The 57,671-nt window shown below is 36.5% G+C and carries 47 protein-coding genes (1 of these 47 only partly in view); 29 read left to right on the plus strand and 18 right to left on the minus strand.

Features of this window, described 5'->3' with window-relative positions; translation table 11 throughout:
• Together QZ657_RS07605 and QZ657_RS07610 are read left to right on the plus strand one after the other, a co-directional pair.
• The coding region (locus QZ657_RS07605; protein WP_291965993.1) for an HAD family hydrolase at window positions 1-381 on the plus strand (381 nt) is incomplete at its 5' end.
• 82 nt (window positions 382-463) lie between these two features.
• Entirely contained in the window at window positions 464-1,117 is a 654-nt protein-coding gene (locus tag QZ657_RS07610) for a hypothetical protein (protein ID WP_291965995.1), read from the plus strand.
• 279 nt (window positions 1,118-1,396) lie between these two features.
• Here the strand turns inward: QZ657_RS07610 and QZ657_RS07615 are convergent, their stop codons facing one another.
• Together QZ657_RS07615 and QZ657_RS07620 are read right to left on the minus strand one after the other, a co-directional pair.
• Window positions 1,397-2,404, minus strand: coding sequence for a type II toxin-antitoxin system antitoxin SocA domain-containing protein (locus QZ657_RS07615; protein ID WP_291965997.1), 1,008 nt, complete (start codon window positions 2,402-2,404; stop codon window positions 1,397-1,399).
• A gap of 13 nt (window positions 2,405-2,417) precedes the next feature.
• Window positions 2,418-2,771: a hypothetical protein gene (locus QZ657_RS07620; RefSeq protein ID WP_291965999.1), complete on the minus strand. Its 354-nt coding sequence runs from the start codon at window positions 2,769-2,771 to the stop codon at window positions 2,418-2,420.
• 426 nt (window positions 2,772-3,197) lie between these two features.
• On the opposite strand from QZ657_RS07620, the gene QZ657_RS07625 reads away from it, so the two are divergent.
• The 4 genes from QZ657_RS07625 to QZ657_RS07635 all read left to right on the plus strand — a co-directional run bounded on the left by QZ657_RS07625 (window position 3,198) and on the right by QZ657_RS07635 (window position 5,202).
• Window positions 3,198-3,566 carry a hypothetical protein gene (locus QZ657_RS07625; protein WP_291966001.1) on the plus strand — a complete coding sequence of 123 codons (369 nt, stop codon included), beginning with the start codon at window positions 3,198-3,200 and terminating at the stop codon, window positions 3,564-3,566.
• Between the two features lie 13 nt (window positions 3,567-3,579).
• The gene (locus tag QZ657_RS17215; RefSeq protein WP_366934162.1) at window positions 3,580-3,672 is read left to right on the plus strand and encodes an FMN-binding protein; all 93 of its coding nucleotides are present in this window, start codon (window positions 3,580-3,582) and stop codon (window positions 3,670-3,672) included.
• Between the two features lie 270 nt (window positions 3,673-3,942).
• Window positions 3,943-4,431, plus strand: a complete 489-nt coding sequence (locus QZ657_RS07630) for a hypothetical protein (protein ID WP_291966003.1) — start codon at window positions 3,943-3,945, stop codon at window positions 4,429-4,431.
• Window positions 4,432-4,551: 120 nt separating this feature from the next.
• Window positions 4,552-5,202 (plus strand): peroxiredoxin-like family protein, encoded by a 651-nt coding sequence (locus tag QZ657_RS07635; RefSeq protein WP_291966004.1) that lies wholly within the window; start codon window positions 4,552-4,554, stop codon window positions 5,200-5,202.
• 282 nt (window positions 5,203-5,484) lie between these two features.
• Here the strand turns inward: QZ657_RS07635 and QZ657_RS07640 are convergent, their stop codons facing one another.
• Window positions 5,485-5,943, minus strand: a complete 459-nt coding sequence (locus QZ657_RS07640; RefSeq protein ID WP_276471747.1) for an Lrp/AsnC family transcriptional regulator — start codon at window positions 5,941-5,943, stop codon at window positions 5,485-5,487.
• A 167-nt stretch (window positions 5,944-6,110) separates the two neighbouring features.
• Here QZ657_RS07640 and QZ657_RS07645 point away from each other — a divergent pair, with 167 nt between their 5' ends.
• From QZ657_RS07645 to QZ657_RS07665, 5 genes are all read left to right on the plus strand, one after another.
• Window positions 6,111-7,253, plus strand: coding sequence for a histidine decarboxylase (locus tag QZ657_RS07645; RefSeq protein WP_291966006.1), 1,143 nt, complete (start codon window positions 6,111-6,113; stop codon window positions 7,251-7,253).
• A gap of 266 nt (window positions 7,254-7,519) precedes the next feature.
• A complete protein-coding gene (locus tag QZ657_RS07650; protein ID WP_291966008.1) occupies window positions 7,520-9,769 on the plus strand; it encodes an ATP-binding protein in 2,250 nt (749 codons plus the stop codon).
• A 295-nt stretch (window positions 9,770-10,064) separates the two neighbouring features.
• Complete coding sequence (locus tag QZ657_RS07655) at window positions 10,065-10,973, plus strand: NAD(P)/FAD-dependent oxidoreductase (protein WP_291966010.1); 909 nt, start codon at window positions 10,065-10,067, stop codon at window positions 10,971-10,973.
• A gap of 37 nt (window positions 10,974-11,010) precedes the next feature.
• A complete protein-coding gene (locus QZ657_RS07660) occupies window positions 11,011-11,385 on the plus strand; it encodes a VOC family protein (RefSeq protein ID WP_291962326.1) in 375 nt (124 codons plus the stop codon).
• 328 nt (window positions 11,386-11,713) lie between these two features.
• On the plus strand, window positions 11,714-14,341 hold the full coding sequence (locus tag QZ657_RS07665; protein WP_291966012.1) for an MGH1-like glycoside hydrolase domain-containing protein: 2,628 nt from the start codon (window positions 11,714-11,716) through the stop codon (window positions 14,339-14,341).
• 61 nt (window positions 14,342-14,402) lie between these two features.
• On the opposite strand, the gene QZ657_RS07670 is transcribed toward QZ657_RS07665, so the two are convergent.
• Together QZ657_RS07670 and QZ657_RS07675 are read right to left on the minus strand one after the other, a co-directional pair.
• Window positions 14,403-17,222, minus strand: coding sequence for an Npt1/Npt2 family nucleotide transporter (locus QZ657_RS07670; RefSeq protein ID WP_291966014.1), 2,820 nt, complete (start codon window positions 17,220-17,222; stop codon window positions 14,403-14,405).
• Between the two features lie 28 nt (window positions 17,223-17,250).
• Complete coding sequence (locus QZ657_RS07675; RefSeq protein ID WP_291966015.1) at window positions 17,251-18,156, minus strand: serine hydrolase; 906 nt, start codon at window positions 18,154-18,156, stop codon at window positions 17,251-17,253.
• A 266-nt stretch (window positions 18,157-18,422) separates the two neighbouring features.
• Between QZ657_RS07675 and QZ657_RS07680 the strand changes: the two genes are divergently transcribed.
• Genes QZ657_RS07680 through QZ657_RS07690 form a run of 3 tightly spaced genes read left to right on the plus strand, consistent with a single transcriptional unit; the run spans window position 18,423 to window position 21,630 of the window.
• Window positions 18,423-19,484: a pyridoxal-phosphate dependent enzyme gene (locus QZ657_RS07680; RefSeq protein ID WP_291966017.1), complete on the plus strand. Its 1,062-nt coding sequence runs from the start codon at window positions 18,423-18,425 to the stop codon at window positions 19,482-19,484.
• A gap of 8 nt (window positions 19,485-19,492) precedes the next feature.
• On the plus strand, window positions 19,493-20,566 hold the full coding sequence (locus tag QZ657_RS07685) for a DUF1611 domain-containing protein (RefSeq protein WP_291966019.1): 1,074 nt from the start codon (window positions 19,493-19,495) through the stop codon (window positions 20,564-20,566).
• Entirely contained in the window at window positions 20,563-21,630 is a 1,068-nt protein-coding gene (locus QZ657_RS07690) for a mandelate racemase/muconate lactonizing enzyme family protein (protein ID WP_291966021.1), read from the plus strand. Before QZ657_RS07685 ends, QZ657_RS07690 begins: the two co-directional genes overlap by 4 nt.
• Window positions 21,631-21,640: 10 nt before the next feature.
• Here the strand turns inward: QZ657_RS07690 and QZ657_RS07695 are convergent, their stop codons facing one another.
• Window positions 21,641-24,268: an MGH1-like glycoside hydrolase domain-containing protein gene (locus tag QZ657_RS07695; RefSeq protein WP_291966022.1), complete on the minus strand. Its 2,628-nt coding sequence runs from the start codon at window positions 24,266-24,268 to the stop codon at window positions 21,641-21,643.
• A 548-nt stretch (window positions 24,269-24,816) separates the two neighbouring features.
• On the opposite strand from QZ657_RS07695, the gene QZ657_RS07700 reads away from it, so the two are divergent.
• Entirely contained in the window at window positions 24,817-26,391 is a 1,575-nt protein-coding gene (locus tag QZ657_RS07700) for a reverse transcriptase domain-containing protein (RefSeq protein WP_291966024.1), read from the plus strand.
• Between the two features lie 7 nt (window positions 26,392-26,398).
• On the opposite strand, the gene QZ657_RS07705 is transcribed toward QZ657_RS07700, so the two are convergent.
• Window positions 26,399-27,082 (minus strand): cell division ATP-binding protein FtsE, encoded by a 684-nt coding sequence (locus QZ657_RS07705; protein ID WP_291966026.1) that lies wholly within the window; start codon window positions 27,080-27,082, stop codon window positions 26,399-26,401.
• Window positions 27,083-27,237: 155 nt separating this feature from the next.
• Between QZ657_RS07705 and QZ657_RS07710 the strand changes: the two genes are divergently transcribed.
• The 7 genes from QZ657_RS07710 (at window position 27,238) to QZ657_RS07740 (ending at window position 38,305) form a co-directional block, all read left to right on the plus strand.
• The gene (locus tag QZ657_RS07710; RefSeq protein ID WP_291966028.1) at window positions 27,238-30,255 is read left to right on the plus strand and encodes a tetratricopeptide repeat protein; all 3,018 of its coding nucleotides are present in this window, start codon (window positions 27,238-27,240) and stop codon (window positions 30,253-30,255) included.
• A 31-nt stretch (window positions 30,256-30,286) separates the two neighbouring features.
• The gene (locus tag QZ657_RS07715; RefSeq protein WP_291966030.1) at window positions 30,287-32,041 is read left to right on the plus strand and encodes a TonB-dependent receptor; all 1,755 of its coding nucleotides are present in this window, start codon (window positions 30,287-30,289) and stop codon (window positions 32,039-32,041) included.
• A 133-nt stretch (window positions 32,042-32,174) separates the two neighbouring features.
• Window positions 32,175-33,272 (plus strand): OmpA family protein, encoded by a 1,098-nt coding sequence (locus QZ657_RS07720; protein WP_291966032.1) that lies wholly within the window; start codon window positions 32,175-32,177, stop codon window positions 33,270-33,272.
• Window positions 33,273-33,412: 140 nt separating this feature from the next.
• The gene (locus QZ657_RS07725) at window positions 33,413-34,174 is read left to right on the plus strand and encodes an NYN domain-containing protein (RefSeq protein ID WP_276471765.1); all 762 of its coding nucleotides are present in this window, start codon (window positions 33,413-33,415) and stop codon (window positions 34,172-34,174) included.
• 76 nt (window positions 34,175-34,250) lie between these two features.
• A complete protein-coding gene (locus QZ657_RS07730; protein WP_291966034.1) occupies window positions 34,251-36,074 on the plus strand; it encodes a DUF885 domain-containing protein in 1,824 nt (607 codons plus the stop codon).
• Window positions 36,075-36,148: 74 nt separating this feature from the next.
• The gene (locus QZ657_RS07735; RefSeq protein WP_291966036.1) at window positions 36,149-36,580 is read left to right on the plus strand and encodes a hypothetical protein; all 432 of its coding nucleotides are present in this window, start codon (window positions 36,149-36,151) and stop codon (window positions 36,578-36,580) included.
• 99 nt (window positions 36,581-36,679) lie between these two features.
• Window positions 36,680-38,305, plus strand: coding sequence for an amidohydrolase (locus QZ657_RS07740; RefSeq protein WP_412759681.1), 1,626 nt, complete (start codon window positions 36,680-36,682; stop codon window positions 38,303-38,305).
• A gap of 67 nt (window positions 38,306-38,372) precedes the next feature.
• On the opposite strand, the gene QZ657_RS07745 is transcribed toward QZ657_RS07740, so the two are convergent.
• Entirely contained in the window at window positions 38,373-38,912 is a 540-nt protein-coding gene (locus QZ657_RS07745) for a DUF2911 domain-containing protein (RefSeq protein WP_291962910.1), read from the minus strand.
• 245 nt (window positions 38,913-39,157) lie between these two features.
• Between QZ657_RS07745 and asnB the strand changes: the two genes are divergently transcribed.
• Complete coding sequence (asnB, locus tag QZ657_RS07750; RefSeq protein WP_291966038.1) at window positions 39,158-40,831, plus strand: asparagine synthase B; 1,674 nt, start codon at window positions 39,158-39,160, stop codon at window positions 40,829-40,831.
• A gap of 89 nt (window positions 40,832-40,920) precedes the next feature.
• Here asnB and QZ657_RS07755 read toward each other — a convergent pair whose 3' ends face one another.
• Window positions 40,921-41,106 carry a CsbD family protein gene (locus QZ657_RS07755; RefSeq protein WP_291966040.1) on the minus strand — a complete coding sequence of 62 codons (186 nt, stop codon included), beginning with the start codon at window positions 41,104-41,106 and terminating at the stop codon, window positions 40,921-40,923.
• A 394-nt stretch (window positions 41,107-41,500) separates the two neighbouring features.
• On the opposite strand from QZ657_RS07755, the gene gyrB reads away from it, so the two are divergent.
• Window positions 41,501-43,441: a DNA topoisomerase (ATP-hydrolyzing) subunit B gene (gene gyrB / locus QZ657_RS07760; RefSeq protein ID WP_291966042.1), complete on the plus strand. Its 1,941-nt coding sequence runs from the start codon at window positions 41,501-41,503 to the stop codon at window positions 43,439-43,441.
• Between the two features lie 70 nt (window positions 43,442-43,511).
• Window positions 43,512-44,528, plus strand: coding sequence for a DUF6588 family protein (locus tag QZ657_RS07765; protein ID WP_291966044.1), 1,017 nt, complete (start codon window positions 43,512-43,514; stop codon window positions 44,526-44,528).
• A gap of 180 nt (window positions 44,529-44,708) precedes the next feature.
• Here QZ657_RS07765 and QZ657_RS07770 read toward each other — a convergent pair whose 3' ends face one another.
• Window positions 44,709-45,086 (minus strand): hypothetical protein, encoded by a 378-nt coding sequence (locus QZ657_RS07770; protein ID WP_276471773.1) that lies wholly within the window; start codon window positions 45,084-45,086, stop codon window positions 44,709-44,711.
• 290 nt (window positions 45,087-45,376) lie between these two features.
• On the opposite strand from QZ657_RS07770, the gene QZ657_RS07775 reads away from it, so the two are divergent.
• The 3 genes from QZ657_RS07775 to secDF all read left to right on the plus strand — a co-directional run bounded on the left by QZ657_RS07775 (window position 45,377) and on the right by secDF (window position 50,163).
• Window positions 45,377-46,303, plus strand: a complete 927-nt coding sequence (locus QZ657_RS07775; protein WP_276471774.1) for a malate dehydrogenase — start codon at window positions 45,377-45,379, stop codon at window positions 46,301-46,303.
• Window positions 46,304-46,440: 137 nt separating this feature from the next.
• Window positions 46,441-47,058: a hypothetical protein gene (locus QZ657_RS07780; RefSeq protein ID WP_291966046.1), complete on the plus strand. Its 618-nt coding sequence runs from the start codon at window positions 46,441-46,443 to the stop codon at window positions 47,056-47,058.
• 117 nt (window positions 47,059-47,175) lie between these two features.
• Window positions 47,176-50,163 carry a protein translocase subunit SecDF gene (gene secDF / locus QZ657_RS07785; RefSeq protein WP_291966048.1) on the plus strand — a complete coding sequence of 996 codons (2,988 nt, stop codon included), beginning with the start codon at window positions 47,176-47,178 and terminating at the stop codon, window positions 50,161-50,163.
• Window positions 50,164-50,235: 72 nt separating this feature from the next.
• On the opposite strand, the gene QZ657_RS07790 is transcribed toward secDF, so the two are convergent.
• From QZ657_RS07790 to QZ657_RS07820, 7 genes are all read right to left on the minus strand, one after another.
• Window positions 50,236-51,462, minus strand: a complete 1,227-nt coding sequence (locus tag QZ657_RS07790) for an ATP-binding cassette domain-containing protein (protein WP_291966051.1) — start codon at window positions 51,460-51,462, stop codon at window positions 50,236-50,238.
• Window positions 51,463-51,984, minus strand: coding sequence for a GNAT family N-acetyltransferase (locus tag QZ657_RS07795; protein WP_291963323.1), 522 nt, complete (start codon window positions 51,982-51,984; stop codon window positions 51,463-51,465).
• A gap of 28 nt (window positions 51,985-52,012) precedes the next feature.
• Entirely contained in the window at window positions 52,013-52,507 is a 495-nt protein-coding gene (locus QZ657_RS07800; RefSeq protein WP_291966053.1) for a DUF192 domain-containing protein, read from the minus strand.
• Complete coding sequence (gene lgt / locus QZ657_RS07805; protein WP_291966055.1) at window positions 52,507-53,469, minus strand: prolipoprotein diacylglyceryl transferase; 963 nt, start codon at window positions 53,467-53,469, stop codon at window positions 52,507-52,509. The genes QZ657_RS07800 and lgt overlap by 1 nt, the downstream gene beginning before the upstream one ends.
• A 297-nt stretch (window positions 53,470-53,766) precedes the next feature.
• The gene (gene yidD, locus QZ657_RS07810; protein WP_276471781.1) at window positions 53,767-53,988 is read right to left on the minus strand and encodes a membrane protein insertion efficiency factor YidD; all 222 of its coding nucleotides are present in this window, start codon (window positions 53,986-53,988) and stop codon (window positions 53,767-53,769) included.
• Window positions 53,989-54,103: 115 nt separating this feature from the next.
• A complete protein-coding gene (locus QZ657_RS07815) occupies window positions 54,104-54,478 on the minus strand; it encodes a DUF779 domain-containing protein (protein ID WP_291966058.1) in 375 nt (124 codons plus the stop codon).
• Between the two features lie 12 nt (window positions 54,479-54,490).
• On the minus strand, window positions 54,491-56,014 hold the full coding sequence (locus tag QZ657_RS07820; RefSeq protein WP_291966060.1) for an aldehyde dehydrogenase family protein: 1,524 nt from the start codon (window positions 56,012-56,014) through the stop codon (window positions 54,491-54,493).
• A gap of 243 nt (window positions 56,015-56,257) precedes the next feature.
• Between QZ657_RS07820 and QZ657_RS07825 the strand changes: the two genes are divergently transcribed.
• Entirely contained in the window at window positions 56,258-57,133 is an 876-nt protein-coding gene (locus tag QZ657_RS07825) for an AraC family transcriptional regulator (protein ID WP_291966075.1), read from the plus strand.
• Here the strand turns inward: QZ657_RS07825 and cysS are convergent.
• Window positions 57,130-57,671, minus strand: partial view of a cysteine--tRNA ligase gene (gene cysS / locus QZ657_RS07830; RefSeq protein ID WP_291966062.1) — the end only. It continues 937 nt past the right edge of the window; 542 of the gene's 1,479 nt are visible here — the last part of the coding sequence; its start codon lies beyond the right edge, outside the window; it ends in the stop codon at window positions 57,130-57,132. The two genes, QZ657_RS07825 and cysS, sit on opposite strands and share 4 nt — an antisense overlap.

Genomic DNA, 57,671 nt, shown 5'->3' on the forward strand with positions numbered 1-57,671 from the left:
AAAGAAGCACTTACACAATTGAAAACTGCCGGATACAAATTGGTAGCCTTCACCAATTCATCTAAACACGGATTAAAAAAGCAATTTGAATATGCCGGATTGACCGAGTATTTTGATGACATGCTAAGCGTTGAGCCAACAGGAAAGTTTAAACCTTTTACCGATACCTATGCATGGGGAGCAAAACAAATGGGTGTAGAATTAAAGGAGTGTATGCTCGTAGCGGCCCACGGCTGGGATGTTGCCGGTGCACTTTGGGCAGGGTGGCGCGCAGCGTTTATCGGTAGACCTGGGCAACAAGAATATCCGTTAGCTCTAAAAACAGAAATTGTAGCGTCAGATTTAAAAAAGGCAGCAGATATTTTAGTGACCTACAGCTAAATAATTTGACTATTTCATTTTCAAATAAAATGCATCTTAGAATATGTATCTTTGCAGTACCATTAACTAAAGAAAGTATTACATGTTTAAAAGAACACTATTTGTTGCCCTAATTGCCCTTACCCTAACTTCTTGTTGGAAAGATAAAAGTCCGGAAGACCTTATTCGTTTAAAGGATAAATTTAAGTCTCAGGTAGACGATTTTGAAAGTAAAAAGGAAACCGCCAATAAAAATGTGAACAAAGGTCTAGAATCTTTAAATGCATTAAAAAGTGCGTTAGAAGATACCAAGAATGAAGATAAGGAATTTGCCAAGGTATATGGAGATTGGGAGAAAGTGGATCGTCGTGTCAATAACTTGAATAAGGAGTACGAAGATTTAAAGGAAAAGGCTTCCAATCTATTTACGGCGATGGAAACACAGACCAATAGTCTTAGTGATGAAAAGGGTAAGAAAACGCTTTTGGGAGCTATTGAAAAAGCTAGAACCAAGTATAACGCTACCTTGGCAAACACTTCGCAAGCGATCGACAAATTAAGATTATTACATGGAGATGCCGTTGAGGTTGTAAAAGCCTTAGAAGTAGCTGCTGCCCTAAATTCTTTCGATAATATCAATGATCAAATGAAAAGTATAGAAGGTCGTGTAGACGGTATTATGCAAGAATTGAACGTTGCCGTTGTAGAAAGTAAAAAACTGTACGAAAAGAAAATTACCGAGTTAGGGGAAGAGTAGCATTACACTTTCTTTTAAAATAAAAAAGCCAGTATTTTAAAATACTGGCTTTTTTTATTTCATAGTTTTAAATGAAATGTACTTATAATATGTAGAAGTAAGTATGGTTTTTAATCATAGAAAAATGTATTATTCCATGAAGATTCAACTGTACTGGTTTTTGCTCAGTTGTTGAATTTCTTACAACTAACTATGCCAGTTGACTTTATTAGAATATTGTATCTTTCTTACTTAAAAAAGCAATTGCACATATTTTTGTGTTGGCAAACATATCCCAAATCAAACGTGAATTAACTCGAAAGAATAATTATAATCTATTAATCCTTTACTTTCCTCATTATCAAGCCACGCTTTTTCTTCGTGACTTTTTTCCATAATTTGAGTTGCATTACAACTTTTGAAAATACTAACAATTGTATTCAATGATTCTAGTTCCTCAGAACTAAATAACTCTGAATTAAAATCTTTGTTGTTAGATTTATAAAAACATTTTCCCCAATATCCATTTCCATAATCTTCCATTTTCATAAAAATATAATCTTTATTAGAAGCATAATCAAAAATACCACCAAACCTTACTGGAACAGGACCATAATTATGTGCCATGTAATTTGCACCACTTATTGAATATGCAGTATTCTTAAAATTAAGAAAATCAGAATAAAACAGTAGTTTATTCATTTTTGTTTCTGTTGGATTTAATTTCTCAGCAAAAAACAAAATCATATTTGACATTTTTTCCATATTTGGTTTTCTATAACCGGAAAAATTGCTTGGAAGTTTATCTTCAAATAAAATATTTACATATTTTTTATCATCCTTGTTTTCTGTATAATTAGCTTTTACTACATCAATTTTTTTAAGAGCTTTAATTTTCTCTTCCTCATTTAAATCGTTATTTAAATCGACTTGGTATTTGAAATTTTCTATACTGTTTAAAACTGAACTTATTAATTTACCATTAGCTAAACTTGGAACTTCGCCTTTTTCATAATTTCTATAACTATTTATTCCAAATCCTAATATACGAGACATCATTCCTGCTGACAAATCATAAGTATTTCTCAAATTGATTATTTCATCTGGGAATGGAATATTATGCTTATCTCTATATTGATTATAAACTTGATTTAAATTAAATTCATCTAATTCTGTGGTCGTAAATAACTCACCACTATCTTCACATAAATAACTTTTGTGATTATATTCAAATTTTTCTTTTCTAAAAACCAAAATACTCTTTTCAATTTGTAAGGACATTTCCTTACCTGTGATTGGACTTTTCATAATTGTTTGTTTTTTAGTTTAAATTTTTAAGAGGAAATTCCATAGGGTACTCTGCCTTATGAAAAGATATACATACTGCTGTTCCTGTCATTTTTGATATAGTCAATTTAATATAAACTTGCTGACCTTTAATTACCTTTCCGAAAACCCACATTTCTGTTCCACCTTGTTGAGTTTCTTCTAAAGGACCTTCACTATAATCCTCTACCTCTAAGTTTAAAATTATTTCTTCACGCATCTTAGCGGTAATACTTAAATCTGCAAGATTCTGAATACTATTTTTAGGGCGATTGGAGAAGATTATGCCGAGAGACTTTATAATCGCCTTAAGTTCTTGCAAAAAGGATTTTATAGTTGACTTATCCACAATATTAGCGTGTTAAATTTTTTGCAAATATAAAAATAAACTTAACTTAAGCAACTTTAAAGTGTAATTATTAACATTTAATAAACAATTTATCAACTTTAAAGTGATAAAATACGATTTGCCAACACCGTATATAATTTATTGTTAGTTCTAGCCTACTTACGAAAATCCTCGCGGATTTTCTATTCGGTTTTTATTTACTAAATTACGTGCTTAACCATGCAACAAACCATATACAAACAAGTTAGCGCAAATAATGAAAATGAAAAAACAGCTATTCTAATTCTACTAACCACTTTTTTAAGTTGCAAAGAAAGTCCAATGGTTATTAGCTCTTTGAAAAGTGATATCTCAGAAGTTCATAAAAAAGACATTGGAATTTTTATAACACAATCATATAATGATTAAACAAACTTAAATTCCTTAATGAACTTTAGGAAAATTAGTCAAAATGGAAAAATCGAAGAATCTAATTTGGAAGAGTGTTTGGAATTATATGCAAATAACCTTGAAACCAATAAATCTGATTACTACCCCATTTTTGAATACAAAAAGCAAAACAAAGCAATTTTACTTGTAAAGGGAGATGGACTTTGGGACATTATTTGGGGGAAGGTTTTGGTTAATTTAGATACTAAAGAAATTTCTAGAATAGAGTTTGACCGTATTTCGGAAACCCCTGGAATGGGAAGTGGAATTCGGGATTCTGTCTATGAAAATCAATTTATTGGTGTAAAACTAGAACTCGATACTATAATTTTTGCTTTAAAGCAAAATTCTAAAAAATATAATTGATGGAAAAGTATTAATAGATGGGATTTCCGGGGCTACTATCACCAGTAAAGGGACAGTTTCTATGATGAATTCTGGTTTAAATCAATATAAAAATTACTTACGCTAATACAGCCTAAACATATACAGATTTAGGTCTTAAACGGCAAAGTCTGCATAGATTTGTAAAGACGCTAAATCTTTTGGATTTTGCTCTGAACAGGAAAAAATAATTTAAAACAATAAGCCTTAGCTAAGTCAGCAAACGGAAATGAAACGTCTTCTAGCCTCACTACACGTAGCCGTACCACAAAAAACAAATTTTCAAATAATATAATCTTTAAGCTTAAAAGAGGTTAATATATACTAATAAAACCACTACAAATCATTTCATCAAAAATTGAATCAGTCTAAAAAATACGAAGCTCCGTTTACGGAAGATGACTTGAAAATTATTCGCTCTAAAAGCAAAAAATCTAATGTGGCATGGTTCATCGCTAACATCATTTTAGGTGTTATTGCAATAGGGTTATTAAAACAACCAGGCTTTGGATTTGTTGAATTTTTAGCTTGTTTCTTTTTTGCTGTTTCATTTATTCCATACTTACGTTTCTTTTATAAAAGCCCAACTGAGAAAGGTTTAGAAGCGAAAATTAAAGTTTCTACCGAGCTAAAAGTAAAATACAAAAGAAGAGATTTGGATAACTTCTATCATTATGAAATAGAATTTGAACAGAACCCGGATATTGATAAATATGGTCTGTTGAAAAAAGATTTTGAAAAAGTAAATGTGGGTGATGTAATTTATATAGAGTTCTCTAAATATGGTCGTTGGATTTTAAAAATTGAATGTAATGACGAAGACATTGAAAACCCTAATAATGTGTAATTGGGCGGTGTTTAAATTCAGAAAAAACAACTAACAATATTGTGTTAAATGATTGGAAAAGGTGCTTTGCCCGTGTCTGGTCTTAATACCTTTACTATTCATATCAAGTAAATTCAAATCATGAAAAGCTTAAAAGAACAAACCGATGCTAAAATTGCTTCTGGCAGATTGGCAAAACCTGAATTCATGAAGGGTGTAGATGAAGTAATAGCGGAAGCAAAATCCTTTGAAAAAGGCGCTAATGCGGTAAAGATAGGGCAAAAAGCCCCTGATTTTGAGCTTCCCAATGCTGTGGGAGAAACAATATCTTTGAGCGATTTAAGAGCAAAAGGCGCGGTAGTGGTTACATTTTATCGCGGAGATTGGTGTCCATATTGCAATTTGCAATTGAGGGCGCTACAGGCTAGATTGACCGAAATACAAGCTTTAGGTGCTACGTTGGTAGCTATAAGTCCGCAAGTACCAGATGGCTCCTTGACAAAAAGTGAAATCAATGAAATGGATTTTATAGTATTGTCCGATCAAAATGCAAAAGTAGCTGCCGAATACGGGGTGGCTTGGGATGTACCTGAGTTTTTGTTGGATCATATGCGAATAGATCGTAGTTTAGATCTAGAAACCATAAATAATGGTAATGGAAATATTCTGCCCATACCGGCTACATTTATTTTAGGAAAAGATGGTTTTGTTAAATGGAGTTATGTTAATGTGGATTATAGAACACGTTCAGAGCCAGAAGAGATTATAGCGGAATTAAAGAAGCTGTCTTAGGTAGTGAAAAGGTAATAAGATCATTTTGTATGCATTAAATACAAATGCGGCCTACAATATTTACTGATGTTCAGTATTTCAGATACTTCAGAGCCTAGAGGTAATTTACTTCAATGGAAGAAACGCCTAAATACGAAAAGCGCCGGCATACACTTTCATACATACTTGAATGTTAGATGTTGAATCAGCGGTATTTTCAACTTACTACAGGATATACGTTTACATTTAAAAAAAATGGTAAGACCGCTGCTAGCTTGGTGCTTAAAGGCGAATTACTAAATTTTAATAGTCTAAATGATAACCGGTACTATCTTTCACTGAGTTTAAAACGAACGAACTGTGTATAGTTGAAATTCCGTCGATGATTGATAGTTTTTCATTAATAAATTCATGGAACGCCGCTATATCATCTAATGCAATTTTTAATAAGTAATCAAAGTTACCGGATACTTGATGGCATTCCATTATATCGGGGAGCAGCAATATTTGTTCTTTAAAGCTGTCCGCTAATTTCTTCTGTTGTTTGGACAAGGTTACTTGGCAGTAGGCTATTAATTTCTTTTCTATTTTGGTTCTATCCAAAAGCGCAACATAGGCCTTAATAATTTGTTGCTGTTCCAGTTTTCTTATTCTTTCATAAGTAGGAGTAACACTTAACCCTACTTTAGAAGCAATTTCTTTGGTGTTTTGCTTTGCATTTTCTTGAAGCTGCATTAATATTTTACCATCTATCGTATCCATGCTAGTTTATTTTTCTAATATTCAAATTGTTTTTGGTGAATTTAGTTATTTTAAACTGTTATTTTAATAAGAATAGTTTTATATTCCGTATTTGTTTTATATGTAGTAATATTTTATTAGTAATTGTAATTTTACAGTATTATTATACGAATAGAAATTTAATGACCATGAATAACGAACAACAGATAGATGAGCTGTTAACCAAATTAATTCAAGAGAAAGATAGAGTTATAGGTTACCCGGTAGCAAAGGATTTTGATTATTCAAGATTGTACGAATTTTTAAAGCACCCCATTAATAATGTAGGCGATCCTTATGAGGATAATACCTATAAGGTTCAAACTCATGAAATGGAACGGGAAGTGGTTGATTTCTTTGCAAAATTGTATAGAGCGGACCCAAACGATTTTTGGGGCTATGTAACCAATGGTGGTTCTGAAAGTAATCTATACGGTCTTTATTTGGCCAGGGAATCCCATCCAAAAGCAATGGTCTATTTTTCAGAATCTACGCACTATAGTGTTAAAAAGAACATTCATTTGTTGAACTTGCCCAGTATAACCATTAGAGCGCAAGAGAATGGGGAGTTAGATTATGAGGATTTGGAGAATACCCTTCAATTAAATAGAGATAAGCCAGCTATTATATTGACCACCTTTGGAACTACAATGACAGAGGCAAAGGATGATGTTTCTGAGGTAAAAAGAATATTGAAGAAGTTGGCGATTCAAAATCACTACATACATTGCGATGCGGCTTTAGCGGGGTCTTATGGTCAATTTATTGAGCCGCGTATTCCTTTTGATTTTCAAGATGGCGCCGATAGTATCTCCATCAGTGGCCACAAGTTTATAGGTTCGCCATTTCCATCTGGTGTCATTATAGCCAAGCGATCGTTAAGGGACCGAATAGCTCGGGGAATATCTTATATTGGTTCATTGGATACAACGATTACCGGATCAAGAAATGGCCACAGTCCTCTTTTTTTATGGTATGCCATTAAGAAAATGGGTGTTGAAGGCTTAGAGGCCCGTTACCGTCATAGTTTGGAGACCGCAAAGTATTGCAAGCAAGAACTGATAAAAATAGGAGTCAATGCTTGGATGAACGAAGGGGCGATTACCGTAGTATTACCAAAAGTTTCCGATGCTATTAAAAAGAAGTGGCAATTGGCTACGGATGATATTACGCATGTGATCTGTATGCCCAATGTAACCAAAGAGCAAATAGATGAATTTATAAAAGATATTGTCAGCGAACAGCAAAAGTCGAAGATCAATGAAGGCCATTATTTGGCACTACAGGACTAGTAGAAATTTTTAAGTAAAAGTTAGGTTCCATTTCGTTACAATTCGAGGTGGGACCGTTTTTTTTGATAAGTCGGATTTGGATATTAAAAAAAATGGAACTTAAATTTCTGCAAATGTTAACTTTAAAAAGTATACTGGAATATTTCTGTACTTTAAACAATATGTTGAACATAAAATGAGGTATATTCAAGCCTTGAAATTTTAAGGATCGGTAAAACTTATTTAACCTGTTGCTGTAAATGAAAAGTCTTTTTTTTAGTCGGATCATGATCAAGATAAAATTGCTTATAGGTTCTGCAAAAACCTATGTAATTCTTTTGATTCTGGCTATGGCCTTATTACTTTATACCGTTAGTGTGGGTTACAAGCAGGTAAATAGACTCCATAAAACGGGTGACCTGGTTTCGCATACACTTGAAGTTCAGCGTGCTATTGTAGAGGTTTCCGCCAAGTTTTTAGAGGTAGAAACTATTCAGCTTAAAAAACTTTTTGAACAGGAAGAAAGTAATCTTTCTGCCATTACCGTTACGGAAATGGGGCAGTCATTGGTTAGGTTAAAAAGTCTTACCCAAGATAATGATGCTCAGCAAGAACGTGTAAAGGCTTTACAATTGTTGCATGATAAAATAAAGATTGAAATAGATACAACAATTAACGTTGATAGTATTGGTGCAATAGATAGTTTGGTGCCAAAGGACAGTGTTGTAATCAATTTTTCAAAACAGCCTTACAAACGAAACCAGCGTATTTCTAGAATAGTGGCAGAATCTCAAGTAATTAAGGATAGGATGCTGGCCGAAGAGAATTATTTAATGGTGGCCCGTAAAGAAGAGTATACCTCACAATCATTTTTAACACCAATGTCATCATTATTGGTAGCGCTAACGGCCTTTGGTATATTCTTGATCGGTTTTGTAAGTATCTACAAGCAGAAAGGTGAAATTCAGGAAGTAAATAACCAGGTTCATCTTCAGAACAAGAAATTACAAGAAACAGAAGAGTTTTTAAAGGGTGTGTATAAAAGCTCTAATAATGTCATCAGTCATTTTGAACCGGTTAAAGATGTCAATAATAATATAATCGATTTTCAATTTAGGTATACTTCAAATGCCATTGAAAAAGTAACGGGTTCAGAGCAAGATGATATCATAGGGGGCTCACTTTTAGAGATGTACCCAATGGTTTTGGATAACGGACTTTTTGCTTTAATGAAAAAGTGTTACATAAGCGGTGATAACCAAGAACATGAGAGCATCTATACTTTTGAAGGTCAAAAAAAATACATATACAACACCATAGTTAAATCTGCTAACGGTATTACCAATACAGCTTGGGATACTACCAAGGTTAAAGAAGCAGAAAAGAACCTTCAAAAACTCAATGAAGATCTAAGCCTTCAGAACACAATTTTCAAGGAAGCTGAAAATGTAGCGGGTGTAGGTAGTTTTATTTGGTATTTAGATGACGGTAGCGCTACCGTTTCCGATAATTTCTATAGAATATTAGGGGTTGAGCCCAATAGTTTTGACGTAACCTTTAACGCGTATAAAAAATACGTACATCCAGATGATGCGGCCATATTTGAATCTTTAAGCATTAATGATATAGAAAAAGGTGCGTCTACGGTTTTTACCTATCGTGTATTTACAACAACCAATGCGATAAAATATTTAGATTTAAAAGGGAAATATATTGAAATAGATAATAGGCCCGTATCTGTAGGTATTGTTCAGGATATTACCGGCCGTGTAGAAAAGGATCGGGCGTTAATAGAAAGTTACGAAAAATTAAAGTTGAGCAACGAGGAGCTAGAATCCTTTAATAGGGTCGCTAGTCACGATCTGCAAGAGCCTTTGCGTAAAATTCAAATGTTTATATCACGTATAGAAGATGAAGCCGAGGCCGAAAATACTTTGCCAAATGGTGTTCATGGATATTTCAATAAAATTAAGGCTGCCACTTTTAGAATGCGTGAATTAATACAAAACTTACTTTCGTATTCAAGAATTGATAAGGTCAATTCAAAATTCGAAAAAATTTCTTTGGGCGATGCTATTGCTAAAGTTGAAGAAGAATTGTCTCAACTTATTAAAGATACCAATACCGAAATTGTTTATGACAATCTACCCGTAATATTGGGTATACCTTTTAAGATAGAGCAGTTATGTACTAATCTTATAAGTAATTCCATAAAATATAGAAAAGCGGGTACTGCACCCAAAATTTACATTGTTTCTAAAAGAATGCGTGGTGCCGAGATCAAAGAAAACTTTAGTAAAACTTCAGAGTATTATTCTAAAATATCATTCACGGATAATGGTATCGGATTTGATCCGGAGTTTGCAAGTAATATATTTGAAGTCTTTCAAAGACTACATTCAAAAAATGAATATTCTGGTACGGGTATCGGTCTGTCCATTTGTAAAAAGATAGTTGAAAAACACAACGGTTATATTTATGCTATTGGTAAAAAAGACCATGGATCTACATTTGTAATTTATTTACCTGTCAACTAAGCCTTTATATTTATACTGTTCTTCTGTATACATTTAGTAATCATAAGTTTTAAAAATTGGTATAGTCACTTTTTTGGGTCATTGGTAATTTTTAAGTTTACGAAAGTATGCCTTTGATCTTAATCTTCTTCAATCAAGAAATTAATGAAGTATTGCACAAAGCGAGGTCATTTTAATTTGAAAAATTGTATTATTGCAACTTTGTTGCATTAGTGTAGAATTTGTTAATTCATTTTTTACTTGAAAATGCAGATCAAAGATAATTTTCATATTAAATCATTTTTAATACAGGAATATGCATAAAGCGAACAATTTTGATGTAATTATAGTGGGTGGCAGCTACGCCGGTTTGGCAGCGGCTATGTCTTTGGGTAGATCTTTAAGAAGCGTTTTAATAATTGATAGCGGTAAGCCTTGTAATAGGCAAACCCCACATTCACATAACTTTTTAACACAAGATGGTAAAACGCCTAAAGAAATCAGCGAAATAGCAAAGTCTCAGGTTTTAGCATATAAGACCGTAACTTTTGTGGATGATAAAGCAATTAGCGGTTTTAAAAAGGAAGGTATTTTTTCAATTGGTACTCAAATGGGGGCAACATATACCTCCGGGAAATTGGTTTTTGCAACCGGTATAAAAGATTTAATGCCCTCTATTAAAGGTTTTGCTGAATGCTGGGGAATTTCTGTTGTTCATTGTCCATATTGTCACGGGTATGAGATTAGAAATGAGAAAACTGGCATTATTGCGAATGGCGAACGTGCTTACCATTTAGCGCCAATGGTAAATAACCTTACCAAGGATATTCGTATTCTGAGCAATGGACCTACTTCATTTTCAACGGAACAATCAAGTAAATTAAAAACGCATAATATCGATATTTTAGAAAAGAAAATTGTTGAGGTAGTACATGACAACGGACATGTAAAAAATGTTGTTTTTGATGACGGAAGCAAAGAGAATTATACTGCCCTTTACGCTGCTTTGCCTTTTCATCAACATAGCGATATACCGGTTTCATTGGGTTGCGAATTAAGTGATGAAGGTTATATTCAGGTAGATAGTATGTACAAGACTACAATTGAAGGAGTGTACGCCTGTGGCGATAATTGTATAAAAATGCGTTCATTGGCAAACTCGGTAGCATCCGGTACTATGGTCGGTGCCGTTATTAATATGGAATTGGTCAAAGAGAAATTTTAATGCCTTAGGTATTAAAGGATAATTTTATCTTGCAGTCATGAACTTAAATCAAATTACGGTTCCTTCTTTAGATGTGGAGAAAGCTATAGCTTTTTATGAAACCTTAGGGTTTAGGTTAATTGTACGATCATTGCCATACTATGCAAGATTTGAGTGCCCCAATGGCATGTCTACTTTTTCCATACACTTGGTAGAGAAATTACCGGAAGGTGATGGTATCTATGTTTATTTTGAATGTGAAGATTTAGATGCGCAAGTAGCGGCATTGCAGAATAAAGGCGTGCAATTTGATCAAGAACCTAGAGACGAAAGATGGCTTTGGAGAGAGGCAAGATTAAAGGATCTTGACGGTAATCAACTTATTTTATATTATGCAGGCGAAAATAGGTTGAATCCGCCTTGGCGAATTTAAAAATTATAAGGTCTTTAATTAATTTGTAATCGGCATTTTTTATTCTTTCATTTTATTGTGTAGTCATATCGTGTACACATGATTTCATAATTCTAAATTGCGATGTTGCTAGTTTAACTACGTTAAATTTAGAAAGTTAACAGCCATATTGTTTTAATTGTATCAATTAGGTAATACTATTCAATTGATGTCAACGTTAATCATTCTTATACTATTACAAATAGTATTTTTAACATGATATTCAAGTTGAATATTACATTTGTAAAACTTTTTAGATTGCCCTTGGGTACTTGAAGTTGAATAAAAATGAATAATTGAAAAAGACTTTATGATCCATAAAAATGCAGAGGAAGAAAGATTAGCCGTTGAGGATAATTATAAAAACTGGAAAAGATGGGGTCCTTATTTAGCTGAGCGTCAATGGGGAACGGTAAGGGAAGATTACAGCCCAGAGGGTCATGCCTGGAGCTTTGTGGGTCATGACAAGGCCAGAAGTAATGCGTATAGATGGGGAGAAGAAGGTATTGGTGGCTTTTGTGATTCTAGAGAGATCCTATGTTTGGCACCTGCCTTTTGGAACGGTAAAGATACCATTTTAAAAGAACGTTTATTTGGTCTTACCAATGATGAAGGTAACCATGGTGAAGATGTTAAGGAGCTATATTTTCATCAGGTTTCTACACCCACGCACTCATATGCCAAATATTTATATAAGTATCCGCATAAAAAGTTTCCCTATTCAGAACTGGTAAAAAAGAATAAGAGTAGAAATCGTAAGGAAGCGGAATTTGAAATTTTAGATACCAAGGCTTTTGCGAACAATACATATTTTGACTGTTTTATTGAATATGCCAAAGAAGATGTTGGCGATATTTTAATGAAGGTTACGGTCATTAATAGAGGACCAAGAGCTGCAAATATTCATGTTCTACCACATTTATGGTTCCGTAATTTCTGGAAACATAATAATAGGTTTGAGCGTCCTGAAATGAAAACAATTTCAGATGGTGCCGTACTATCCCGTAGCACACGAAATGGGCGTTACTATTTCTATCATGAAGATGGTGAGCAACTTTTTTGTGAGAACGAAACCAACAACCAACGTATTTATGGGGTGCCCAATGAGGTAGAATATGTAAAGGACGGTATCAATAATTACGTAGTAGACGGGCAGCCAACAATAAATCCGGATAAGAAAGGATCAAAATTTGCCGTTTGGCATAAATTAAGATTGAAATCCGGGGAGGAAAAAACGATCAAGGTACGCCTTAGTAAGAAAAAACTTGACGACCCTTGGGGCGGCTACGATGCTATTTTTGAAAAGAGAATTCAAGAATGCGAAGAGTTCTATGGTAATATATTAAATAAAGAATTACCTGCGCAGCAACAGGAAATTGCAAAAAAGGCTTTTTCAGGATTACTTTGGACAAAGCAGTTCTATTACTACGATGTTTATAAGTGGCTCTTTGGTGGGCCAGAAGAATCTAAGCCATATAGAATTGATTCTCGAAATAAGCAATGGGAACATTTGACGAATAGGCACGTTATTTCAATGCCGGACAAATGGGAATATCCTTGGTATGCCGCATGGGACCTTGCTTTTCACATGGCATCATTTGTAGAAATAGACCCCTATTTTGCAAAGGAACAACTGCTTTTGGTGCTAAAAGAAAGTTACATGCATCCAAACGGTCAAATTCCCGCTTATGAATGGAATTTTAGTGATGTAAACCCACCGGTGCATTCTTGGGCCGTTTGGACGGTTTATGAAAAGGATAAAAAACGAACCGGTAAGGGTGATTTTAATTTTCTGGAAAAGGCTTATCAAAAGCTATTGGTCAATTTTACGTGGTGGGTCAACCAAAAAGATAAAAGCGGAACCAACCTTTTTGAAGGTGGTTTCTTAGGGCTGGATAATATTGGTGTTTTTGATCGTAACCACATGCCGGAAGGTATTACACGTATGCAACAGGCAGATGCTACCAGCTGGATGGCGATGTTTACCTTGAACATGTTGCGTATGTCATTGGAGATGGCGACCATAAACCCAAATTATGAGGACAGTGTCGCTAAATTCTTTAGACATTTCTTAAATATTGCTTGGGCAATGCACCACATTGGGCAGAAAGATATTTCACTATGGGATGACGAGGATAATTTCTATTATGATGTTGTAGAAATGGCCAACGGCAAAACGGATCGCCTAAAAGTAAGATCTTTGGTTGGGATCATACCAATGTTTGCGGTAGAGATCATTCATAAAGATTTGTTCGATGAACTTAAGCATTTTAAAGTTAGGGCGGCAGAAATAGTTAGGACAAGACCTGATCTAGCTTCCTTAATTTCTAATATTGAAGAGTTCAACTCAGACGGTAATTATCTGTTCTCCATTATGCGTGGGTTTAGATTAGAGAAGTTATTGTTCCGTTTATTGGATGAGAATGAATTCTTATCTGATTACGGTATACGATCACTTTCAAAATATCATGAAGAGCATCCCTACGTTTTCCAACACAACGGACATCATCAAATTTCATACGAATCTGGGGAAAGTCAATCTAACATGTTCGGTGGTAATTCTAATTGGCGTGGGCCAATTTGGTTGCCTTTGAATTATATGATCATTCAATCGCTTCGTAAATATTATTCTTATTACGGTAAACAATATCTATACGAATTTCCAACGGGTTCTGGAGTAAAACTGAACTTGAACGAGATTGCCAATGAGATTTCTAAAAGGCTTATTAAGTTGTTTGAGCCTAATGAGAACGGTAAATTTGTATACCACTCAGAAGATGAGCAGCAATTATTTACCAAGAATGAGCAATTTAAAAATGAACATTTCTTCTATGAGTTTTTTGATGGCGACTCTGGTAAAGGTCTTGGAGCATCGCACCAAACAGGTTGGACAGCATTAATTGCCAACTTAATTATGGAACTAGAGCAAAATAGTTGATTTTCAGTATAGTTAAATTCACAAAAGGGGCATTTAAATGCCCCTTTTGTGTTGTTAAAGGTCAACCGACCGAAGTAATAGATTGATGTGCGGCCTGCGCAAAACTCTTAATTTTAGGGTTCGGGTCATCAAGATATTGGGCAACTATGTGTAGATACCTGGGTTCTTTTTGTTGTGCGATAAGATACAATACGGCAAGTTTGATCTTAAGGTCATTGCCCTGTAGAAGAAGTTTAAAACATTCTAATTCCGTTGGTATTTTATGTTTGATTTTTTGAAGCTCTTCTTCAGAAGAAATATCCAGGGCAGATTCCTCAATGATGGGTAGCAATCTACGTTTTAGCTCGCCGGTTAAAAGATTGTCCAAAAATTCTATGGCATTATGTTGCGCTTCTTGTTTCTGACTCAGTAAACCTTCATAGGCAATAGCTACATCTTTTTGTTGATAGCGTAATCCCAAAAGTTTAAAAATTCGTTCTAACCCAGAATCCAGTCTGCGTTCCAATAGCTCTAAAAGACTGGTGCGCGCATCTCTTTCTGCATCGCCAATTTCCTTTTTGGATTTATTTCTATTTCGATATGAAATAATGATTTGGGTGTGCATGGCGGATAAGGTTTGGTGATGCAGTTTGCATTCGTCAAAAATGACCGATACCACCTTGTACTTATTAAATTTTAATTGCGGGTGCGTTGCCCGTATAGTACTTAATGCCCTCACTACTTCTAAACGAACCGTAAGGTCTTCATGGTTTAAAATACCCAATAAGTGATGTACGGCCTCCTTGGAATGGAAAGATTGCATTGCGGTCGGTATAAATCGTAATACCGATAAAGGTTGCCGGCGCTCTGCAACATGGTTCTTCAGTATAGGCAAAATTTGCTGACCATATACATTAAAGGCTTCCAGTACTGTTGGTCTAAATGCCTTTTCTGCCAAAAGGGGAATAATGTGCTGTACCATTTCTGGATCGGTTGCCGTACCTATAGCCTTTATGGTGGTTTTCACGATTTCTTCATTTTTATGCTGTAAAAATGCAACCAACCTGTTGTGGAAAATGGGCAAGTTGGCTACTCCCAATATTTCAATTACCGATGCAACGTATGGCAGGTCTTTTTGGTCAGATGCTATGGTTTTCAGTGCCAAAGAAATACGGTCCAATAGTGAGTAGCGCTGTTTTAAAGAATAGTTGTTTTTTGCCGCTCTAGCCAAGCAATATAGAGCAGCGGTCGCAATACGCTCGTTTGAGTGTTCTAGATACGCATCAAATATGAACGATTTGTCTTTATGGGCAAAACTTAGAATATAGGCCAAAGTGGCAATAGTCAATTCACGGTCATCAATTTTTAATAATTCGGATACCTCTGCCGTCATACTTTTAGAATTTAAAAAGTATAGATTCTGTATAGCCGATAACTTCACTTTATTACTTGGGTGCTCTAACAGCAACTCTACATCATCTGCGAATCTCTTGTCATTGATTTCCATCAATTTATCCAACATAAATAGAATTTGCTCTTCGGTACCGTTCTTAAAAACGGTGCGCATGCCTGCAACTACAGATACTTTGGTGTCCGTGACCTTCTTGGTTTTTTTATAGGAGTCGGTCAGTTCTTCTAAATTGTTTCTAAACGTTTTGTAATATTCAATACGTACTTTATAAATAAAATAGAGCCAAAGACATACCAAAGCAATTATAAGAATGCCAATGTAAAAAGAGGGTAGGTCCAGCCCACGTACAACGAATATTAAAAGGCATCCGGCAATTCCCGTAGCCAAACTATCCACCACCACATCAATAAATGATTTGGTCTTGTTTTTTAGCTCAAAAGGTAAGGGCAAAGTCAACAGTTCAGAGGCACTTTTATGTATGGATTGTTTCAATATGCCATCCATCGCTTTAATAACTACAACGGCAGAAAGTTCAGGAAGCATTAAAAACAAAATACTACCACCAAATATACCAATGGGCAATAATAAGAGTGAAAACCCTACACCCCAAATGCCCACAATTCTATGGGTGAAAAATAGCTGAATTATCAGCGAAAGTAGATTGAACGTAGAAAACCAAAAAGCAAAAAATGCGGTAAGCTCATCGGCATCCGTAAAAGACGACGACGCAAAATCACTGAACAAATAATCTACCAATTTAGCGACTACGACACTCACGGCTACAATGCTGGCAATATAGGTGAGATGTTTGGATTTTAGTATGAGTTTTAAAGGCGGTTCACTAAGGTTGGTCGCAGATTTATGTTTTTTTACACTGCCATTTTTTTTAACGCGGATGTTCCAAATATTTCGCAGAAGGGGAATGCAAAAAAATAGAAGCAGGGCGGCTACGAACATTAAGTTTTCATTGCCGATTATAGGGGCTAGAATAGAAGTTAAGTATCCACCAAAAATTCCACCAATAATAGCTCCCGATCCTATAAAGCCAAACAGTCTTTTAGCCTCACGAATATTGAACACCAAATTTGCCAGTACCCAAAACTGAGAGGCGGATAAAACGGCATAAATGGCTACCCAGATGTAAAAGAAATACAACAGAACGCCACTCACTACCTCAAATGACAATAGAATGCCTAAACCGATCATGATAATAATAGAACTGATCAGGGTAATCTCAATTACTTTTTTAAGCGAGTATTTTGAAACCGCCTTTGAGTAAAAAAAAGAGGTGGCTACCGCCGTAACGGCAACCAATAAAAAGGCAAAGGGCAATTGTTCAACACCTAGTTCAGAAAGAAAAAGAGCGTTTACCGTAGGTTTTATGATCAGTAATACGGCTATGACCAAAAAAATGTAGGCGAGCATCCAAAGAGATACTTTGAACTCGCCTTCACGTACATCGAATATTTTTTTAATCAGTCTTTCTACCATCAAGAAATGGGCATCTGTATTTCAAGACCTAAAGTACTGGCTTTTTTAACACCTTTTCAATTGGTTTTACTAAATCTCTGATTATTTGTTCTCCATTGGCATCATCTATCAACGCAACCAGAATGTATCTTCTATTGCCGTCTTCGCCCCAAACCAATATGGAATCGGAATGATAGGTACGCCAAGAGCCCGATTTTCTGAACAACCTGGCATTGGGTGCGATTTTATCCAGCGTATTTACAAACTTATGGTGCAGTTCTGGGTCTTCCATAATATCTAGCATTTGCTTGGATCGCTTTTCATTGACCAACTTACCGTTCGCCAATAGATAGTAATATCTACATACTTGGGTCACAGATGCGGCGTGACTCAGATTTTTTAAGGGCTCTCTGTTAGTTTCACCACCACTGCCGTAACGTTTGCCTACCCAAAGACCGCCTCCTTTTTGTTCATCATAAAAGGCATACTTGGGATCGCACATCACCGATTCTAATTTTTCATACCCCACGCGATCGATCATTCTTGTAGATGCGGCATTGTCAGATTTACTGATCATTAAACGCATGTCTTTCTTTACTTCTGTAGTTTCCTTTAGTTCGCCTTTTTCAATAGCATCCATGGCCGCCAATAGAATGGCAATTTTAGGTAGGCTGGCAGCATACATCATATGGTTGCCGTTGACCCTTGCAAATCTTACCTTTTCCGGATTGCTCAGATCAACTAGTCCAACTGCCATTTTCTTTTGCACGATAAGATCGTTCCATTCTTGGTGAGAAGCCAGTTCATCCCTTAAATTGGTTTGCAATGAGCTGTCCAACAATTTTTGCAGGGGTTTGATCTTTGAATTGTCCATACGAAGTGGTAGCTCATTTTGTGCTTGTACTGCGGCACAGCATAGAAGGGAAAAAAGAAAAATTACAGGGGTTGATCTCATTGACATTCGCTTATTTAAAAATGTAGTCAAAATTAGGTAAAGCACTCATTGGCTATATGTTAATTTTTATGGTTAGTACATTTTTTAAAAACACCGTAAAATCAATATAAAGACATATATCGCATAAAATAGGGTGTTAATTTTTAAAATAATTTCGGAATATATAGTACCTATGCGTCCCTTTTTTTGAGGGCAAATGGGTTAAAAATTTATATCTAATTTCAATAAAATAACTGTATCTTAAAAAATGGAATTTATACAGACTTATGAATCTTAAAGATGGCGTAAAAACGGCTGAGAACAAGGTGTCTACAGAGGCACGTAGACTTAGTGATATGGTCAAGGATAAACGTAAATCTTTGGTAGATCGCTTAGAGTGCTTTGAAGATATTATAAGTTTGGAAGTAGGCGATACCGGTCTGCACCGTGCCAAGACTTTAGAACGTGAGTTCGATGTTCGTCAGCTTTATTTAAAATACGAAGGTGATAACCCTACCGGAACCCAAAAAGATCGTATTGCTTTTGCACAATTGTATGATGCGCTACGTCGCGAGTTTAGCGTGGTAAGCTTGGCTACCTGCGGTAACTATGGTGTAGCAATGGCGTTGGCATCTGACCTGGCGGGTATAGCTTGTAAGATTTATATACCGGAAAGTTACCATACCGATCGAGTGATAGAAATGGAAAGCCTAGGCGCAGAGATTATTCGTATACCCGGTAGTTATGAAGATGTGGTTACGGAAAGTTCAAGGTTGGCGGCAGAACATGGCTGGTATGACGCAAATCCGGGCGGTGCCAATACGCCGCTGCAGATTTCTGCCTATGCGCAGATCGCACAAGAGATTTTTGAAGATTTGGGCGACGCCCCAAAATACTGTGCGGTACCCGTTTCTAACGGAACGTTGTTTGCAGGTATTTATAGGGGCTTTGTAAATCTTTACAAAAGAGGGAAGACCTCGCGTATTCCTAAAATGATCTCGGCTTCTTCTTCGCATAAGAACCCTATTGTAGAATCCTATTTGCAAGGTCTGGATCATTGTAAGGATCTTAATCCTGCCGCAATAAAAGAAACCAAATACAATGAGCCATTGATCAACTGGCACAGTTTTGATGGGGAAGAGGCATTGTATGCACTTAAGGAATCTGAAGGGCATGCCTTCAACATTAGCGACAAAAAACTAAAGGAGATGACTTCTCTTTTACATAAAAAGGAAGGGTTCCGAATTTTACCTGCATCGACAGCGGGTTTGATCGGACTCTTAGAATTAGACGAAAAAATGAATTTTGAGCCTGACCGATTTGTGGCGGTGCTCACTGCAAAAAATTAAATATAAAAATGAAGAAAGTTATTGACGGTAAGGCACTGGTATATTGTGAGGGGGCATTTAATACGCCTAACGGTAAAACGGCACATGGGCTGGTTCGCTTTACCGAACGTTATGAGGTGGTTGGTGTGCTAGATGCTAAATATGCCGGTAGAGATGCCGGTGATGTTTTAGATGGCAGACCAAACGGAATCCCTGTTTTTAAAGATCTTGAAGCTGCTATCATAGCATTAACGGCCAGCGACAATTTGCCAAGTTATTTGGTAATAGGGCTTGCGCCAGATGGTGGTAGGTTGCCACAAGTTGCAAAAGCCACTATAAAAGCTGCGTTGCAACAAGGCTGGAACGTTGACAGTGGCTTGCATGATTTTTTAACGAACGATGCAGCATTGGTGGCATTGGCCAAAGAAAAGAATGTAAAGATCAGGGATATAAGAAAAACACCGGATCGTGATCAATTGCACTTTTTTACCGGAGATATCGAAAAAGTAGACTGTTTAAAATTAGCGGTTTTAGGAACGGATTCTGCCCTAGGTAAACGTACAACTGCTTGGATTTTGGTACATGCATTTAGGAATGCCGGTAAAAAGGCGGAAATGATAGGTACCGGACAAACCGGATGGATGCAAGGCGCTAAATATAGTATGGTGATGGATAGTTGTATCAATGATTTTGTATCGGGTGAAATTGAACATGCCGTGGTCAGTGCCTACAAGAATGAAGATCCAGATGTTATTGTCATAGAAGGGCAGGGGAGCTTAATGAATCCTGCTTACCCGGGCGGATTTGAAATTCTGGCTGCAGGTAGACCGGACTATGTTATTCTGCAACATGCACCAAAACGATTGGAATACGATGGGTTCCCAGGATATAAAATGCATTCGTTAGAAGAGCAGATCAATGCCATACAAGTGATTTCGGGTAAAGAAGTAATAGCCATTACCGTAAATCATGAAGGCATGGAGAAAAGTGAAATTCTAGATATTTGCAAAGCAATTACCCTTGAAACTAAATTACCGGCTTTTGATGTGTTGGAGTACGGTGCAGAAGATTTAATAGCTATTTTGAAGTCAAAATTGAAATGAGAATAACGAACATTTCTTTTGAGCGCTTAGATTTAAAACTCTCCGATCCTTACACGATCGCTTATGAGACTATAGATCGTACCAGTAACTTTATATTAAAAGTAGAGACCGATGGTAAAATTATAGGTTATGGTTGCGCAGCGCCAGATCCTATAGTTACCAATGAAACTCCTGATGATGTTGCACATGCCATAGATAGCATTATTATACCGTATTTAAAGGGCAAGGATCCATTTACATACGCGCTATTGCTTTTAGAACTTAAACAAGTATTGGGGAAACGGTCTTCTGCATTGGCTATGGTAGATTTGGCATTATTTGATATCATGTCTAAAAAAGCCGAGGTGCCTTTATACAAGATTTTGGGTGGTTATCGCAATCAAATTGCTACCAGTATTACCATTGGTATTATGGGTGTAGACGAGACCTTGGCTCAAGCTAGTGAATTTGTAAAGCAAGGTTTTGGCATTTTAAAGGTTAAAGGCGGTTCTAACCTTGAAGAGGATATTGCTAAAATGCGAATGATCCACGAAAAGTACCCAAATGTTGAATTACGGTTTGATGGTAACCAAGGCTATTCTGTAAAAGAATCGGTTGCATTTGTGAAGGCTACTGCCGCAATTGGGGTAGAAATTTTTGAGCAACCCACCAAAGTGGAGGCTGAAGAACGCTTGGGCGAAGTAATGGATCAGGTAAATGTGCCTATTATGGCAGATGAAAGTCTAAAAACATTGACCGATGCATTTCGTTTGGCGCAAAATGAACGGGTAGATATGGTGAATATCAAGCTACAGAAAGTAGGCGGTATTTGGGTGGGTATGCATATCAATTCCGTAGCCAAGGCAGCTAAATTAGATGCTATGGTGGGTTGTATAGATGAGTGCGGACTGGGTATTGCCGCAGGTTTGCACTTTGCCCTATCTAGACCTAATATTAAGTATGCCGATTTAGATGGTCATTTAGATATAATCGATGATCCCTATCATTCCATTTTTAAATTGGAAAAGGGAATTTTATATCCGACCGAAAAACATGGTTTGGGTTTCTCTGAGTCGGATATGTAATAGGATCTTTTTATTCTTCCAATTGCTCAATAAGGTTGGCAACTAAGGCTGTCCAACCTGTTTGATGCGATGCTCCCAGACCACGACCGTTTTCTCCGTGAAAATATTCATAGAATAATATCAAGTCCTTAAAATGAGGGTCTTGGTAGTATTTTTCGTAGTTCTTGTTGATTGCCCTATTGCCTTTTTCATCTTTCTCGAACATGTGGATCAGGCGTTTGCTCAACTCATCGCTCACTTGTTTAAGGTTCAGGAGTTTGTTGCTCCCGGTTGGGTATTCAAACAGAAAATCATTACCGTCATACCATTGGTATTCTCGTAGTGCTTGAATGAACAGATAGTTCATGGGCATCCAAATAGGTCCGCGCCAGTTAGAATTTCCACCGAACAAGGGCACGGTAGATTCCGCCGGCTCATAATCAATGGAATATTCTATGCCGTCAATATGAATTTGATAGGCTTTCTCATGTACTTTAGATAATGATCGTATACCATATTCACTTAAAAATTCTTTCTCATCTAAAAGTGCGGTGACCAGTTTTTGCATTCTATCCTTAGGTACCAATGAAAGCAGTAGGTCGCCATCTGCTTCGTATTGCTGTATTACTTCATATTTTAAGTTTTCTGCACGGTACTTTTTAAACCAAAGAACACTGGCCTTAAACTTAGGGAATTTATCCAACACACTTTTTTTAATGGTAAGTACTGCCGCTAAGGACAACATACCTGCAATTGAGCGTACTTTAATGGTGGTAGATTGCCCATTAGGCAGGGTCAACCTGTCATAGAAGAAACCTTCTACATCATCCCAAACATTTGCCTTATCTGTATCCATTTTGTTCAGGGCTTCTGCGATGAATACAAAATGCCCAAAATATTTTGTCGCCATGTCTTCATAAGTATCGTCATTTTCTGCAATACGAAGACTTATTTCTAGCATGTTTAAACTATATAGGGCCATCCAAGCGGTACCGTCAACTTGATCCAAGAATCCACCGCCGGGCACACCATGACTACGATCAAAGACCCCAATGTTATCCAAGCCCAAAAATCCGCCTTGAAAGACATTATTGTCATTTCTGTCTTGACGATTTACCCACCAATTGAAGTTCAACGAAAGTTTGTTGAACATGCGTTTTAGGAACTTGATATCGGGTACACCTGTAATGGACTTATCGGTACCGTAAATCTGTAATGTTGCCCATGCCTGTACTGGCGGATTTACATCACTGAAATTCCATTCGTATGCGGGAATTTGACCATTAGGAGCCATATACCATTCTTTGGTGAACAGCAATAATTGATCTTTGGCAAATTCAGGATCTATAGATGCAAAAGAGGCACAGTGAAAGGCAGAGTCCCACGCTGCGTACCACGGATATTCCCAGGCATCGGGCATAGAAAGTACATCGTGGTTTCTTAATGTTTTCCAATTGCTGTTTCTTCCGTTTTTACGCTGCTCCGGCGGTGGGGTGGTCTTGTAATCGCCTTCCAGCCATTTTTCAACCTCGTAATTGTAGTATTGCTTTGTCCATAGTAAACCGGCAAAGGCTTGTTTTAAAATCGCCTTTCGATCAATGGTTGCTTTAGGAGCTATTTCTTCATAAAATTGGGCACATTCTTCTTGTCGTGCTTTAAAAATAGCATCAAAATCTGAAAAAGGTGTATTCAAAGTTTCTTCTGTCAAACGAAGTTGAAAGGTTTTAGATTCACCGCCACCTATAATTTCTTGGTATAACGGTGCAAATTTGGTCCCGGAGTTATTTTTGGTGGCCAATTCAAAATCATTGTTGCAAACGGCATCATTAAATAAATCCTTTTTAAAAGGATGGTCGTTTGTATCGCTATATACTTTTTTTCTGTTCGTTTCATTTTCGGTAAAGAACAACTGTGCCGCTTTTTGAAAATACAGATTGTAGCTGCCCACATAAGGGTGGTCTATGTGTACAAAGGGGTTTGTTTTGGTCCCTTTTTTAGTGATAACAGGCTTTTTGGACATTTCTTTAAATGTCCAATGATTACGCATTACCATTTGTGGTAGTAAGGTAATAGGTGCTGCTTGATTGCTTCTGTTGGTAATGGTGATTTTGATAAGAATATCGGTCTCGTCTCCCTTTGCATATTCGGTACTGACATCAAAATAGGTGTTGTCGTCAAAAATACCGGTATCCAAAAGCTCAAATTCCAGCTCTTTACGATTCCGTTTTTGGTTTTCGGTTATGAGTTGGTTGTATGGATAAGCATTCTGCGAATACTTGTACAAGTACTTCATGTACGAGTGAGACGGTGTATTCTCTAAATAATAGTACAGCTCTTTTACGTCTTCGCCATGATTACCTTGCGGACCTGTTAGCCCAAATAGGCGCTCTTTTATAATGGGATCTTTTCCGTTCCATAAACCTATGCTAAAACACATGTTGCAATAGCGATCGCTAATACCTGCAATACCATCTTCACCCCAACGAAAAGCGCGACTTCTGGCATGGTCATGCGGAAAATAGTTCCAGGCATCGCCACCGGCACTATAATCTTCACGTACCGTTCCCCATTGGCGTTCACTTAAATACGGTCCCCATTTTAACCAGTCTTTTTCTTCTTTTTGTTGTTGGGATAAGCGGATTTTTTCAGGGTTGTTCATTTACTTTGAGAGGCTTTGATGTTATTAATTTAAATATTGAAAAAAATAAAACTTAGAGTCTATTGCGTTACGATGATTTGTATTATTTAAAAACAATAGGTAATTCTAATTTTTTTAAAAATTGTAATTTCATTATTGAAAGTTTAAGAAAAATCTTAAATTTTTAGAAGAAAAGAACTGACAATAAATTAATAATATTATTATTGTGAAATAATTTTAATTGGGCTGGGAACATAGCTGATGGTTACGTTTTATTATAAATACATTTAGGTGTATCACATGCAGAATTTGGCTGACGTGTGAAGAATCATTCCAATAATCCAAATGGGAGTGAAAGCAGTGGAAAGCTGTCCTATCACCTGTAGGAATATTAGGAATGTCTTGAGTTCTGTCTGATATGATTGTAACATGAATATAAGTGTTATAAGTATTAAAGATATGAATTTAATTCTAACAATGAGTGGCGCTACCTACGTGTAAAATCGGAAGTAGCATAAGGATTGTACCATCATAAAGCAGGCCACGACCAGCCCTTTTTTTAAGAATTTATGAATCCAGACTGGTTAAAGTTTAAAAAGTATCCACATATTGGAAAACCACTGACTAATAAAAAAGATTCAGGATGGATTACCGAATATGTGACTAACCCAAAAAAGATAGCCAAGCACAAATTCACACCTTTATTACACAAGAAAATTTACCAAAGAAAATATAGACCTAATAAAGATGCTGAAAAAAACAAATTTGGTAAAAAACAAAGGTCAGTACAGAAGCCTAAGGAGCGACCAATTTTTTATGCTTCACATTTGGATTCCATTGTTTATAGCTATTATAGTTTTGAATTAACTCGTGCTTATGAAGAATATTTAGTAGATAAAAAGTTTGGTAAAAGTGCTGTTGCTTATAGAAAAATTCCAATAATTAAGGGGCAAAAAGGGAATAAAAGTAATATTGAATTTGCTTTTGAAACTTTTAAGTTTATTGAAAATAATAAGCATCGTAAGTTATCAATGATAGTTGCTGATGTGACCTCGTTCTTCGATAATCTTGATCATAAGATTCTTCATAAACAATGGAAACGTATTTTAGAAATTGATAGTTTGCCTGATGATCATTATAATGTTTACAAAAGCCTGATATCCAAAAGATATGTGAATGAGTTGGATCTATTTAAAAGATTTAAACATAAGCTGATAGTGGAAAGAGGGTTAATTAATGATGATCAACGTACAAAATTACGTTATAAAAGGGTAAAGCATATTTGGAACTTAAAGAGAGAAAGAGTTGTAGCATATTGTTCAAAAGAAGAATTTTTTAAGACCGCAACGAATATAATAAGAGTAGAGAAAAGCTGTAGTGAACAACATAAAAGATGTAGAGGTAAATGTGAATTAAAAGGAATTCCGCAGGGTACCCCTATGAGTGCAACACTAGCTAATATTTACATGCTAGATTTTGATATGTTAGTATATGATAAAGTTGAAGAAAGAGAAGGCTTTTATCAAAGATATAGCGATGATTTAATTATAGTCTGTGAACAAAAAGATGAAAATTATTTTAATAATTTAATCCGTAGTTCTATCGAAAATTTAGCTAAACTAGATATACAACCTAAAAAAACTAATATCTATAGATACGAAAATGTTGATGGTGAATTTAAGGGAGGTATTTTAAATGAAAAATTAGAAATCTCTCCAAATAAGCATTTGGAATATTTGGGTTTTCAATATAATGGGAGTAAGGTTAAGGTTAAAACTGTGGGGTTTTCTAAATTCTATAGAAGTATGAAAAGGGCCTTTCGAAGAGGTGTCCATTTTGCAATAAAACCTGAGAATAAAAATCATGATTTGTTTGAGGAAAGACTATTCAAAAGGTTTACTTACAAGGGAGCGAAAAGAAGATTAATTTATAAGCCAGATCCAAATTCAAAAACAGGTTATTCTATATCGAAAGAACAATATTGGGGTAATTATATAAGTTATTTGGATAAGGCAAATCGGGTCATGAAACCTATAAATAAGGATAACACAATTAAAAAACAATACTCGAAATTTTGGCCAAATTTTGGTAAGGAAATGAAAAAATCTTACAAGGAAATTGGAAAAAAAATATCTAATTTATAAGTTATACTTAAACCGCCCTTTGCACCACTTCAAAAACCTTATTGGCATCGCACTTAATAGTTTTAGAAGGGAATTTTAATATTAAGGCGTAATCGTGTGTTGCCATTAAAATGGTTCTCCCGGATTTATTGATTTCCTGTAAAACCTTCATCACCTCCACACTGGTTTGTGGATCAAGGTTTCCGGTTGGCTCATCGGCAATGATCAGCTCTGGGTCGTTCAATAAGGCACGGGCAATGGCAATACGTTGTTGTTCCCCACCAGAAAGCTCGTGCGGAAATTTAAAGCCCTTGGTTTTCATACCTACTTTTTCAAGTACGTTTGCTACCCTTGCATCCATCTTGGCTTTATCCGTCCATCCGGTTGCCTTTAATACAAAAAACATATTTTGGTTAATATTACGGTCTGGTAGTAGTTTAAAATCTTGAAAGACAATACCCAATTTTCTACGTAAAAATGGAATGTCCTTTTCCTTTAGCGTCTTAAGATCGAACTCCACCACATGCCCTTCGCCTTTTTGCAAAGGCAAATCGCCATATAGGGTCTTCATAAAGCTACTTTTACCACTACCGGTCTTACCAATGAGGTAAACAAATTCACCTTTAGCGATTTTTAAACTAACTTCACTAAGTACCAAGCTCTCCTTTTGAAAGATAGCCGCATCTTTAAGTTCTAAAACAATCTCTTCCATAACACAAATGTTGTCATAAAAGTAATAAGTTCCATTTGATATTAGAGAACCCTTTTTTAAAATCTTTTATTTTGAGAGGGTATTGCACATACTTAGGTACAATTTTTGACGTTATCACATGTGATAACGGTACTACTAAATAGTAACAGAACACTATGCTTAAAAAAATCACTGCTTTTATTCCATTGGTATTCGGGTTGGTCACTTTGACCAATGCACAAGAGACTAAGATCTATACCCACGAACAGAAAGCTTTTCAAGATGCGCTAGCGCTTTACAATAACGAACAATACCAAGCGGCACAGACCATTTTTGATAAGGTAAAAGTGTCTACAAAAGATGAGGAGACCGCTGCCAATAGCGCCTATTATTCTGCCAACGCGGCAGTGCGCTTAAACCAGATGGGTGCCGATAGGTTGATGGAAGATTTTGTAGAAAAATATCCTACATCTACCAAACGTAATTCTGCCTTTGCCGATGTGGCGGAGTACTATTTTCAAACAGGAAAATATCCGTACGCTTTAAAATGGTACAATATGGTTGACCAAAGTTCTCTTTCTCGTGGAGAGATGGATAAGTTTAACTTCAATTATGGCTATTCTTTATTTTCATCACGTAAAACAAAAGAGGCTGAAAAATACTTGGAGAAGGTTGCCAATTCACCGGTATACGGTTCTCAGGCAAAGTATTACTTGGGGTATATTTCTTATCAACAAGATGACTATGAAACCGCAAACCAGCGTTTTGATCAAATTACGGATCAAGATGTATTGGAAGAAAAACTTAGTTATTACCAGGCGGACATGAACTTTAAGCTGGGCAAGTTTGACGAGGCTATTGCATTGGCAAAAAAGCAACTGCCAAAGGCAGACAGACGAGAAGTGTCCGAATTGAACAAGATCATAGGGGAGAGTTATTTTAACCTTAAGCAATACGAGAATGCCATACCTTATTTAACGGAATACAACGGTAAAGGTGGTAAATGGAACAATACGGATTATTACTATTTGGGCTATGCTTATTATAAAGGTGGTGATTATGCCAATGCCATTGCCCAATTCAACAAAATTATAGGTGGTACTAATAGCGTTTCGCAAAATGCATATTACCATTTGGCAGAATGTTATTTAAAGTTGGATAAAAAGCAGGAAGCTCTGAACGCCTTTCGTAATGCATCGCAAATGGACTACAGTGCCGAGATTCAGAAAGATGCATTCTTAAATTATGCACGTCTAAGTTATGAAGTCGGTAATGCCTATGAGCCGGTTCCGCAGGTGATTACAAATTACTTGAAGATCTACCCTAAAGATGAGCATCAAGAAGAGATGCAGACCCTATTGGTAGATTCATACATTACCTCAAAGAACTTTGAAGGTGCAATGAAACTGTTAGAGGAGAATAAAAACTACGCCAGCAAATCGGTATACCAAAAAGTAGCTTATTATAGAGGTATTGAACTTTTTATGGAAGGCGATTATAATGCGGCTTCAGAAAATTTTGAGAAATCATTGGGCAGTGCGGAAGATATGCTGTTCAAGGCCCGTGCCGATTATTGGAAAGCGGAGTCCGATTATTTGTCCAACCGTTTTGATGATGCGGTAAAAGGGTATACGGCATTTAAGAACAACCCGTCTGCACAAAGTACAGAAATGTATACCGATGTTGATTATAATTTGGCCTACGGATATTTTAAGCAGAAAAATTATAATGATGCCATTACCTATTTCAACGTATTTACGTCTAACGGAAATGCAGATGTAGAAAAATTAAATGATGGTTACCTACGTTTGGGCGATAGCTACTATGCGACCAGTAAATATTGGCCTGCCATAGAAACCTACAATAAAGCTTTGGCATTGACAGGACCTGAAAAGGATTATGCCTTCTACCAAAAAGCGATGAGCTACGGATACGTGGATAGGGGAGAAAGCAAAATTGAAAATTTAGAGGAGTTTGTAAGTCAATACCCAAGGTCAAGTTTTAAAGATGATGCTTTGTTTGAATTGGGAAATACCTATGTTGCCCAAGGTCAGGAAAGCAAAGGTCTTGCCGCCTATGATCGTTTGATCAGTGAATATAGAGGAAGTTCGTTGGTGCCACAGGCGTTGATGAGACAGGGCCTGGTCAATTATAATGCCGCAAAAAACGAAGCTGCTTTGGCAAAGTTTAAGACGGTTGTTCGCGATTTTCCAAAAACACAAGAGGCTATTCAAGCGGTAGCCACGGCAAAATTGGTGTATGTGGATATGGGGCGAGTGAACGAATATGCCGAGTGGGTTCGTGGTCTTGATTTTATTGAGGTAACCGATGCGGAATTGGACAATGCTACTTTTGACGCTGCCCAAAAACAGAACTTGGAGGGTAATGTTGATGCCGCTATTAAAGGATATAAGAATTACATTCAGCAGTTCCCAACAGGTTTACATGCCGTAGATGCCAACTTCAGTTTAGCTCAATTATATTTTGGAAAAGGAGATAAGGAAGCTGCTTTGGCTTACTATAAATATGTGGCGGATAGAAGCACGAGCGAGTATGCAGAACAGGCATTAACACGTGTTTGCGAGGTCTATATCTCTAAAAATGATTACCAGATTGCATTGCCATATTTGTTAAAATTGGAGAGTCAGGCTAATATTCAGCAGAACAGAACATTTGCACGTTCCAATTTAATGAAAGGTTATTACAAGCAAAAGAACTATCCAAAGACATTGGAATATGCGGATAAGGTATTGTCTACTCCAAGTATTGACGACAGAATAAAGAGCGATGCGCATGTTATGATCGCTAGATCGGCCATTGCCACAAATGATGAGGTAAAAGCAAAATCCGCTTATGAAGAGGTGTTGAAAATAGCCTCAGGTGCAACGGCTGCAGAAGCTTTGTATTACAATGCCTACTTTGAGAATTTAGATGGGTCATATGAGAACTCTAATATTGCGGTTCAAAAATTGGCGAAAGACTATGCCGCATACAAGGAATGGGGCGGTAAAGGTTTGGTGTTAATGGCTAAAAACTATTATGCCTTAAACGATGCCTACCAAGCAACCTATATTTTAGAGAGCGTAATAACCAACTTTACGCAATACCCGGAAATTGTTGCCGAGGCTAGAGCGGAGCTGGCTATCATAAAATCGAAAGAGGCCAAGAGCAATTCATCTGTAGATCCTAATTAAAAGATTCACGTACACCAGTAAAAGAACATCTATGTACAACAAACATATATTTACGCTTATATTTTTAACGCTTGGCTTTCAAGTTACTTTTGCTCAAGAAGAGGAAGAGAAAGATTTGGGTACGGAAACCGTAACGGTGACCAAAGCCTACACGCCAACCGTTTCAGATGCTTTTAAAATTAAATCGGTACCAAACATGAACGATTCTATTGTTCTGCAGAAAAAACCGATCAATTACAGCATATTTTCTGTTCCCGTAGCATCTACATTTACCCCCAACAAGGGAACGGCTTCAAAAGTAGAAAAGTTGCCACCGCCTATATTGTATAATTCATATGCTTCTTTGGGGGCCGGATTGTATGGTAATGTTCTTGGCGAATTTTACACCAGTAGAAAAATAAATAGAGATGAAAATTTTGATATTGGTTTTAACCATTTGTCTTCTCGTGGAGGAATTGATGGGGTTGAGCTGAACGATACTTTTTATGATACCAAATTAGATGCCTCTTACGCTAAGCGCGATCGCGATTTAGATTGGGGTGCGGCCATTGGGTTACAACATCAACTATATAATTGGTACGGTATTGAGCCTGGTGTGTTCAGTGAAACTGTCCTTAACGGTATAGATGAACGTCAAAACTATTATATGGGCGAAGTAAGCGGTCATATTAATTTAGAAGATGTTTATTTTAAAAGGGCAGATTTAAAGTATAGAAGATTTTTTGATGCCGTAAGTTCTGGTGAGAATAGGGCTATTTTCAATTCTTCGTTCGTATTTCCCATAAATGACGAGACCTTTAACGCCAAGGTTAATGTAGATTATGTTGGTGGTAGTTTTGAGAATGCGGATGTAAATAGCAGCACTAATGATAGCGGAATTTCCTATGGTAATTTGCAAGCAGGTATTAATCCGTCATTAACCATGTTGCGTGATGATCTTTCCTTGAATTTGGGAGTAAATTTGGTCTACGGAATGGACTTGGAGAATAGTGAAAGTAATTTCTATATCTATCCGGCTGTAACGGCTTCGTATAGGTTGTTAGATGAAACCGTAATTGCTTATGGTGGGGTAACAGGGGAGTTAAAACAAAACTCGTACTATGATTTTGTAGAAGGTAACCCTTTTGTTTCGCCAACGTTGAATATTGCGCCAACAGATAGTCAGTACAATGCTTATGTAGGTTTTAAAGGTCAGTTATTGCCCAATTTAAGTTATAATGTAAAAGGCTCTTATTCAGCGGAGAACAACAGACCATTGTATACATTGAACTCTAGAAACGATTTCAGGTCAGATGATAAAGGGTATTATTATGGTAATTCGTTCGGTGTGTTCTATGACGATATAAAGACCTTGGGAATTTTTGGGGAGTTGAATGTAGATGTGAACCGTAATTTTACCGCAGGTGCAAATGTTGAGGTCTATGATTACAGTACGGAAACCGGCAACCCGGCTTGGAACTTACCAAATTTGCAAGCCTCTTTGTTCATGGATTACCAAATTGGAGAGAAGTGGTACGCTGGTGCTAACTTGTTCTATGTTGGTGAGCGTGATGATTTTTCTTCCACGGTCGTTCAAAATACACAACCAAATGATTTTCCTGCTACACTAATTACCTTAGAAGGCTATTTTGATGCCAATGCACACGTAGGGTATCGGTATACAGATCAATGGTCGTTTTTTATAAAGGGTGCAAACCTGTCTAATAATACTTACCAAAGATGGGCTAATTTTCAAGTTCAAGGAATACAGATTTTAGGTGGGGCAACCTATAAGTTCGATTTCTAATACATAGCATTAGTACAATATGTAATACTATAAGAACCCTTCTCATCATAGAGAAGGGTTTTTTACGTATAAAAACGTAGCAAAATGGCCATATTTTATCTTTTCTGTATTTTAGGGAATCTATTTAACGCGCATGTCAACTATAAGACTCTATTTAAATTTTCTGCTATTGCTTGCGCTGTGCATACCATTTCTTTTAGCGAGTCAGAATTTGGTGGTGAACCCTAGTTTTGAAGATTATAGGCAATGTCCCGTTGCATTGGGCAATTTGGAAAAAGATGTAATGGATTGGAGTATGCCCAGTCTAGGTTCTACTGATTACTTTAATGGGTGTAGCATTGCCATGGGTACCCCTGAGAATTTTAATGGAAAACAGCCTGCAAATTTTGGAACAGGCTATGTGGGGTTTTACATGTATGCCCCTAGTGATTATAGAGAATATATTCAAGCAAAGTTGAGCACGACCTTGACGAAAGGTGAACATTATACGATTTCTTTTTATGTGAGTTTGGCAGAACGGTCAGATTTTGCGGTCAAGGAATTTGGTATCCGTTTTACCGAGCTTCCTGTTAACGTGGCTACGAGCAAGGTATTATCTGGATTACACTTTTCTAAATTACAGGGAGAAATATCACCGGCCATGGAAATATCGTATTCCAAATATTTTTCCGATGAAATAAAATGGGTGCAATTGACAACCGAATATTTAGCCACTGGCAAGGAAAACTACATGATTATCGGTAATTTTAAGAACAATAAACTTACCCAAAAATACCAGACCAAAAGAAAAATTACCAAAGGCTCATATTATTATGTAGATATGGTAACCGTAAGTAATGTAAAGTCAAAATCTGGTGTTGCCTTAGGTAAAGAATATGAATTGGATAGGGTACATATTTTTAAAGACGTTCATTTCAATTCTAATAAAGCTAAAATTAGAGGAGCCCATAAACAAGAAATGGAATTTTTAATTTCTTATTTAACCGCTCATCCAGCTATTACCATTCAAATTTTTGGGCATACGGACAATATAGGTTCAAATGCTTTTAATCAAAAATTGTCTGTACAACGAGCAGAAGCAGTAGTAGATTACTTGATAAAAGGTGGTATTCAGAAAAGTAGAATTTCACTGAACGGTTATGGAAGTTCAAAACCTATAGCTTCAAATCATAAGGAGAAGGGTAGATTTTTAAACCGGCGTGTAGAGTTTGTGTTAAGCAAGCTAGAATAGTTATTGTCTTAGCTTCCCATTTTTGGCAGAGTGGGGTAGGTTGTATAATAACATGCATTATTAAAATCATTATTAACTTTATTGATGAACTTGTTGCCGTTCAAGTAGAAATCAATCTATCTTTACATAAAACACTATAAATGGATTTAAATTTAGCGGTATTGATAGATGGGGACAATATACCTTCTGCATATGTAAAAGAAATGATGGAAGAAATTGCCAAATATGGTAACCCTACTATTAAGCGTATTTATGGCGATTGGACCAATCCCCGATTGGGAAAATGGAAAAATGTACTGCTGGAAAATGCCATTACGCCTATTCAACAATATGGTTATACACAAGGTAAGAATGCCACAGATTCCGCTATGATCATAGACGCTATGGATGTTCTGTATTCTGGTAAGGTAAATGGCTTTTGTATTGTTAGTAGTGATAGTGATTTTACACGTTTGGCAACTAGATTAAGGGAAGCCGGTATGCAGGTGTTCGGTATTGGTGAACGTAAAACCCCTAACCCGTTTATTGTTGCTTGTGACAAATTTATATATATTGAAATTTTAAAAAGTAGATCAGAGGAAGAAACTACAGATGCTACCAATAAGACCCCTACAGAAAAAAATACGGTAGATAAGATTACTCCAAAAGCGTTACGTTTTATTTCAACCACTATTGACGATGTTGCAGATGATGACGGATGGGCGTTTTTAGGAGATGTAGGCAGTTTATTGCAAAAAAAACAACCAAATTTTGATTCTCGTAACTACGGGTTTCAAAAATTGACTCCGCTTATAAATTCCATTCCTCATTTTGAAATTGAACGAAGAGAAGATTCAAAAGGGCGTAAAAAATTGATTTACGTTAAAATAAAGGAGAAGGCAAATTCCAAATCAAAGAAGTAGTTCTTTTAAATATTCCGTTAAACAGAAATTGACCGATCAAAATAGTTTTGTATTTTTCCTTACAAATTCTACTACTATGATCCGCACACTGTGGTTACTTTTATTTGTTGTTGTCATTAGTTCTTGTAAAGAAACGGCAAAAAATGACCAGCTTAACAATACCAGAACAATTGCCGAAGTTTTTACCGAATTTTATGATTTTAAAAAAAGCATAAATCCAATTGAAGCTACCAAAGCGGGGTATATGGTTTATAATGATACCATAGCCAACTATATTTCTGATGACTACATTCTACATTTAAAAGACCGTTACACCTATTTTTTAGAGGAGTTGGGCAAATATGATTCTACCCAAGTAAGCGCAACGGATTATATGAGTATGCGCGTTATGGAATGGGATTGTAACGTTAAGTTAGAGGGGCTAATGAATCCTTTGGTTACGGTTGCATCACCAATTTATGACTTGCCAAGTTTTGAGCTTATGCCGCTTTTTCAAATACAATCTTTGCATTTGTACATTGCGCAGTTGGGCGGTGGCACTAGTGTACAGCCCTTTAATTTTATTGAAGATTATAATAATTGGTTAAACAGGTTAGAAGATTACCTGACTTTTTTAGATACCGCTATAGAAAAGATGAAAATTGGTGCGGATAGCGGTATAGTACTGCCAAAAGAACTTACGCTTAAAATGCTACCACAAGTACGATCGTTTATAGATGTTCCCTTAGAAGAGAACCTGTTCTATAAGCCCATTTTAAATTTTCCAGAAGGCTTGTCTGATGTGGATATGGATATCTTAAAAAGTAACTATGAAGATTTTATAGAAGAGAGATTAATTCCTAAATATGTGGAATTAGATCGGTTTTTAACTGACGAGTACTTACCGGTTTCTAGGGATACTGATGGATTATTAGACTTGCCAAATGGTAAAGAGACGTATCAGTATTTAATAAAATTGCATACCACCACCAACATGACGGCAGATGAAATTCATGAATTGGGATTGTCTGAAGTGGCCCGTATTTCAAAGGAAATGGAAGTCGTTAAAAATGAAATAGGGTTTGAAGGCGATTTAAAATCATTTTTTAAATTTCTGCGTAATAAAAAAGAATTGACACCTTTTTCAAAACCTGTAGAAGTAATTAAAAATTTTAATAACATTAATGATCGTATAGCTCTTAAAATTGATTCTCTTTTTGCATTAACGCCCAAAGCCGGTTTTCATGTACGAAGAACCGAGGCGTTTAGAGAAGCATCTGCAAGTGCGGAATATGTTCCCGGGTCAAAAGATGGTTCCAGAAGTGGTATTTTCTATGTGCCGATACCCACTGTAAAGTCATATAATACTATTCATGATGAAGCTTTGTTCTTGCATGAGGCCATACCTGGCCATCATTTTCAATTAAGTCTACAGCAGGAGAATAAAAATCTTCCAGAATTCTTGCATCCTGAAAGTATGGGTGTATTTGTAGAAGGTTGGGCATTATATGCAGAATCTTTGGGGAAAGAATTGGGTGTCTATACAGACCCTTATCAATATTTTGGCATGCTGAGCATGGAAATGCATAGGGCGATCAGGCTAGTTGTAGATACGGGTTTACATGCAAAAGGATGGAGTAGGGAAAAGGCTATACAGTATTCATTGGATAACGAAGCTGAGTCAGAAGAAGGTATTATCGCTGAAATTGAAAGGTACATGGCCACCCCGGGGCAAGCGCTGTCCTATAAAATTGGTCAGTTAAAGATAAGGGAACTACGGACTAGGGCAGAAACTAGCTTGGGCGAAAGATTCGATGTAAGAAAATTTCATAGTCAAATCCTAAATTCCGGTAGTTTGCCTCTAGTATTATTGGAAGAAAAAATAGCGCATTGGATTGCCGAACAAAATAATAAATTGTAGTAAATGACCTACATTTGTTAAAATATTATGAATTTAATATCGTTACTATTTAATATAAAACAATACTTTATAATATGAACACTAACCATGTTTTAATAAAAGTTGTCTTATTTGCCAATGTTTTATGCATTAATTCATTTGTTGAAAACCGAAAGGTAAATTCATCTTACGAGGAATTAAAACATGAGCAAATAAATGATAATAGCCCTGTTGTGGGTGTTTGGAATTTTTTAATGCCCAATGCCGATGCTCCTTATAAAACGGGGCGTATTTTTATTTCGGAAAAAAACGGAATTTATGATGTTGTAATCAGTTTAAAGACCGGCTCACTTAATGGGCAGGATATTAAGGTTGAAGAAAACAGGATCAATTTTAATATCAATCTGGAAGGTATAGAGCGTACTTCTTTTGTACTTGAGGTAGAAGGCGATAAAATGATCGGCGAGTGTTATTCTGAGAATAGATCAAGTGAAGTTTTAGCTAAGCGCACATTACCTGTAGAATAAAGATTTAAATCTTTCCGAAAAAATACTTAGTTTTCAATATTATTTGAAGTAGGTACTACCGTACTTACTTTTGCTATTCTGATAACTAACTATTTTATTGTGAAAAAATTACTTCCTATTTTATTTGTATTTTTATCTGGTTGCGAACTCATGAAAGAGAAAGTTGACCTGGTAATTTTTAACGCCAAGGTTTACACCGTTGACGACTCTTTTTCAGAAGCACAGGCATTTGCCGTACAAGACGGTAAATTCATAGCTGTTGGTACCACCGAAGAAATTAGGGATGTATATACTTCTGATCAATTGATCGATGCCGATGGTAGGGCCATTACCCCTGGTCTAATAGATGCACACTGCCATTTTTATGGCTTAGGTCTTAATCAACAATTAGTAGATTTAGTTGGTACTAAAAGTTTTGAAGAGGTTTTGGAACGTGTTAAAGCTTTTCATGCGGCTAATCCAAAATCGTTTTTAAGAGGTAGAGGTTGGGACCAAAACGATTGGGAAATTAAGGAATTCCCGACCAAGGCAGAGTTAGATACCATATTCCCTGATATACCTGTTGCTTTAGAACGTGTAGACGGTCACGCATATTTGGTGAACCAAAAAGCGTTAGATATGGCCGATATTGATTGGAGTACTAAAGTTGAAGGCGGTGAAATAGTAAGAAAGTGGGAAAACGGATATTCTGGTATCACCGGTGTTTTAGTGGATAACCCTATGTCACTTATAGATAGTGTAATGCCGCTGCCAAGTTTGGAAGATAAAATTACGGCGTTGAAAGATGCGGAAAGAATTAGCTTTAACCACGGTCTAACAACCGTAAATGATGCCGGACTGGATAGAAGTACCATTGAATTGATAGACAGTTTACAACAGGCAGGCGAGTTGTCTATAAGAATCTATGCCATGGTTAGCAATAATAAAGACGACGTTGATTATTTTATAGAAAAAGGGCCTATTAAGACAGGTCGATTAAATGTAAGGTCCGTAAAAGTATATGGTGACGGAGCTTTAGGTTCTAGAGGGGCTGCCTTGAAAGAGGAGTATAGTGATTTACCCAAACATTTTGGTGCAATGATTACTCCTGTTGCGGATATTGAGGCGCTCGCAGAGAAACTTGCAAATTCAGAATATCAAATGAATACGCACGCTATAGGAGATTCGGCCAATATAGCTGTATTAAGGGCATACAAGAATGTATTGAAAGGTAAGGATGATAGACGTTGGAAAATTGAACATGCACAAGTTCTTACAGAAGGAGATTTCGATTATTTTGAGGACGGTATAATTCCTTCAGTACAACCTACGCACGCTACCAGTGATATGTATTGGGCAGAAGAACGTTTGGGAGAAAGAGTAAAAGGTGCTTATGCATACAAAACGTTGTTGAACAAAGCAGGTACTATAGCATTAGGAACAGATTTCCCTGTAGAAGATGTAAGTCCGTTTTTAACGTTTTACGCTGCTGTGGCAAGACAGGATATCAGTGGATATCCAGAAGGAGGATTTCAAATGGAGGAAGCTTTGTCTAGGGAAGAAACATTAAAGGGTATGACCATTTGGGCGGCATATTCAAATTTTGAAGAAGATGAGAAGGGTAGTATAGAGCCGGGCAAGTTTGCGGATTTTGTTATTTATGATAAGGATATGATGACGGTACCTGTTGCTGAAATACCAACAATTCGTGCAGAACAGACATTTGTAAACGGTATAGTTAAATAAAATAATATAGGTCAAAGAAAAAGCCTCGGTCAATGACCGAGGCTTTTTTAATATATTAAGTTTTTAATTACATTGTAATTGGAACTGCAACTCTTGTTTTGTCCCATCCCATAACCAATTCAGCGCCATCATTGGCATCTTTGAAAGCAATTGAAAATTCTTCTAATGATGCGGCATCAGAACCGTTTGGTACGGTTACACGAGCAACATCGGCGGCTTCATCATAAAAATATGAACCCCATTGGTTTAGGTTTTTGTTTAATATAACCGTCCACTCGTCTCCACCTGGTATGGTGAATAAAGAGTATGTACCAGCTTTAACAGCTTTACCACCAAAAGTAACATCCTTGTAGAAAGTAATTTCTGGAGCTTCGTTGGCACCGGTTCTCCAAACTTTTCCGGTAGGCGCCAATTCTTCCATTGAACGGCCTTTTAATTGTGGTCTTCCGTAAATGATACGAACGGCCTTTTCAGAAACTTTGTAATCTGTAGGGTAGGCGGCCATGTCCATAGGACTTTTATCTATTCCGGAAAATTCTTGGGCTGTTGCAGAAGCGGTAAAAACTAAGGCAAAAATAAGTGTAGCTAGTGTAAATACGTTTTTCATAATAATTGTTTAGGTTTCTAGGTCATAAAACTAAGCAGTTCCTTACAGTCCGATTAATAAAAAGAAGTTAAATTTTATGTTAGTTACATTATGTCATGTTTTAAACTATGCAAATGTTAAATAGATATCAAATTGAATTAATAAATCATTTTATTGTTACAATATGTAACCATAATTAATATATGTGTTTGTTAATTGAAACTATAAGTTGATATTTGAATTCGAAATGATATAATAATTAGATTATGTGTGGAATAGTATGTGCATTTGATGTTAAGGAAAGTACTGAGGTACTTAGGCCTCAACTTTTAGAAATGTCAAAAAAGATTAGACATAGAGGTCCGGATTGGAGTGGTATCTATGCTGATGATAAAGCCATTTTAGCTCACGAGCGTTTGGCTATAGTTGATCCAGCTTCTGGAAAACAACCATTATTGAGTCCTAATGGTAAATTGATATTGGCTGCCAATGGCGAAATATATAATCATAGAGAATTACGTAAGCAGTTTGAGGGTACATATGATTTTCAGACCGAATCTGACTGTGAAGTAATATTGGCTTTATACAAGGAAAAAGGGGTTAAGTTTTTAGATGAATTGAACGGTATTTTTGGTTTTACCATTTACGATGCCGATAAAGATGAATATTTTGTTGCTCGTGACCACATGGGCATTATTCCTCTATACATGGGTTGGGATAAAAACGGTACTTTTTATGTAGCATCAGAGCTAAAGGCTTTGGAAGGTACATGTACCAAGATAGAATTATTTCCTCCAGGACATTATTTACATAGTGCTGACGGCGAATTGAAAAGATGGTACTCTAGAGATTGGATGGAGTATGATGCCGTAAAGGATAACGAAACTAGTATACAAGAAGTGAAAGAGGCTTTAGAGGCAGCAGTTCATAGACAATTGATGTCAGATGTGCCTTATGGTGTATTGTTGTCCGGTGGTTTGGATTCATCTGTTACTTCTGCCGTTGCTAAAAAATATGCACAGAAAAGAATTGAGAGTGGTGATACGGCAGATGCTTGGTACCCACAGTTACACTCTTTTTCCGTTGGTTTGGAGGGATCTCCAGATTTGGCGGCCGCACAAAAGGTAGCGGACCACATTGGTACGGTACATCATGAAATTAAATTTACCATTCAAGAAGGTTTAGATGCAATAAAAGATGTTATCTATAATATTGAAACGTATGATATTACTACCATTCGTTCATCTACACCAATGTATTTAATGGCCCGTGTTATTAAGTCCATGGGTATAAAAATGGTATTGTCCGGTGAAGGTGCAGACGAGATTTTTGGAGGTTATCTATACTTTCATAAAGCACCAAATGCTAGGGAGTTTCATGAAGAGACCGTTCGTAAATTAGATAAGTTGCACATGTACGATTGCTTAAGGGCAAACAAAAGTTTGGCCGCCTGGGGTATTGAAGGTCGTGTGCCATTTTTGGATAAAGAGTTTATGGATGTAGCTATGCGTATTAACCCAGAAGATAAAATGATCAACGGAGAACGTATGGAGAAGTGGGTAGTTCGTAAAGCTTTTGAGGATATGATACCTGAAAGCGTAGCTTGGAGACAAAAAGAGCAATTTAGTGATGGTGTTGGTTATAGCTGGATAGATACCTTAAAGGAACTGGTAGATAAGGAAATAACAGATGAGCAAATTGAAAATGCGGCGTTCCGCTTTCCGATCAACACGCCATTGAACAAAGAAGAGTATTACTATAGAACTATTTTTGAAGGGCATTTTCCTAGTGATGCCGCAGCCTTAAGTGTACCACAAGAAGCAAGTGTAGCTTGTAGTACCGCAACGGCATTGGAGTGGGACGAGGCGTTCAAAAATATGAACGATCCTTCAGGTAGGGCAATAGCTAACGTACATGACGAAGCTTATGTTAAACAATAGGGTTTGAATTAGTCATTATATCTATTGTAAAAACCCCGTCTACTTTGTAGGCGGGGTTTGCTTTTTTATAATAAGTATAATTTTAACTTTTAGAAGCTATCGATCATATCTTTTAGTTTCTCCTTTGACTCTCCGGTCTTTTCTTGAATACGTCCCAATAGCTCATCAGATTTACCTTCGGCATAAGTAAGGTCGTCATCTGTTAGGTCTCCATACTTTTGTTTAAGTTTTCCTTTTGCTATATTCCACTTACCTTTAAATTGTTCTTCGTTCATAATAGATTGTTTTAAGATTATACCTCTAAGTTAACATCCATATGTAAAGTAAATCTTAATATTTTGGTTAGGAAATGGATAACGCAAACAATCAAATGTATACCGTTAATTTCTGCTATGAATTGTTAACATTGGTCAAAGGTTCACTAAGATGTTGATTCATGTTTTAGGGTTTTCATGAATTTTAAAACGTTGTTTTTTTATGAAATACAACTTCGTGGTAGCGGTAGAAGGTTGAATTTGGAAATTTAGTGTCATTTAAGCGTAAGGGGGTAATTTTCCACAATTATTGTTGATAACTTGCTTTTGTCCAATAGCTAGAAAGGCTATATTTCATGGGGTATTGCGTATATTTGTAAGATTGCAAAATTTGAAGTAAAACAACCTTAATTTTATGAGCGAAGAAGCAAATAAGAAAAATTATTCGGCAGATAGTATTCAGGCCTTGGAGGGAATGGAGCACGTACGTATGCGTCCGTCCATGTATATAGGTGATGTTGGGATCCGTGGTTTGCACCATTTGGTATATGAAGTAGTGGATAACTCTATTGATGAAGCTATGGGTGGTCATTGTGACAGCATAAGCGTAATCATAAACGAGGACAATTCTATAACAACAAGAGATAATGGTAGGGGTATCCCGGTAGACCTTCATAAAAAAGAAGGTGTGTCTGCACTAGAGGTGGTTATGACCAAAATTGGTGCCGGTGGTAAATTCGATAAAGATTCTTATAAAGTTTCTGGTGGTCTGCACGGTGTTGGTGTTTCTTGTGTAAACGCATTATCCGATCATTTGACGGCAACGGTATTCAGGGACGGTGTAATTTGGCAACAAGAGTATGAGCGTGGTAAAGCATTATATCCTGTAAAAAGAATAGGTGAGACGGAAGAGAGAGGTACCGAGGTTACTTTTCACCCAGATAACACCATTTTTACCCAAACTATAGAATATAGCTATGAAACTTTGGCCAATAGAATGCGAGAGCTTTCTTTCTTGAACAAAGGAGTAACTATAAGTATTACGGACAAGCGCCAAAAAGATGAAAAAGGGGAATTTGTTAGTGAAACGTTTTTCTCTAACGAAGGTCTTAAGGAATTTGTAAAGTTTTTAGATGGTAACCGTGAGTCTTTGATACAAGGGGTTATTGCTATGGAAGGGGAAAAAAATGATATTCCCGTAGAAGTGGCCATGATCTATAATACAAGTTATACGGAGAACCTTCATTCTTATGTAAACAATATTAATACACACGAAGGTGGTACGCATTTATCAGGGTTTAGAAGAGGTTTGACCTCTACGCTTAAGAAATATGCAGATGCCTCTGGAATGTTGGATAAATTAAAGTTTGAAATTCAAGGTGATGATTTCCGTGAGGGTCTTACGGCAATTGTGTCCGTAAAAGTTTCTGAGCCTCAATTTGAAGGCCAGACCAAGACAAAATTAGGGAACAGAGAGGTTTCTGCAGCTGTTAGTCAGGCGGTTTCCGAAATGTTGACCAATTATCTTGAAGAGCATCCAGATGATGCAAAGACCATTGTTCAAAAAGTTATCCTTGCGGCACAGGCTAGACATGCAGCTTCTAAGGCTCGTGAAATGGTACAGCGTAAGAATGTTATGAGTGGTGGTGGACTACCTGGTAAACTATCGGATTGTTCTGAACAAGATCCTGAAAAATGCGAAATATTCCTAGTTGAGGGAGATTCGGCGGGTGGTACTGCCAAAATGGGACGTGATCGTAATTTTCAGGCAATCCTACCTCTACGAGGTAAGATTTTGAACGTTGAAAAAGCTATGCAACATAAAGTTTTTGAAAACGAAGAAATTAAAAATATGTATACTGCTTTGGGTGTTACCATAGGTACCGAAGAGGATAGTAAGGCATTGAACCTTGAGAAACTGAGATATCATAAGGTAGTCATCATGTGTGATGCCGATGTTGATGGTAGTCATATTGAAACATTGATTTTAACGTTCTTCTTCCGTTACATGAGAGAATTGGTAGAGCAAGGTCATATTTACATTGCTACACCGCCTTTATACTTGGTTAAGAAGGGTCAGAAAAAGCAATATGCCTGGAGTGATAAAGAACGTGATGAAATTGCAGATAGTTATAGCGGTGGTGTTAGTATACAACGTTACAAAGGTCTTGGTGAAATGAACGCTGAACAATTATGGGATACCACTATGAATCCAGAGTTTAGGACCTTACGTCAAATACAGATAGACAACGCCACGGAAACCGATCGTGTTTTCTCAATGCTGATGGGTGACGAAGTGCCGCCACGAAGAGAGTTTATAGAGAAAAATGCCGTTTATGCAAACATTGACACATAGAATCTAATACTTACACAACAAAAACCTGCGTCTACAGCGCAGGTTTTTTAGTTTTAATAAAATTTTAATTATGAAAAATCTACTTACATGTATTATTGTTGGAACATGCTTGACTGCTTCAGCTCAGGCAGATTTTAATAATGTTCTTTCGGCAGGAGTTGAAGATGCAGAACGATTTACGACGGATTATATGTCGCCTCTTTCAGAAAGTGTGGTGTATAGCATGTCTACCGGGTGGTACAATACTGCCGATGCAAAACCGTTGGGCGGATTCGAAATCTCGATCATAGGTAACATTACCGGCTTTAAGAACAAAGAGGATAAAAAGACCTTCATCTTAGATCCTAGTGATTATCAGAATTTAGATTTTGTGGACAACCCGGGAGTTGCAAGAGAAGTGTCTACCGCATTAGGGGATATTTCAGGTACAGAAGTGTTTGTAGAAGGTGAAGTTTTGGGTGTAACGGTTCGTGAGACTTTTGAACTACCTTCGGGCTTGGCAGGAGAAGATATTGATTTTATTCCTTCAGGATATTTGCAGGGTAGTGTAGGGTTGATCAAAGGAACGGAGCTAAAAGCAAGATTTCTTCCTAAAATAGAATATGAAGATGCATCTATTGGATTGTTCGGTGTTGGACTTCAGCATGATTTCACAAAACTATTACCGGCAGATAAGATACTGCCTGTAGCAATTTCCGCCGTTATTGGTTATACCAACATTAGTGGTGACTATGATTTGGCAAATGCAGATTTAATAGATGGTGAAAATCAACGTATAGAAGCTCAAATTAGTAGTTGGGCGTTTGGAGCCGTCGTTTCTACCAAACTGCCGATAATTAATTTTTATGGAGGGGTAAATTATATTACAGGTAAATCTGTAACTGATGTGTTGGGAACGTATAGAGTTACCAGAGGTCCTTTTGCTTCTGAAACGTATGAGGATCCATTTTCTATTACAAAGAAGGTAGATGGTGTAACCGGTACTTTAGGTACCAAACTTAAATTAGGTTTCTTTAGGCTGAATGCCGAATATAATCTAGGAGAGTTCAATACGGCAACGGTTGGGGTCAACTTTGGTTTTAGATAAATAAAGGTTTTAAATTTAAAAGGTCCGATAGGAATTATCTCTAATTCCGTCGGACCTTTTTTATACTTTAAAAAGTGTAGGTAATACTTTTAAAAAGCTGATCTAGAACAACTATGGGTATAAAAAAGACTGCCCAGATCCCTCCGGACAGCCTTTTTCCCATGGCCCTGTTAAAATCGTTTATTCCCTTATGGCCAATGTTGCACCATCTTTCTTTTGAAGGTAAGAACCCTCATCCGTTGCTTTAATAGTGATAACATTATTGGGTTTATCTTTAAGACCTTTATACTCTACAGTATATACATCGTCTTTTTTGGACCAGTTGAAATCTGTTTTTAGGATAATGGTAGAACCGTCTATCTCTTGATATCTTCCTAGGTAGACATCGTTAAAAATCCATTCTTTACGAATTGTTTGTTTTGAAGAGCTCTCTGTGACGATTAGCTCAGATTGAGACCATAATCCTATTATAGGATCGTTGTTCTCTTCTATACGAGAACAGTTTGCAAGAAATACTATGGCACATATGGCCAACAAAGAGAGGAACTTCTTAGTCATAAGTAGGTTAATTTAATTTTGGATTTGGGATCCACAGTAATTAACGTGAGTAATTTTGCGTTATTATTTTAATTCGATGTATGGTCGCTTTTTGACGATTTCTTCGTTAAAGCGCAAAAAAAATTAACAAAATGTGCATTTTATCGATGTTTTTAATGCCTTGTAAGGGTAATAAAATCAATAGGTCAGTACGATAATTCATCAATAAATACCTATTTTTGGAAAGGAAATTCAATAATCATAAAATGGACATTCCATTTTATATATAATAATTCATAAAATAAAAATAAATGAAAGTTACAGTTGTAGGTGCTGGTGCGGTAGGTGCTAGTTGTGCAGAGTACATTGCCATTAAGGATTTTGCATCGGAAGTGGTTATTTTGGACATTAAAGAAGGTTATGCTGAAGGAAAGGCGATGGATTTAATGCAAACGGCCTCTTTAAACGGATTTGATACAAAGATAACGGGCAGTACTAACGATTACGCTAAGACAGCTGATAGTCATGTTGCCGTAATTACTTCTGGTATACCAAGAAAACCTGGTATGACTAGAGAAGAATTGATCGGTATCAATGCCGGTATCGTTAAAACGGTTTCAAGTAATCTTTTAGAGCACTCACCTAATGTTATTATCATAGTGGTAAGTAACCCTATGGATACCATGACTTATTTGGTCCATAAAACTACTGGTTTACCTAAAAATAGAATTATTGGTATGGGTGGTGCTTTGGATAGCGCACGTTTTAAGTATCGTTTGGCAGAAGCAATGGAAGCTCCTATTTCTGATATTGACGGTATGGTAATTGGTGGGCATAGTGACACCGGTATGGTTCCTTTAACTTCTCACGCAACTAGAAATAGTATTCGTGTATCTGAATTCTTGTCTGATGAAAGATTGGAGCAAGTTGCTGCTGATACTAAGGTTGGTGGTGCTACATTGACCAAATTATTAGGAACTAGTGCTTGGTATGCCCCTGGTGCTGCAGTTTCTTCAATGGTTCAGGCAATTGCTTGTGATCAAAAGAAAATGTTCCCTTGTTCTACAATGTTAGATGGAGAATACGGTTTAAAGGATATCTGTATAGGTGTTCCTGTAATCTTGGGTAAAGATGGTATCGAGAAAATAGTAGATATTCCATTAAGTGATGCAGAAAAAGCAAAAATGCAAGAAAGTGCTGCCGGTGTAACAAAGACCAATGGCCTTTTAGAGTTATAGTTTAACTACGCTTAACAATAGAACAGAGTCCTTATAGTCTAACTATAAGGATTTTGTTTTTTTTATTAGGCATACCTTGGTGGTATATATGTAAAAAATATACTACTTAGAATAATCTTTCTTTTTATATTTGCCGCATGAATGCAAAATGGTGCGTAAGTACTTTATTTATTATTCTAGCCTTATTGGGGCTAAGTCAAGAGCAAACTAAAGCTTCTAATCAACAAATTGTACTGCAATTTGAAGATGTAGAATTAGCTTCGGAATCCGCGCATGATGATATTTTGGAGGCAATTACCACCAAGCTTGAGATTCTAGGAGTTAATAGCGTTGAAATTATAGAGAATAACGGTGCTGAGTTAAGTATACGTTACTATAGTGATATTGATGCAATTAGTGTAAAAAAGTTTTTGTCCGAAGAAAATGAACGGGCACTTTCCCACGAAGAAGGGTTTCCTTCGGATTATCCATCAGAAGAACTTCCTGAAACGTATAACCTTGTTGTATCCGATCTTCATCAGCAAGCTGAACATGGGGTTACTTTAAATGCAACTATCGTTGCTGTTCAAAAGCAGATAACCAAAAAAATAACCGATCCGGTATTATTACCGTTTTGTAATGCTGTAGCATTAGAACAAGATGTTCTTGTAAATACGGCTTTTAAGATCAATAGAACTATTGCAATAGCAATAGATAATACTTCACAAATAATTCCAGAAGTAAGGGCGGGGCCTTGCACATGTGGAAATAGTTAATTTCCGATAACATATACGAACACTAAGGAGCGTAATGACTTTTAACGTAAAGGTTCGTTGCCTTGGTTTTTAACATACACACAATCTTAATCAACATAAATTAAATAAACTATTAAAATGCAAAACAAAGGACTTATAAAGCTGTTTGCTTTATTATTTGGGTTAGTCAGTATTTACCAGCTATCCTATACTTTCGTAACCAGTAAAGTAGAAAAAGAAGCGAACACTTTCGCTGCTAGCCGTATTTCTGAATCTGAAGAAGGCTATATAGCAAAAAGAGAGGCTGCAGCTGCTAGCTATCTTGATTCTATTGGTAACAACCCTGTTTTTGGGTATACCAACTATAATGAAGCTAAAAAGAAAGAACTAAATAAAGGTCTTGACCTTAAAGGTGGTATCAACGTTACCTTACAGATTTCTATTAAGGATATCCTTAAAGGGTTGGCTAATAATACCAAGAGCCCAATATTCAATAAAGCACTAGCTGATGCAGATGCTGCTGCTAGTAATAGTGATGACACGTATATCGATTTGTTTTTTGAAGCTTTCGATAATATTAAAGGTGATACTAAATTAGCTTCACCAGATATCTTTGCCAATAAAGGTCTTAGTGATGAGATCAACTTTCAAATGTCAGATGATGAGGTTAAGCCTATCATCCGTAGAAAAATAGATGAGTCCATCGTTTCTGCTTTTGAGGTACTAAGAGAACGTATAGATGGTTTTGGTGTTACACAGCCTAACATTCAAAGAGAAGGTAACTCTGGTCGTATTTTGGTAGAATTGCCAGGTGCTAGAGATATCGCTAGAGCACAAGATCTTTTATCAAGTACTGCTCAATTAGAATTTTGGGAAACGTACAAGCAAAGTAATACCAGCTTCAGTACGTTCCTTATTCAAGCGAACGAGAAATTAAAAACAATTGTTGAGGTTAAGCAACCAGAACAAGTTAAAGAAGAGTCTGAATTAGATTCATTATTATCTGATGTTTCTGCTGATTCTTTAGATTTAGCGACACAGGTTAATCCTTTATACGAATTATTGATTCCTGCTAACCCAGGATCAAACGCAATGTTCCGTGCCGCAATAAAAGATACGGCAACTATTGGTTCTTATTTAAGAATGCCGGAAATCAGAAGATTATTGCCTGCTGATATACAGTTTACAAAATTTGTTTGGGAAAGACCTTCATCAGAAGATACTGAGGTTATTGATTTATACGCATTGAAGTCTAACCGCGAGGGTACACCAAGAATTAGTGGTGATGTTGTTAGTGATGCTAGAGCAGATTTTGATCAGTTCAGTAAGCCTGCCGTTTCAATGACCATGAATACAAAAGGTGCCAAGGAATGGGAAAAATTAACCGGTGATGCTTACACCAACCAGACCGGTATTGCTATTGTATTGGATAATAAAGTATACACAGCTCCTGGTGTTTCTTCAGGTCCAATCTCTGGTGGTCGTTCAGAAATTACGGGCGACTTTACCGTAAACGAGACTAAAGATATTTCTAACGTGCTTAGAGCTGGTAAACTTCCTGCTTCTGCAGAAATCATTCAATCGGAAATTGTTGGTCCTTCATTGGGTCAAGAAGCTATTGATAGTGGTTTTATGTCATTCTTGATCGCTTTTGTAATCGTTCTTTTATGGATGATCGGTTATTATGGTAAAGCAGGTGTATTTGCGGATATCGCTTTAATGTTGAACATCTTATTAATATTCGGTGTATTGACTAGTTTAAATGCGGTACTGACTTTACCTGGTATTGCCGGTATTGTTTTAACGCTTGGTATGTCTGTTGATGCTAACGTACTGATCTTTGAACGTATTAAAGAAGAGTTGGCAAAAGGTAAAGGTAAGAGCCAAGCTGTTGCAGATGGTTTTTGTAATGAATTGTCTTCAATTTTAGATGCGAACATTACTACAGGTTTAACTGCGGTTATCTTATTTATTTTTGGATCAGGTCCAATTAAAGGTTTCGCAACTACCTTACTTATTGGTATTATAACATCCTTATTTACTGCAATATTCATCACTCGTTTGTTAATTGACTGGTATATTAGTGGGAAAGGTAGAAGTTTGGATTTCTCTACTGGCATCACTAAAAACCTTTTCAAAGGAATTAATGTTGATTTCTTGAAGAAAAGAAAAATAGCTTACGTAATATCAGGAATTTTAATAGCAGTTGGTTTATTCTCATTATTAGCAGGACCTGGATTACAAAAGGGTGTAGATTTTATAGGAGGACGTTCATATACTGTTCGTTTTGAGAATCCAGTAAATCCTTCTGAAATAACATCAGAATTGAATACCGTATTTGGTAGCGGAACAAATGTGAAAACATATGGCGAGTCTAACCAAGTAAAAATTACCACGCCTTATAAAGTAGATGTAGAGGGTATAGAAGTGGATACTGAAATTCAGGATAAACTTTACACTTCCCTTCAGAAGTATTTGCCGGACGGGTTTAGTAAAGAAGCCTTCGTATTGGGCGGTGTTGATGATGAAGCAGTTGGTATTTTGGCATCTGTAAAGGTTGGTCCAACAATTGCAGATGATATTCAGAAAAACGCATTCTTGGCTATTTTAGGGTCATTACTTGTAGTGTTCCTATATATTTTAATAAGATTTAGAAGATGGCAATTCTCATTGGGTGCTGTAACTGCAGTATTCCATGATGTATTGATCGTACTTGGTGTATTCTCTATATTCGGTAAGCTAATGCCATTTAACATGGAAATCGATCAAGCGTTCATTGCGGCGATCCTGACCGTAATTGGTTACTCGCTGAATGATACCGTGGTAGTATTTGACCGTATTCGTGAAACTTTGGCCGAACGTGGCTGGAAAGGTGGTTCTAACATTAACTACGCTATTAATACCACGTTAAGTAGAACATTGAATACATCTTTGACTACATTGGTAGTATTATTGGCAATCTTTATTTTTGGAGGTGAGTCATTAAGAGGATTTATGTTCGCAATGATCGTAGGTGTTCTTGTAGGTACATATTCATCTGTATTTATTGCAACCCCGGTAATGTTCGATGCATTGAGCAAGAAAATTACTTCGGGCAATGCTAAGCCTTCTACTGAAGTAGAATAATAGTCTAACTAACTCAAATAGAAAAAGCCGTTCAGAAATGAACGGCTTTTTTATTTCATAAGGCTTCTTTTGCTAGTGAATTATACCTGCTGAGCCATGCTCACCGGGTATAAGTTTTAAAATCTTTTTAGGATGTAGCCCTTTTTCTTGTCTATGGGAAACAAAAATGATTGCGGTATCTGTTTCATTGGCAAATTTATTGACCAACGCAACCAATAACCTAGCGGATTTACTGTCCATATCTGCCGTTGGTTCATCCAAAATTAAAATTGGAGGTCTTTTGACCATGGCACGCGCCGTCATTACCAACCGTTGTTGACCCATGGATAAAGCGTTAAAATATTTATTTTTTACATCTTGTAAACCTAAAAGGTTCAGCCATTGATCAATGATTTTTTTTTGAACATCTGTAGGTATGGTATATAGCCCTACGGAGTCCGTTAAACCAGAAATGAGCATGTACTGTACAGATTGCCAGCCATGAAATTTAAGAGTCATTGCAGGTGCGTAGTAGCCTATTTTCTCTTTAATGTCCCAAACACTTTCTCCACTTCCTTTTTTGTTTCCGAACAAATAGATTTCCTGACCGTATGCTTTTGGGTTGTCACCGAATATCATGGAAAGCATGGTAGATTTACCACTACCGTTTGCACCAGAAAGCTGCCAGAAATCACCCTTCTTTACTGTCCAATTAATGTTGTTCAATATAGGCTTCTCACCATAGGAGACACTTACATCCTTAAAGTCTATTAAGGTATTCTTTAAATTGGTAAAAGATGTGGTAGATGCAGGAATATTGATGAAGTTGAAAGTTTCTGGGATGTCACTTTCATCAAGTGCCGAATCTTCAATTATCAAAAAATCATTTTTTTCTAAATAGCCAAAGTTGTTTATAAAGGGAAGTGTATCTTCTTTTCTACTTGCCAATTGAATGAAGGTAATGTCTTTTGCATGTTTTTTCAATATCGATTTTAATTCTTCTTGAAAAGCAAAGTCTAAATTTTCAAATGGATTGTCAAGAATTATATAATCTGGTTTTTCTGACAGTAAATAATGAAGTAGCGCTCTTTTCTGCTCCCCACTAGACATAGTTTCTAATTTTTGGTGCTCAGAGCTAAGAATTTTCTTGTCATACCTATCTTCATCTTCTATAAGCTTGTCTAAAGTCAATGCGGAAAATAGCAGTCCATTTTTAGGTTTGAACTCTTCTAAGGCCAAAGGTATTCTTCTGTGTTGAAAATCATTGATGAAGCCTTTTTTGTCAGAATTATTATCTAAATATATTACCCAATGATTCATTTATGTATTTATTCTAAAAATATGAACTTTGTTGTTATGGTAGGTGGTTGTAAAGTCTAAAAACATTCCGTTTTTTAAAGCAGTTTTTTGTGAGGGTATATTATCAATCTGTATAATTGAAATTAAACTTTTGGTCCATTCTTTTTGAAAGGCAATTTTCTTACACTTCTCAGCGGCTTCAAATGCAAAGCCTTGCCGCCAGTATTCTGGCAGTATGGAATAGCCTATTTCAAATTCCTTTTTACCATCTACTTCTTGTATGAGTACTCCACAAAGACCCACTAACGTATTGGAACCTTTTAAAAATAGCGCGTTCATACCACCTAAATTGTTATTATATCGCTCAAATATTCTGTCAAATTGTTGTTGGCAAGCTGCAATTGGATCTTTTGGTAATCCTGCCCAATATTGGCTACTTAAAGGTTCTTCGTGAAAGGGTAGCCAATTTTCAAAATCGAATGGTGTTACTTCTTTAAAAAGTAAGCGTTCAGATTCTTCATTGAATAATACGTACTTTGGCATTAAACGATATTAAATAAGAAAGTCGAAATTACTTTCTGCTAAAACTGATGCTGTCACCAATAGAAAGCCCCAATTCTTGTGCTAGGCCACCATTTATTTCTAGAACATATTTGATGGGAACCTGTGATGATAGACCGGTTTCGTTAAGTGGCTGTGCATTTTCTTGGAAACTAGCAATTTTTAAATCATCCTTTATGTAAATAATATCTAGAGGAAACTCTGTATTTTTCATATAAAAAGAATGCATTCTCTGGTCTGGGAATATAAATAACATCCCTTGATCTTCATCCATTCCTTTGCGGTACATGAGTCCCGTCTGTGTTTCGTAATCTGTTTCTGCAAACTCTATATTAAACTGACCCTTAATGGTGTCGGTCGTATTTAAAAAGATGGTTAAATCTCCTTCATGTGTAAAATCTATACTCTCTGTAGCAATCGTTTTTTTTGGTTCTTCTTTACAGGAGCAGACCAGTAACATTGTTGCCATTATGATAACTGTACTTTTATAGATAGTTCTCAACATTATGCAGTTTTAGTTTTTTTGAACATGAAATAAAAACCAATAAGAATAAATGGTATGCTCAACCATTGACCGGTTGACAATAGCCCTAAAGATTCTTCAAACCCACCTTGACTTTTCTTTACAAATTCTGCTAAGAAACGAACAGTCCATAACAACACAAAAAATAGACCGAACAGGTAACCGGGTTTATTCTTTTTATCAGTTTTCCAGTATAGAAAATATAGCAGTACAAAGATTAAAAGATAGCCTATACCTTCGTATAACTGTGCCGGATGACGGTAGGGTATCTCAGCTAAATATTGAGAAAATTGCGGGTTGTTCTCTATAGCTGCATAAGCGGCATTTACAGTTTTTTCCTGTGTAATACCCAGTGCCTTTGATGGATGTAAATCGTCTGAATCGCGAATAAATTTAGTAGCGAATATGAAATTTTCATCTACCACTTTACCATTTATTTCAGAGTTGAAAAAGTTACCTAAACGTACACAGAAACAGCCTATTGCCACAGGTATTGTCATTCTGTCGAATATCCAAAGCATATTAAACTCAGGGAATTTTCTGGTGTAAAGGTATGTACCAATTATAATACCTATGGTTGCCCCATGGCTTGCCAAACCGGCAAAACCTGTAAATTCATAACCATTAATTAAACCAAACAGTAAACTACCTGTATCACTTTCGCGAACAGGGATCAAAATTTCAATAAGGTGATTGGAATAATATGCCCAGTCATAAAAAAATACATGCCCTAATCTAGCCCCTAACATGGTACTTAAAACCGTATAAATGAAAAGCGAGTCTAGTTGCTCTACAGATTTTTTTTCGTTGAGGAATATCTTTTTCATAATAAACCAACCTAAAGCAAAGGCGGTTATCCAAAGTAGGTTGTAATACTTAATTTGTATGAACCCTATGTTGAAAAGTGTCTCGTTCGGATTCCAAGTAATTCCTAAGAAATGCATGTGTTGAATTTTGAAAGGCTAAGATAATAAAATAGAAATCTACCTAGGCTTTAGAATTGGGAAATCGGTTTTGCTCTTGGTTAAAAAAAGAATATAGAAAAGAGATAATAGAATATAGAATAGATGCTAGAAAAGAGAAAAACTTGGTTATTTGACTATGTCAAAGTTATTATCAACTGAACTTTTAAATTTAATTAGCTTTTTGTTTGAGTTTGAGTTTGCGATTGATTTTTGAACTTGAACTTGAACTTGAACTTAAACTTGAATTTTGTGTTTGTGTTTGTGTTTGAACTTGAATTAGGGAACAGGATCATAACCTTTACCTCCCCAAGGATTACAGCTAAAAATTCGTTTGGTAGCCATCCATCCACCTTTAAATAGCCCATGTTTTTTTAGTGCCTCAACCGTATAATGCGAGCAAGTAGGAGAGTATCTACAGGTAGCCGGCGTATACGGGGAAATTGCCGTTTGATAAAACCGGATTAAAAATATGAAGGGAGCAATAAGAATTTTTTTCAACGTGATCTTATTAATAAAATATTGATTCTTACAAATTTACTATAAAACGGCGAACTGCATAAAATAAGAAGTCCGGATGTATTGCATCCAGACTTCCAACAAAAATGGTTTCTGTTTAGGCGCCTATTCTTATGGGTTCTAGATGTTCGGCCTCTTCTTCGGAGTATATTCTGGATTTTATTAAAAACCGAAGTCCTAAAGGAATTTCCAAGGAAAAGCTTGATCCAATTCCTGGAACGACATCTACAGTCAATTGGGTATGTTTCCAATATTCAAACTGATCTCTGGACATATGAAAATCGCAACCTTCAATAGTGCCTAGCCAAACATCGTTATCATCGAGCATTAAATCACCCATTTCAAAACACATGGGCGAGGAGCCATCACAACAACCACCACTTTGATGAAACATAAGTTCACCGTGTTTCTCTTTTAGCTGTGCAATTACTTCTGCGGCTTTTTTAGTTACCAAAACTCTTTTTGTCTTCATCGTATTTCGTTTTTAAAAGAATCCCATTTTTTTCTTATCGTAAGAAATAAGCATGTTTTTGGTTTGGCGATAGTGTGCCAACATCATTTTATGGTTTTCTCTACCGATACCAGATTTTTTATAACCGCCAAAAGGAGCATGGGCAGGATATAAGTGGTAGCAATTTACCCAAACCCTTCCTGCTTTGATAGCTCTTGAAATCTTGTAGGCTTGGTGGGTGTCACGGGTCCAAACGCCTGCGCCAAGACCATACAGCGTATCATTCGCAATTTCTATAGCTTCGGCTTCATCTTTAAAGGTGGTAACACAAAGAACGGGACCAAAAATTTCTTCTTGAAAGACCCTCATTTTATTATTTCCTTTTAATATGGTCGGCTCTACGTAATAACCGCCTTCCAAGCCTTCATTATATGCCTGAGAACCACCAGTAAGCACTTCGCAACCCTCTTCTTTACCTATTTTAATATAACTAAGAATTTTTTCGAACTGGTCGTTAGATGCTTGAGCGCCCATCATGGTGTTTGGGTCCAACGGGTGTCCCATTTTAATAGCCTTGGTTCTCTCTATTACGCGTTCTATAAATTTATCATATATGCTTTCTTGAACCAGCATCCTAGAGGGGCAGGTACAAACCTCGCCTTGGTTCAAGGCGAACATATTTGCGCCTTCCAGACATTTGTCAAAGAATTCATCATCGGCATCCATGATACTTTCAAAGAATATGTTGGGAGATTTACCACCTAGCTCAAGCGTAACGGGTGTAATGTTTTTAGAGGCATATTGCATTATCAATTGCCCGGTGGTCGTTTCACCGGTAAAGGCTATTTTGTCTATTCTAGGGCTAGATGCCAATGGTTTACCAGCTTCTGCACCAAAACCGTTTACAATATTTAGCACTCCGTCAGGTAAAATTCCTTCAATGATTTCCATTAAAATTAATATTCCTACCGGCGTCTGTTCTGCTGGTTTTAATACTACACAATTACCTGCGGCCAAAGCAGGAGCTAGTTTCCAGGTTGCCATTAGTAAAGGGAAATTCCAAGGAATTATTTGACCAACGACGCCTAATGGTTCCGTAACGTTCAATGCCACGGTATTAGAATCCAATTCACTGACCGAGCCTTCTTCTGCCCTGATAACACCTGCAAAATATCTAAAATGGTCTACAGCCAAAGGTAAATCTGCGGCACGTGTTTCGCGTATGGCCTTACCGTTGTCCCAAGTTTCAGCCCTGGCAAGAACTTCTAGATTTTGCTCTATTTTATCGGCAATTTTTAAAAGCATATTGCTTCTTTCTGTTGCTGAGGAAGAATTCCATGATGGTGCCGCTTCCCAAGCCGCATCAATAGCCTTTTCTATATCTTCAGATGTTGATCTTGGTATTTTTGTAAAAGATTTACCGTCTACGGGAGAGATATTTTCAAAATATTCACCCTTGCTTGGTGCAACCCATTTACCTCCAATAAAATTTTCATACTGGTTTTTAAACTTGGGTTTTTGAAGTACATCTTTTTCTGCAGTTGCTGTTGTGCTCATAATATAGGATTTAAGTTAATAATAGAAGTCTAATCGCTTTTGGTTTGTAAATACGATATTCTAAATGTACTTCTCATCATTTCAAATCATCTGACGAATACTACGAATAATGTGAACTATTCTATCAATAATTGATTTTATGATTTTTTTAAGCATATAATTTTGTAAATTCCTTAAAATTAAAGGGGTAGTATTGTGATTCGGTTAACTGATAATTTTTTTAATGGAAGGCGATTGGAGACTATGGTGGAGAACCAGACCTCTTATACGTTGAACAATGCCGCTATGCACGTTTTTGAAACACATGAGAAAGCGGCAAGTGTATTATTACAATTTGAGCAACCTGTTTTGGCAAGTATGATACAGGGAAAGAAAATTATGCACCTAAGGGATTATGAATCTTTCGATTTTTTACCTGGTGAGTCTTTGGTTTTGCCCGCAAATGAAGGAATGTGTATAGATTTTCCTGAAGCTATGGCAAAGAATCCTACCAGATGTCTGGCAATGGCTATTTCTGAAGATAAGATTAACAAGGTGCTACAGTTTATGAATGAAAATATGCCAAAAAGTACGAGAGAGGCGTGGGGATTAATGGACTATAATTTTCACTTTGTAAACGACAGGGGTATCTATCAAATTATACAACGTCTTTTGTTTCTTTTTTCCGAAGACCATCCATCCAAAGATCTATTTGTGGATAATATGTTGCGCGAGCTAATTATTCGCATTTTACAGACAAACGAGCGTAAAATTTATAGTAACGCAACATTAACTATAAAGAAGGAAAGTAGGCTTACCGAGGTTATCCGTTTTATAAGGGATAATCTACATAAATCATTAAGTGTAGATAGTCTTAGTAAAATAGCCTGTATGAGTCCGTCGCATTTTTATAGAACCTTTAAGCTGGAACTTGGTATATCTCCGGTAGAATTTATAAATAACGAACGCATAAAATTAGCGGTAGGCTTATTGCAAGATCCTAAACGTAGTATTAAAGATGTATATCTAGATTGTGGGTTTGAAAGTAGGTCTTACTTCAATAGAGTATTTAAAACTAGACAGCATTTAGCTCCTGGTGAATACCAGTCTAAAATTCACAAATCTAAATTTTTGGATTAAAGGCTATATGTAGTCCCTTCTTTACCGTCTTTTAATTGAATACCCAGCGCTGCCAATTGATCACGTATTTGATCGGATGTGGCAAAATCTCTATTCTCTCTTGCTGCTTTGCGCAACTCGATCAACAATTCAACAACTCCACCTAGCTTTTCGGTATCGGCATCAGAACTACTTTTGTTTTCTAGACCTAAAACATCAAAAACGAAGCCATGTAATGTGTTTTCTAATTCTAGTTTGTCTTCTACGGTAATAGATTCACTACCTTCTTTGATAAGATTAATGTGTTTAACGGCATCAAACAATTTCGCAATTAAGATGGGCGAATTAAAATCATCGTTCATGGCAGCATAACAAGAAGCTTTCCAAGCTGCAATATCAAAATCGGTAGTTTTGCCGGTGCTCAAAGATTTAAGGGAATTGATGGCTTCCATCAATTTGTTGAAACCTTTTTCAGATGCCAATAAGGCATCATTGCTCATATCTAAAATGCTGGTGTAATGTGCCTGCATCATAAAGAAACGAACCATTGAAGGGGAAA

It is taken from the genome of Maribacter sp., assembly GCA_020629415.1.
GTDB lineage: Bacteria > Bacteroidota > Bacteroidia > Flavobacteriales > Flavobacteriaceae > Maribacter > Maribacter huludaoensis.

Excerpts from the sequence above, each read along its gene's own strand:
- gyrB (WP_291966042.1), top strand. The coding sequence starts at position 41,501 with ATGAGCGAAGAAGCAAATAAGAAAAATTATTCGGCAGATAGTATTCAG.
- QZ657_RS07720 (WP_291966032.1), top strand. The coding sequence starts at position 32,175 with ATGTCAACTATAAGACTCTATTTAAATTTTCTGCTATTGCTTGCGCTG.
- QZ657_RS07780 (WP_291966046.1), top strand. The coding sequence starts at position 46,441 with ATGAATGCAAAATGGTGCGTAAGTACTTTATTTATTATTCTAGCCTTA.
- QZ657_RS07670 (WP_291966014.1), bottom strand. The coding sequence starts at position 17,222 with ATGGTAGAAAGACTGATTAAAAAAATATTCGATGTACGTGAAGGCGAG.
- QZ657_RS07765 (WP_291966044.1), top strand. The coding sequence starts at position 43,512 with ATGAAAAATCTACTTACATGTATTATTGTTGGAACATGCTTGACTGCT.
- QZ657_RS07660 (WP_291962326.1), top strand. The coding sequence starts at position 11,011 with ATGAACTTAAATCAAATTACGGTTCCTTCTTTAGATGTGGAGAAAGCT.
- secDF (WP_291966048.1), top strand. The coding sequence starts at position 47,176 with ATGCAAAACAAAGGACTTATAAAGCTGTTTGCTTTATTATTTGGGTTA.
- lgt (WP_291966055.1), bottom strand. The coding sequence starts at position 53,469 with ATGCATTTCTTAGGAATTACTTGGAATCCGAACGAGACACTTTTCAAC.
- QZ657_RS07820 (WP_291966060.1), bottom strand. The coding sequence starts at position 56,014 with ATGAGCACAACAGCAACTGCAGAAAAAGATGTACTTCAAAAACCCAAG.
- QZ657_RS07725 (WP_276471765.1), top strand. The coding sequence starts at position 33,413 with ATGGATTTAAATTTAGCGGTATTGATAGATGGGGACAATATACCTTCT.
- QZ657_RS07615 (WP_291965997.1), bottom strand. The coding sequence starts at position 2,404 with ATGAAAAGTCCAATCACAGGTAAGGAAATGTCCTTACAAATTGAAAAG.
- QZ657_RS07680 (WP_291966017.1), top strand. The coding sequence starts at position 18,423 with ATGAATCTTAAAGATGGCGTAAAAACGGCTGAGAACAAGGTGTCTACA.
- QZ657_RS07610 (WP_291965995.1), top strand. The coding sequence starts at position 464 with ATGTTTAAAAGAACACTATTTGTTGCCCTAATTGCCCTTACCCTAACT.
- QZ657_RS07690 (WP_291966021.1), top strand. The coding sequence starts at position 20,563 with ATGAGAATAACGAACATTTCTTTTGAGCGCTTAGATTTAAAACTCTCC.
- QZ657_RS07665 (WP_291966012.1), top strand. The coding sequence starts at position 11,714 with ATGATCCATAAAAATGCAGAGGAAGAAAGATTAGCCGTTGAGGATAAT.
- QZ657_RS07710 (WP_291966028.1), top strand. The coding sequence starts at position 27,238 with ATGCTTAAAAAAATCACTGCTTTTATTCCATTGGTATTCGGGTTGGTC.
- QZ657_RS07815 (WP_291966058.1), bottom strand. The coding sequence starts at position 54,478 with ATGAAGACAAAAAGAGTTTTGGTAACTAAAAAAGCCGCAGAAGTAATT.
- QZ657_RS07775 (WP_276471774.1), top strand. The coding sequence starts at position 45,377 with ATGAAAGTTACAGTTGTAGGTGCTGGTGCGGTAGGTGCTAGTTGTGCA.
- QZ657_RS07700 (WP_291966024.1), top strand. The coding sequence starts at position 24,817 with ATGAATCCAGACTGGTTAAAGTTTAAAAAGTATCCACATATTGGAAAA.
- QZ657_RS07730 (WP_291966034.1), top strand. The coding sequence starts at position 34,251 with ATGATCCGCACACTGTGGTTACTTTTATTTGTTGTTGTCATTAGTTCT.
- QZ657_RS07650 (WP_291966008.1), top strand. The coding sequence starts at position 7,520 with ATGATCAAGATAAAATTGCTTATAGGTTCTGCAAAAACCTATGTAATT.
- QZ657_RS07695 (WP_291966022.1), bottom strand. The coding sequence starts at position 24,268 with ATGAACAACCCTGAAAAAATCCGCTTATCCCAACAACAAAAAGAAGAA.
- QZ657_RS07635 (WP_291966004.1), top strand. The coding sequence starts at position 4,552 with ATGAAAAGCTTAAAAGAACAAACCGATGCTAAAATTGCTTCTGGCAGA.
- QZ657_RS07685 (WP_291966019.1), top strand. The coding sequence starts at position 19,493 with ATGAAGAAAGTTATTGACGGTAAGGCACTGGTATATTGTGAGGGGGCA.
- QZ657_RS07825 (WP_291966075.1), top strand. The coding sequence starts at position 56,258 with ATGGTGGAGAACCAGACCTCTTATACGTTGAACAATGCCGCTATGCAC.
- QZ657_RS07745 (WP_291962910.1), bottom strand. The coding sequence starts at position 38,912 with ATGAAAAACGTATTTACACTAGCTACACTTATTTTTGCCTTAGTTTTT.
- QZ657_RS07800 (WP_291966053.1), bottom strand. The coding sequence starts at position 52,507 with ATGTTGAGAACTATCTATAAAAGTACAGTTATCATAATGGCAACAATG.
- asnB (WP_291966038.1), top strand. The coding sequence starts at position 39,158 with ATGTGTGGAATAGTATGTGCATTTGATGTTAAGGAAAGTACTGAGGTA.
- QZ657_RS07735 (WP_291966036.1), top strand. The coding sequence starts at position 36,149 with ATGAACACTAACCATGTTTTAATAAAAGTTGTCTTATTTGCCAATGTT.
- QZ657_RS07640 (WP_276471747.1), bottom strand. The coding sequence starts at position 5,943 with ATGGATACGATAGATGGTAAAATATTAATGCAGCTTCAAGAAAATGCA.
- QZ657_RS07625 (WP_291966001.1), top strand. The coding sequence starts at position 3,198 with ATGAACTTTAGGAAAATTAGTCAAAATGGAAAAATCGAAGAATCTAAT.
- QZ657_RS07755 (WP_291966040.1), bottom strand. The coding sequence starts at position 41,106 with ATGAACGAAGAACAATTTAAAGGTAAGTGGAATATAGCAAAAGGAAAA.
- QZ657_RS07795 (WP_291963323.1), bottom strand. The coding sequence starts at position 51,984 with ATGCCAAAGTACGTATTATTCAATGAAGAATCTGAACGCTTACTTTTT.
- QZ657_RS07770 (WP_276471773.1), bottom strand. The coding sequence starts at position 45,086 with ATGACTAAGAAGTTCCTCTCTTTGTTGGCCATATGTGCCATAGTATTT.
- QZ657_RS07645 (WP_291966006.1), top strand. The coding sequence starts at position 6,111 with ATGAATAACGAACAACAGATAGATGAGCTGTTAACCAAATTAATTCAA.
- QZ657_RS07675 (WP_291966015.1), bottom strand. The coding sequence starts at position 18,156 with ATGAGATCAACCCCTGTAATTTTTCTTTTTTCCCTTCTATGCTGTGCC.
- QZ657_RS07715 (WP_291966030.1), top strand. The coding sequence starts at position 30,287 with ATGTACAACAAACATATATTTACGCTTATATTTTTAACGCTTGGCTTT.
- QZ657_RS07655 (WP_291966010.1), top strand. The coding sequence starts at position 10,065 with ATGCATAAAGCGAACAATTTTGATGTAATTATAGTGGGTGGCAGCTAC.
- QZ657_RS07790 (WP_291966051.1), bottom strand. The coding sequence starts at position 51,462 with ATGAATCATTGGGTAATATATTTAGATAATAATTCTGACAAAAAAGGC.
- QZ657_RS07705 (WP_291966026.1), bottom strand. The coding sequence starts at position 27,082 with ATGGAAGAGATTGTTTTAGAACTTAAAGATGCGGCTATCTTTCAAAAG.